Annotated in this window: 41 protein-coding genes (1 of these 41 running past the window's edge); 3 read left to right on the top strand and 38 right to left on the bottom strand. The window is 44.5% G+C overall.

The window, feature by feature from the left end; genetic code table 11:
- Positions 1 to 303: the end of an Mrp/NBP35 family ATP-binding protein gene (locus tag BM294_RS00190; RefSeq protein ID WP_091203810.1), read on the top strand. Its footprint begins 558 nt before the window's first position; 303 of the gene's 861 nt are visible here — the last part of the coding sequence; its start codon lies beyond the left edge, outside the window; it ends in the stop codon at positions 301 to 303.
- Between the two features lie 271 nt (positions 304 to 574).
- On the opposite strand, the gene BM294_RS00185 is transcribed toward BM294_RS00190, so the two are convergent.
- From BM294_RS00185 to BM294_RS00045, 32 genes are all read right to left on the bottom strand, one after another.
- The gene (locus tag BM294_RS00185) at positions 575 to 871 is read right to left on the bottom strand and encodes an HPr family phosphocarrier protein (protein WP_091203808.1); all 297 of its coding nucleotides are present in this window, start codon (positions 869 to 871) and stop codon (positions 575 to 577) included.
- Positions 872 to 1,067: 196 nt separating this feature from the next.
- Positions 1,068 to 1,826 (bottom strand): epoxyqueuosine reductase QueH, encoded by a 759-nt coding sequence (locus BM294_RS00180; RefSeq protein ID WP_242944363.1) that lies wholly within the window; start codon positions 1,824 to 1,826, stop codon positions 1,068 to 1,070.
- Between the two features lie 215 nt (positions 1,827 to 2,041).
- Positions 2,042 to 3,250 (bottom strand): RNA polymerase sigma factor RpoD, encoded by a 1,209-nt coding sequence (gene rpoD / locus BM294_RS00175; protein ID WP_091203806.1) that lies wholly within the window; start codon positions 3,248 to 3,250, stop codon positions 2,042 to 2,044.
- Positions 3,251 to 3,310: 60 nt separating this feature from the next.
- Positions 3,311 to 3,616 (bottom strand): DUF6637 family protein, encoded by a 306-nt coding sequence (locus tag BM294_RS00170; RefSeq protein WP_091203805.1) that lies wholly within the window; start codon positions 3,614 to 3,616, stop codon positions 3,311 to 3,313.
- 9 nt (positions 3,617 to 3,625) lie between these two features.
- Positions 3,626 to 4,636 (bottom strand): ornithine carbamoyltransferase, encoded by a 1,011-nt coding sequence (gene argF / locus BM294_RS00165; protein ID WP_091204129.1) that lies wholly within the window; start codon positions 4,634 to 4,636, stop codon positions 3,626 to 3,628.
- A 175-nt stretch (positions 4,637 to 4,811) separates the two neighbouring features.
- Positions 4,812 to 5,609 (bottom strand): TrmH family RNA methyltransferase, encoded by a 798-nt coding sequence (locus tag BM294_RS00160; protein WP_242944362.1) that lies wholly within the window; start codon positions 5,607 to 5,609, stop codon positions 4,812 to 4,814.
- A gap of 170 nt (positions 5,610 to 5,779) precedes the next feature.
- Complete coding sequence (locus tag BM294_RS00155; RefSeq protein ID WP_091203802.1) at positions 5,780 to 7,951, bottom strand: ATP-binding cassette domain-containing protein; 2,172 nt, start codon at positions 7,949 to 7,951, stop codon at positions 5,780 to 5,782.
- A 3-nt stretch (positions 7,952 to 7,954) separates the two neighbouring features.
- Positions 7,955 to 10,177 carry an NHLP family bacteriocin export ABC transporter peptidase/permease/ATPase subunit gene (locus BM294_RS00150; RefSeq protein WP_091203801.1) on the bottom strand — a complete coding sequence of 741 codons (2,223 nt, stop codon included), beginning with the start codon at positions 10,175 to 10,177 and terminating at the stop codon, positions 7,955 to 7,957.
- Positions 10,178 to 10,192: 15 nt separating this feature from the next.
- Positions 10,193 to 10,708, bottom strand: a complete 516-nt coding sequence (locus BM294_RS00145; protein ID WP_091203799.1) for a hypothetical protein — start codon at positions 10,706 to 10,708, stop codon at positions 10,193 to 10,195.
- Positions 10,709 to 10,739: 31 nt separating this feature from the next.
- On the bottom strand, positions 10,740 to 10,910 hold the full coding sequence (locus BM294_RS15760) for a hypothetical protein (RefSeq protein ID WP_175494370.1): 171 nt from the start codon (positions 10,908 to 10,910) through the stop codon (positions 10,740 to 10,742).
- A gap of 183 nt (positions 10,911 to 11,093) precedes the next feature.
- Positions 11,094 to 13,280 carry an NAD(+) synthase gene (locus tag BM294_RS15755; protein ID WP_242944361.1) on the bottom strand — a complete coding sequence of 729 codons (2,187 nt, stop codon included), beginning with the start codon at positions 13,278 to 13,280 and terminating at the stop codon, positions 11,094 to 11,096.
- A gap of 144 nt (positions 13,281 to 13,424) precedes the next feature.
- Entirely contained in the window at positions 13,425 to 13,601 is a 177-nt protein-coding gene (locus tag BM294_RS15750) for a hypothetical protein (RefSeq protein WP_175494368.1), read from the bottom strand.
- A 38-nt stretch (positions 13,602 to 13,639) separates the two neighbouring features.
- Positions 13,640 to 15,106: an IMP dehydrogenase gene (guaB, locus tag BM294_RS00135; protein WP_091203796.1), complete on the bottom strand. Its 1,467-nt coding sequence runs from the start codon at positions 15,104 to 15,106 to the stop codon at positions 13,640 to 13,642.
- A gap of 458 nt (positions 15,107 to 15,564) precedes the next feature.
- The gene (locus tag BM294_RS00130; protein ID WP_175494365.1) at positions 15,565 to 17,670 is read right to left on the bottom strand and encodes a clostripain-related cysteine peptidase; all 2,106 of its coding nucleotides are present in this window, start codon (positions 17,668 to 17,670) and stop codon (positions 15,565 to 15,567) included.
- Between the two features lie 259 nt (positions 17,671 to 17,929).
- Positions 17,930 to 19,306, bottom strand: coding sequence for an efflux RND transporter periplasmic adaptor subunit (locus tag BM294_RS00125; RefSeq protein WP_091203791.1), 1,377 nt, complete (start codon positions 19,304 to 19,306; stop codon positions 17,930 to 17,932).
- Positions 19,307 to 19,386: 80 nt separating this feature from the next.
- Positions 19,387 to 21,771 (bottom strand): ABC transporter permease, encoded by a 2,385-nt coding sequence (locus BM294_RS00120; protein WP_091203789.1) that lies wholly within the window; start codon positions 21,769 to 21,771, stop codon positions 19,387 to 19,389.
- A gap of 141 nt (positions 21,772 to 21,912) precedes the next feature.
- Positions 21,913 to 22,629, bottom strand: coding sequence for an ABC transporter ATP-binding protein (locus BM294_RS00115; protein ID WP_091203787.1), 717 nt, complete (start codon positions 22,627 to 22,629; stop codon positions 21,913 to 21,915).
- A 296-nt stretch (positions 22,630 to 22,925) separates the two neighbouring features.
- The gene (locus BM294_RS00110; protein WP_091203786.1) at positions 22,926 to 23,150 is read right to left on the bottom strand and encodes a nucleotidyltransferase family protein; all 225 of its coding nucleotides are present in this window, start codon (positions 23,148 to 23,150) and stop codon (positions 22,926 to 22,928) included.
- Positions 23,151 to 23,415: 265 nt separating this feature from the next.
- The gene (locus tag BM294_RS00105) at positions 23,416 to 25,059 is read right to left on the bottom strand and encodes a dicarboxylate/amino acid:cation symporter (protein ID WP_175494362.1); all 1,644 of its coding nucleotides are present in this window, start codon (positions 25,057 to 25,059) and stop codon (positions 23,416 to 23,418) included.
- A 472-nt stretch (positions 25,060 to 25,531) separates the two neighbouring features.
- Positions 25,532 to 26,023, bottom strand: coding sequence for a hypothetical protein (locus BM294_RS00100; protein WP_091203783.1), 492 nt, complete (start codon positions 26,021 to 26,023; stop codon positions 25,532 to 25,534).
- A gap of 367 nt (positions 26,024 to 26,390) precedes the next feature.
- Entirely contained in the window at positions 26,391 to 28,013 is a 1,623-nt protein-coding gene (gene groL / locus BM294_RS00095; RefSeq protein WP_091203781.1) for a chaperonin GroEL, read from the bottom strand.
- 135 nt (positions 28,014 to 28,148) lie between these two features.
- The gene (locus BM294_RS00090; protein WP_091203780.1) at positions 28,149 to 28,439 is read right to left on the bottom strand and encodes a co-chaperone GroES; all 291 of its coding nucleotides are present in this window, start codon (positions 28,437 to 28,439) and stop codon (positions 28,149 to 28,151) included.
- Between the two features lie 377 nt (positions 28,440 to 28,816).
- On the bottom strand, positions 28,817 to 30,148 hold the full coding sequence (locus BM294_RS00085; RefSeq protein WP_330389719.1) for an MATE family efflux transporter: 1,332 nt from the start codon (positions 30,146 to 30,148) through the stop codon (positions 28,817 to 28,819).
- A 163-nt stretch (positions 30,149 to 30,311) separates the two neighbouring features.
- Complete coding sequence (locus BM294_RS00080; protein ID WP_091203778.1) at positions 30,312 to 31,283, bottom strand: diacylglycerol/lipid kinase family protein; 972 nt, start codon at positions 31,281 to 31,283, stop codon at positions 30,312 to 30,314.
- 108 nt (positions 31,284 to 31,391) lie between these two features.
- A complete protein-coding gene (locus BM294_RS00075; RefSeq protein ID WP_091203776.1) occupies positions 31,392 to 32,153 on the bottom strand; it encodes a YggS family pyridoxal phosphate-dependent enzyme in 762 nt (253 codons plus the stop codon).
- 34 nt (positions 32,154 to 32,187) lie between these two features.
- A complete protein-coding gene (locus BM294_RS16415; protein WP_255407175.1) occupies positions 32,188 to 32,319 on the bottom strand; it encodes a hypothetical protein in 132 nt (43 codons plus the stop codon).
- Positions 32,320 to 32,352: 33 nt separating this feature from the next.
- Positions 32,353 to 33,192 carry a pyridoxamine kinase gene (locus BM294_RS00070; protein ID WP_091203775.1) on the bottom strand — a complete coding sequence of 280 codons (840 nt, stop codon included), beginning with the start codon at positions 33,190 to 33,192 and terminating at the stop codon, positions 32,353 to 32,355.
- A gap of 265 nt (positions 33,193 to 33,457) precedes the next feature.
- Positions 33,458 to 37,975, bottom strand: a complete 4,518-nt coding sequence (gene gltB / locus BM294_RS00065) for a glutamate synthase large subunit (RefSeq protein ID WP_091204126.1) — start codon at positions 37,973 to 37,975, stop codon at positions 33,458 to 33,460.
- A gap of 592 nt (positions 37,976 to 38,567) precedes the next feature.
- Positions 38,568 to 40,676, bottom strand: a complete 2,109-nt coding sequence (locus BM294_RS00060; protein WP_091203773.1) for a glutamine synthetase III family protein — start codon at positions 40,674 to 40,676, stop codon at positions 38,568 to 38,570.
- Positions 40,677 to 40,947: 271 nt separating this feature from the next.
- Positions 40,948 to 41,550 carry an ANTAR domain-containing response regulator gene (locus BM294_RS00055; protein WP_091203771.1) on the bottom strand — a complete coding sequence of 201 codons (603 nt, stop codon included), beginning with the start codon at positions 41,548 to 41,550 and terminating at the stop codon, positions 40,948 to 40,950.
- 131 nt (positions 41,551 to 41,681) lie between these two features.
- A complete protein-coding gene (locus BM294_RS00050) occupies positions 41,682 to 43,034 on the bottom strand; it encodes a glutamine synthetase family protein (protein WP_330389717.1) in 1,353 nt (450 codons plus the stop codon).
- 191 nt (positions 43,035 to 43,225) lie between these two features.
- Positions 43,226 to 44,425 carry an LL-diaminopimelate aminotransferase gene (locus BM294_RS00045; protein WP_091203769.1) on the bottom strand — a complete coding sequence of 400 codons (1,200 nt, stop codon included), beginning with the start codon at positions 44,423 to 44,425 and terminating at the stop codon, positions 43,226 to 43,228.
- A 499-nt stretch (positions 44,426 to 44,924) separates the two neighbouring features.
- Here BM294_RS00045 and asnB point away from each other — a divergent pair, with 499 nt between their 5' ends.
- On the top strand, positions 44,925 to 46,511 hold the full coding sequence (gene asnB, locus BM294_RS00040) for an asparagine synthase B (protein WP_091203768.1): 1,587 nt from the start codon (positions 44,925 to 44,927) through the stop codon (positions 46,509 to 46,511).
- A gap of 195 nt (positions 46,512 to 46,706) precedes the next feature.
- Here the strand turns inward: asnB and BM294_RS00035 are convergent, their stop codons facing one another.
- The 5 genes from BM294_RS00035 to BM294_RS00015 all read right to left on the bottom strand — a co-directional run bounded on the left by BM294_RS00035 (position 46,707) and on the right by BM294_RS00015 (position 54,423).
- Positions 46,707 to 47,339 carry a hypothetical protein gene (locus BM294_RS00035; protein WP_175494360.1) on the bottom strand — a complete coding sequence of 211 codons (633 nt, stop codon included), beginning with the start codon at positions 47,337 to 47,339 and terminating at the stop codon, positions 46,707 to 46,709.
- A 324-nt stretch (positions 47,340 to 47,663) separates the two neighbouring features.
- The gene (locus tag BM294_RS00030; RefSeq protein ID WP_091203766.1) at positions 47,664 to 48,002 is read right to left on the bottom strand and encodes a hypothetical protein; all 339 of its coding nucleotides are present in this window, start codon (positions 48,000 to 48,002) and stop codon (positions 47,664 to 47,666) included.
- A gap of 439 nt (positions 48,003 to 48,441) precedes the next feature.
- Positions 48,442 to 50,151 carry a glutamine--tRNA ligase/YqeY domain fusion protein gene (locus tag BM294_RS00025; protein WP_091203763.1) on the bottom strand — a complete coding sequence of 570 codons (1,710 nt, stop codon included), beginning with the start codon at positions 50,149 to 50,151 and terminating at the stop codon, positions 48,442 to 48,444.
- 225 nt (positions 50,152 to 50,376) lie between these two features.
- Positions 50,377 to 52,914 carry an EAL domain-containing protein gene (locus tag BM294_RS00020; protein WP_091203762.1) on the bottom strand — a complete coding sequence of 846 codons (2,538 nt, stop codon included), beginning with the start codon at positions 52,912 to 52,914 and terminating at the stop codon, positions 50,377 to 50,379.
- 204 nt (positions 52,915 to 53,118) lie between these two features.
- Positions 53,119 to 54,423 carry a M14 family zinc carboxypeptidase gene (locus BM294_RS00015; RefSeq protein ID WP_091203760.1) on the bottom strand — a complete coding sequence of 435 codons (1,305 nt, stop codon included), beginning with the start codon at positions 54,421 to 54,423 and terminating at the stop codon, positions 53,119 to 53,121.
- Positions 54,424 to 54,768: 345 nt separating this feature from the next.
- Between BM294_RS00015 and BM294_RS00010 the strand changes: the two genes are divergently transcribed.
- On the top strand, positions 54,769 to 56,178 hold the full coding sequence (locus tag BM294_RS00010) for a DUF3810 domain-containing protein (protein ID WP_091203758.1): 1,410 nt from the start codon (positions 54,769 to 54,771) through the stop codon (positions 56,176 to 56,178).
- 109 nt (positions 56,179 to 56,287) lie between these two features.
- Here BM294_RS00010 and BM294_RS00005 read toward each other — a convergent pair whose 3' ends face one another.
- Positions 56,288 to 57,319 carry a hypothetical protein gene (locus BM294_RS00005; RefSeq protein ID WP_091203756.1) on the bottom strand — a complete coding sequence of 344 codons (1,032 nt, stop codon included), beginning with the start codon at positions 57,317 to 57,319 and terminating at the stop codon, positions 56,288 to 56,290.
- Positions 57,320 to 57,671: the final 352 nt, after the last annotated feature.

The following is a 57,671-nucleotide window of genomic DNA, read 5'->3' as shown; positions in this document are numbered from 1 at the left end:
ACATCTCCTCAGGAGCTTGTTTCCATGATCGTAACAAAGGCAGTTAACATGGCAGCCAAGATGAATGTACCAATCATCGGTCTCATCGAGAACATGTCCTACCTTAAGTGTCCTCACTGCGGCGAACAGATCAATGTCTTCGGCGAGAGCCACATCGATGAAGTAGCTGCCGAGCACAATCTGAAGGTACTTGCAAAGCTTCCTATGGATCCTAAGAATTCGGCATATATGGACGCCGGTGCTGTAGAAGCCATCGAGCTTCCTGAGTTAAAGGACGCTGTAAAAGCTATTGAGGAACTGTAATCATATGACGTGAGTGTCACTAAAGAAAAAGTACACTGAATGCCGGCATTCAGTGTACTTCTTCGTGACCGGGCTTTATACAATAATATAGAACGCGGCCGGGAGCTCACTCCCGGCCGCGCTTTTTTAATTCAGATAACCAACACCCCAAACAAGTGCCCGTTACCCGCTTACAAACCAATATTCAGAAAAAAATTTATAGGTGTATCTCGTCCATTATCAGTCATTTAATAACAGAAAATACCAAGTTTCTGAAAATTTTAGAGTTTCATCAAAAAACTCTGTCCTCGCTGGTATACACAACACCCTCTCCAAGTCCTGAAGAAATAGCCTCTATAACAGCCTGAAGAGCTTCCTGTTCATCCGGACCTTCACACTCAACTCTGAGATGTGCGCCCTTCTTTACGCCTGCCGCCATAACATTGAGAACTGATTTAGCAACTATTTTCCTTTCACCGTTATAAAGGTAAATGTTACTCTTATATTTGATGCAGGTCTGTGTCAATACTCCTGCCGGTCTGAGATGTAATCCCGACTCATTTACTACGGTTACTTCGCCTGATACCATTTGCCATCCTCTTAAAAATAATAATTCTTTGATGTGCGTGGAGAAATATAAATCATGAAAATGATTTACTGCCCAATTTTCCGAATAGATTATAACTCGAATCAAATCTAAATTCCACTTTTATTGCTCTTGCACAGGATTTTGATACAAAGTCAATGTCGGCACCCAATATCACTAATTGCTAATCAGCATTTCCCTATTTATCATCTCTCATCTTTCGCTCCGCACGTTCTCTTTCGCTTGCTGCTTTCGAGAACTCACATCCGCAAAAGTCCTGTCTGTACAGATCATATTCCTTTGAAAGTGCTATAGACCTCTGATATCCGCCCTTTTTCTTGAAATCAGATGGCAGAAAACTCTCTCCATGACCGGCTCCAACCTCTTCGCCTATCTCATTAAGTATCTGAGCAGACTTCATCGGAGAAATGGTAAGTGTCGTACAAAAAAAATCATAGGGCAAGACCTCGCCGTCGGCAGCATTTTCTGCCTTTGAACGTATCTCATCCATATAATCCGCAGTCTTTTCCAGTCTCTGTCGATAACAAAGATGGCATCTCTCTCCTCTTTCCGGATCCTTTTCATGTCCTTTCGCTATGGCAAGAAATTCCTTATGATCGTAATCCGGCACCACTACTGATACGGCCCCAAGGCGTTTGCCATCTTCATCATAGCGCTCAACATCGATTTCCATCTCATGAATAAGTCTTTTAAGCTCGGATACTCTGTGCATAAACTCCTTCTCCGTAGAGATGTTTGGATTATAGTAGAAAAGGGTAATGTCAAAATACCGGCAAAGATAGTCAAGAACTGCACTGGAACAGGGTGCGCAACAGCTATGCATGAGAAGCCGTGGCCTTCGCTCTGACTTTTCCGGATCCTTCTGCCACGTCTCAATGATCTTCTCCAAAAGCTGCTGATAATTCTTTTTATTTGGTTCGGGTTTGATATATTCCACTTCTTTCTCCTATATCAGGTTTGTTTTATTATACCCCAAATCAGCCGACTCACATATGAGTCGGCTGATTTTATACAATACATCTTATTTTATGGCATAAGTGTCATAAGTCTATCTCACACTTGTGTTCGCACAAATGTGGGAGAATCGTGAAAGCGCACTGCACGTAACGATTCGATGTCAACTTTTGGTACTCACGTCATTTCGCTCAGGCATCACTGAAGGAAATCTCTGATACGCTTTGAACGAACCGGATTACGAAGCTTGCGAAGTGCCTTTGCTTCGATCTGACGTATACGCTCACGGGTTACATTGAACTCTTTGCCAACTTCCTCAAGTGTTCTCGGATGTCCGTCCTCCAGACCGAATCTGAGCACGATGACCTGACGCTCACGTTCTTTGAGATCTCCAAGCAAAGTATCGATGTGCTCACGGAGCATAACAGATTCAACATTACCCTCAGGTGATACAACATTGGAATCCGCAACGAAATCGCCAAGGTTAGAGTCATCCTCTTCACCGATAGGTGTCTCAAGTGAAGCCGGCTCACGTGCGATCTGCATGATCTCCTGAACTTTCTCTTCAGTCATATCCAGATGCTCCGCAAGTTCCTTTACACTCGGCTCATATCCAAGTTCAAGTGTAAGCTTACGCTGCATCTTTGACATCTTGTTTATGGTCTCAACCATATGAACAGGCACACGTATGGTTCTGGCCTGATCAGCCAGAGCTCTTGTTACAGACTGACGTATCCACCATGTTGCATATGTGGAAAGTTTGAATCCCTTCTCAGGGTCAAACTTTTCTACACCCTTGATAAGTCCGAGGTTTCCCTCCTGAACCAGATCAAGGAAACTCATGCCACGGCCTGTATATCTCTTTGCGATCGAAACCACAAGACGAAGATTGGCTTCGATAAGGCGCTGCTTGGCATCCTCATCTCCGTTTGCCTTTCTCATGGCGAGATTGTACTCATCTTCAGCTGTAAGAAGAGGAACCGTTCCTATCTCCTTCAGGTACATACGTACAGGATCCTCTGTACCGATACCATCAAGAAGATCTACAGCATCCAGGTCTACATTTTCCTCTTCCTCTTTCTCGAGCTCATCATCTATAGGCTCGATATCATCATCTGAATCAACCGGAAGTGCCCCCGTCTCCATAACCTTCAGAAGACTCTCATCCACTATCGGATTGATCTCAATGCCCCTGTTCTCGATCAAACGTCCGATATTGTCCATCTGCTCTTCAGTAACATTGTCCTCAGCAAACATATCATTGATCTCTGCCTGATCAATAGAGTTCTTGTTCTTCTGAGCCTTCTTGCAAAGCTGCTCTATCTTCTTTACAAGTTCCTCCTTGCTGAGTTCCTTCTTGCCTGAAACATTTGCAGTTGTCTCGTCTACATTCTTTTTATTAGCCATCCTAACTCCTTTTGGTTATAGCCACCGGACACCGGTAAGCTATCCCGGATTTTTGCTGTTTTATCCCCAAATAGATACAGCCGAAATGATCCCGATCCCCAATATGATTACTCCCACAAAAATCTGAAAGGATCCGCGAAAATGGAACTTCCGGTCATGATCTGAATTTGCGTTTATGATCACCGTAACGCCGCTTATGATCTTTAATGCTGCAGCCGCGAAGAAAATCAATGGAAACAGCACCATATTCTCTACCGGATTGATAAATGCCATAACCGCCATCACTGCGATGGTAATCCCCAGTACGATATGTATGAAATCAAGCTGTCTCGATGTTCCCCTCGATACGGTATTAACTTTTGCCATCTAACCTCCTTACTTTCCTCCAAGTGTTGTATAAACCACCGCCTTGATCGTATGCATACGATTCTCAGCCTCATCAAATACAACGCTATGCGAAGACTCAAAGATCTCATTTGTAACTTCCATCTCTTTAAGTCCGTATTTCTCATAAATCTGCTTTCCGATTCTTGTATTTGTGTCATGGAAAGCAGGAAGACAATGCAGGAAGATAGCATCCTCTTTGGCATATGAAAATGCTTTGGCATTAACCTGATACGGGCTTAAATCCTTTATTCTCTTCTCCCAGACTTCATCAGGCTCACCCATGGATACCCATACATCTGTACAAATCACGTCGGCACCTGTGCAGGCCTTCTCAACATCCTCTGTGAACTCGAGTATAGCATCGTTCTCTGCGGCAACCTCCTGACAGGTCTTGATAAGATCCTTATCAGGCCAGTACTCCTCAGGAGCACACGCCACAAAATGCATACCAAGCTTAGCGCAGGTAACCATATATGAATCCGCCATGTTATAACGGGCATCTCCCATATATACAAGCTTAAGTCCCTTGAGCTCGCCCTTATGCTCACGTATAGTCAGCATATCTGCAAGCATCTGAGTCGGATGGAACTCATTGGTAAGTCCATTCCAAACAGGGACATCACTATATTCTGCAAGTTCTTCAACAACAGACTGTCCGAAACCGCGGTACTCTATACCATCATACATCCTTGAGAGTACACGGGCGGTATCTGCTATAGACTCCTTATGACCGATCTGAGATCCGCTCGGTCCCAGGTAAGTCACACCCATACCGAGGTCAGAAGCTGCAACCTCAAACGAGCATCTTGTTCTTGTGGAATTCTTCTCAAATATAAGAGCAATGTTTTTGCCCGTGAAATCCACGCCATGTAAAGGCTTTCCATCCTTTACGCCGGCCTTTTTCTCAGCCTTAAGACGCGCTGAAATATCGAGAAGATACTTTATCTCCTCCGGTGAATAGTCAAGAAGTTTCAGAAAATCTCTTCCGGTCAAATCTATCATAGCTTCCTCCTCACATGTTTAGAACGTCAGCCCGTCTGCTCATATCCCAGATCCCGGGTCATACTGCCGTATCCCCACCAGGGAAATACATCTATGGAAACACTGACTAAATCAACGCTTCACTCTGAATGACTGACGCTACACGGCAGGTCATATCCTGCCTTGGCTTCAATTATGCGCGTTGTCTGACTGCCTCATACATCAATACAGTTGCTGCAACAGCTGCATTTAGCGATTCTGTTTCTCCCTTCATGGGAATCCTGAGATAAGAATCCGCCAATGATGCAATCTCATCAGAAAGACCGTTGCCTTCATTTCCGATCATAAATGCTGTAGGACCGGTGTAGTCAAACTCCCAATGATTCTTGTTCCCTTTAAGATGAGCAGCAAATACGGAAACACCATGTCTCTTCATCCTGAGTATTTCGGCAGAAAGATCGTCACAGATAAGAAACGGCATACGGAACATGGCTCCCATGGTTGCTCTTACGACCTTCGGCGAATAAATGTCCACGCAGTTGCGATTCATGACTATGCCATCAACACCTGCTGCCTCAGCCGTTCTGAAAACAGTACCCATATTGCCGGGATCCTGCAGTGTATCCAGGATGATAAAGAAATCACCGGATAAAGCGGAATAATGTTTCTGTCTCACAACTGCAAGTATGCCCTGACTGGTCTTGGTATCCGACATGTACTCCATCACCTGAGATGATACTTCGAATACCGGAACCTTTCCTGATCGGGTGCCTGCTGCATGACCATCTTTATCCGTCACCATGCCCTTCGGCAAACGTCCTTTATAATCGGAAGTCACAAATACCCGGACTATCTCTTCTGCAGGGATCTCACTGCACAGCCTCTCGCCTTCGGCGATAAAAAGCCCGCTGTCTCTTCTTGCTCTTGATTTCTTTTCAAGTTCCCTGACTTCCTTTATGAACTTGTTTCCGGTAGATGTGATTCTTTCCAATTTCTCCCCTATCTGCCCACCTTTTCGATGAATGTTTAATCTCATACATTTATATCCCGAAAAGTCCAAAAGACAACAAAAAAGTCTAAAGAGTGCGCACTATAAATATTGCTCACTATTTAGACTTTTTCAACTGGTTTTATAAAAAATGTGTCTCTTTATTCTACATATCAGATATATACCCGTTGACGCCTGATGAGATCCGCAAAAAGTCCTCCTTTTTCAAGCAGTTCTTCATATTTTCCGTCCTCGACTATCTCGCCTTTATCAAGAACTATTATCCGATTGCACTTTTTGATGGTGCTCAATCTGTGTGCAATAACAAGACGGGTACACTTAAGTCCGGAAAGAGACTCCGCTATCTGATCCTGGGAGATATTGTCCAAAGCACTGGTTGCCTCATCAAACATAAGAATCTTCGGTTTGCAGGCGATGGCCTGCGCTATCATAAGCCTTTGTCTCTGTCCTCCTGATATGGTGCCTCCGCTTTCAGATATTAAGGTCATCATCCCCAGCGGCATCGCCCGTATATCATCAGCTATATCCGCCATTTCCGCCGCCTTCCATGCTTCTTTCATGGTGAGCCCCGGACATGCAATGGAGATATTGGAGAAAATAGTTCCGGCGAAAAGATGTGCATCCTGCATCACCACCCCGATATTCCGGCGCAGCCTCTTCAGATCGATAGAGTCAAGATCTCTGCCGTCATAGTAAATTCCTCCTTCTGTCGGTTTCTCAAACCCAAGCAGAAGGCGAATCAATGTACTCTTACCGCAGCCTGTATGTCCGACTATTGCGATGTACTGCCCCGGAAGTATTTTCAGATTAATTTCCTTTAGGACTAAAGGGCCATCCTCAGTGTATCTGAAGCTCACATTGCTGAGTTCGATTCCACCGGTCATACGGGCCAGAGGTTTTTTGCTTTCTCCCACCTCCGGAACCGCCTCCAGGATCGGCTTAAGTTCTCTGCTCAACGGTCCTATCATACAGATTTCACCTTCAACAGATATCAAGGCCGAAAAAGATGCCTGAAACAGCGAAAAGGCCGCATAAAAAGACATAAAATCAGCCTCGCTCAACTTCTGTTCAACAGCAGACACACATAGCACCACCGTCCCGGCCAAAACGATAAACTCTTCAAGAACCACGGGAAGCGTGGTTATAGTCGGTGCATTGTAATTACAGTCAGACTCCATTTTGAACAGTTTTGCCCACTTGGCAAATGCTCTTTTCTCGGCTCCCGCAAGTTTGATTTTCTGAATACCGGAAAAAAGCTGATATGTAAGTCCGTTTATCTTCGACTTTACTTCAAGTAAAACGTAATTACAGTCCTGCTGTATCCATGCGATGAGAACAAAAACAAAGAGCTGTATGGCCACTATAGCCATTGTGACAGGGAAAAGTTTCGGTACCATCACCATTATCTGAAAAAGATATATTACAGCCAACACAGCTCCTACTATGGCAGCAAGTGCGATATTGATAGCTGTATCAACGATCTCTTTTCCGGCCATTATTCTCCGCTGCATCTCTCCGGAATTATGCTCTTCAAAAAAGCTCACCGGAAGATTCAGAACCCTTCCCATGATTCCGCCTTCCGAAGCTATCTCAGCTTTTCTCTGGATAGTCCTCAGCGACAATGCTTTTCCGAGTTTTATCAGCATAGCGGAAACAAGCATTCCCAAAAAAGAAGCTGCAATGACCATAAGCGCCCGTCCGTTTTCCATAGGAATGACTGAGTTAAATATCACTTTGGTAAAAACCGGTGTTGCCAGTCCGATAAGACTCACCATCATACTGAGAATAATGAAATATATAATCCGGTATACTCTTATTTCTTTTACTATATACTTGAAATAATCCATCAGTGTCATCTTCTTTACAGGCATGGGTCTGTAAAAAATAATGGCATCTCCTGTGAATATATCAACATTACTCCTGCCGGCCTTAATGTATTTGCCGGATTTGTAATCATACCACCGGTATCCTCCGAAATTCTTCGGGAGAAGAGCCAATGCTCCACCGTTTTTTGTATAGGCCAGTATGGGATTTGCATCATGTACCCACCAGTCTTTGGACAATTTCACATGTCGCTTCATGATACCTGTGGGGCTGAGCATATAATTCATTCTGTCTTCAAAAGATTCAAGCATCCTTGGAGGCTCTTCGCAGTTCACCCCATAATACAGAAGAATCTCTTTTAAGGCGTCTTCCTTTGAACCCTTACTCTGGAAGAACAGTTCTTCTCCAAGCACAGCCGCCCGGAGCTCTTCCAGCGCCTTCTCCATGGCATCATTATCATTTTTTCTTCTTGCTTTTATCTGATTATCAAGAAGTCCCATTCTTTACTCCATCATAATAAGCTGACGATACCTGCCGCTCCTTGCCATAAGTTCATCATGAGTTCCTCTCTCCATTATCTTGCCATTGTCCATGACGATTATCTCATCACATTCACGGATAGTTGAAAGCCTATGGGCTATCACTATTATGGAAATGCCTCTTTTCTTGATGGACTCCATGACCTTATATTCAGTCTCTGCATCAAGTGCGCTGGTGGCCTCATCAAGAATAAGCACAGTAGGATCCTCCGCCAAAGCTCTGGCGATCTCTATTCGTTGTCTCTGTCCTCCGGAAAAGTTCTTGCCGTTTTCTCTTATCATTCCTCGATAACCACCCTCTCTGGAGATTATCACATCATGAATATGAGCATCTCTTGCGGCAAGGATAACATCAAAATCCTCTATGGTTTTGTCCCAGAGAGAAATATTTTCGATAATCTCATCCTCAAAAAGCACGATGTCCTGATCGACAACCGACAAGGAACTGGTAAATATATCCCTCGGAATATCATCTATGGATTTTCCGTCATAAAGAATGTCGCCTGACCAGGGCTTGTACAGACCGGACAAAAGCTTTGCCATAGTACTCTTTCCACAGCCTGAATACCCTACAAATGCAACGCTTCCTCCCGCAGGAACCTTTAAAGAAAAATCTTCTATAAACGGTTCCGACAATCTGCTGTAGCCAAATGTCACATTCTTAATCTCTATTGCCCCGCTTAATTTCTTCGGTTCTTCATTTCTGTACAGATTCTCTACTATATAATCCTTTTCAATGTCTCCCTTTTCCTTGTCACTGTCCGATAAAACAATTCCGGCTTTCTCCATCTCTTCATCAAATGTTTCAGGGACATCCGCCTTATATCGCATTACATCTTCAACCCTGTTTATGGCATTTGAAAGCTCATGAAACTGCTGTCCCACAGAAATCAGGTTCTGTAATGGCGTTGACGCATTGCTGAGAAACCCCTGTATGGCAAGAAGCATTCCCACTGTAATGTTATCACTGAGTATCAGCCATGCACCGGCGATAACAACCGCCCAGTTCGCGATGTCCTTGAGAAATCCGAGACGTACCTCAAGCCTGGCTCCGCGGGTTGTATTGCCATAGTTCAGATAGTTTGCCTGAAGTCCCGCCCATCTTTCAAAGTATTCATCTTCAGTTCCGGAGGCTTTTATGGTTTCTATCATTTCGATTCCCGCGATGGTTGTATTGTCAATACGCCCCTTGTACTGGAGCTGGGCGCGATTCCTGTTTATGTCCACCGCAGTCGCTCTTTGTGTCACCACAATGTTTATGAACATTACAAAAACACCCAGAAACGTAAGCGCCACCGAATAGTGAAGCATGGCTGCCACAAAGAAAATCGTAAAACATATTTCTATGAATACCGGTGCGAGACTTTTTATGAGAACTCTGGCAATCTTCTGATTACTTTCCTGCCTTTGAACCACATCTCCCACATAACGCTGTTTAAAAAACTCCACCGGAAGATGAAGTACATGCCACATAAATCTTATTCCGGCATTGACACCAAGTTTCGCTTCAACCTGCAGTCCGTATATAGCTTCAACTATAGATGCGATTCCAATGAACCCGAACGTAAGTGCCATAAATCCGATAACAGCCTCAAACCATTCTTCATTTGAACCGGTGAGAATGTAATCAAGATAAACTCTGCTGATAAACGGACTTATGAGACCACCCAGTCCTACCAGAATGGAGAATATTGCGGCTGCCGCAAATGTTCTTCTGGAGTTTTGCAGTCTACTCCGCACAAAATTCTCAACGGTGTCCCGGTGACCTTCCTTTTTGAAATCAGGCCCCGGTTCAAGCTTCAGAACCACGCCTGTATAGGACACATCAAACTCTTCCATAGATACTACAACCTTACCCATGGCCGGATCGATGATCTCGACATTATCCTTGTTAAATCCGCAGAGAACCACAAAATGCTTGAAGTTCCAGTGAAGTATCAACGGAACAGATACATTTTTGAGCGCATCAACAGAAGCCCGGTATCCGCCGCCTACCAGGCCGTAATTTCTGGCAGCGCATACCAGATTAAAAGCATTGCTGCCATCCCTGTTTACGGCACAATCCTGACGAACCTGTTCAAGAGAAACCCACTTTCCGTAGTATCCCAATATCATGTTTAGACAGGCGGCACCACACTCTGTATTCTCCATCATCATAACTACAGGAATATTTTTGATTTTACTCATATGCCTCCCCATAAGTCATTCCATCAGTATTTCGTATGGCGTCCTTTCGTCCACAATGATTCTGGCATCCAGTTCAGCATTGACCGAAAGCTTTTCTTTATCATTGTCTTTAACTGTTACAATAACAGAGCTTACCCACTCTGTTTCATTAAGGTTGTTTTCAAGCAGCCACGGAGCATTAACGGCTTTTCCGGCATTGTCATAAGACACACTCATGCCCACAAAATCCACTATCCCGCCGATACTGTCATCATCATCCTTGATGATTATCTTCATTCCGGGCTTTACACGATGAGCCTCCTGTGCCGAAACAAAACAGGTTATCCCCTTCGGCGTTCTGATTCCAACGGCTCTCACCGTTTCCGGAACACTTCCGAAAATGCCCCACAGGATCGCAGATGAGACAGCTATGATCAATGCTGCGATAAGCGCCCATGTATTGGGACCCGGAATCGAAAGAAACTGATCAAGTTTCTCCGGTGAATTGATATGCTCATAACTTTTCTTTCTGAAGAGTTTATTTTTTTCCATATTCCAAAACCATCAGTCCATACCGGAATGATCAGAACAGATCACTTTTAACCATAGTATCCTGCCCGCCCAAAACTTTCTTCAAATCCTGGTCAGTTATAGGTTCAAATCCGGAGAATCCATCGATAAACTCATTGTCAAAAATATCTTTTGATTCTTCATTGCTCTCAAGAGACTTATTAATACCATTTATTTCACTCATATTACCCTCATTTCATGACATGAATGTCAAAAGTATTTGCCACCCACTGATTCGCGCCAACTCACACATTCGTGGGCAATGTGATGCTGACTTCATAAATGCAGAAAACTGCAATCAGCCATTTCTATAGTATATCGACCTGATCATAATGTTTTATAAGCAAAAAACTGTCATGAGCATAGCTCATGACAGTTTTTTCAACTCTTCTATCCATAATTTCACTACAGCATCACTTGGCATCCTTAAGTCTCCTCTCGGAGATACTGCCACAGAACCTACCTTTGGTCCATCCGGAAGACAGCTTCTCTTGAACTGCTGAGAGAAAAATCTCCAGTAGAATTTATTAAGCCACTTGTATATGGTTTCAGCATCATATGTCTCAACCTGTTCGATTCCAACCGACTTCTGGTTTTCCTCAGAAAATGCCTTAAGCGCCAATGCATATACCTTCCTGGGGCTGAATCCGAAACGAAGAATCTGATACAGGAAGAAATCATGAAGCTCATAAGGCCCCACAAGATCCTCTGTCTTCTGTGATATCTGGCCGTCCCCTGTAGGCGGAAGAAGCTCAGGGCTCACAGGAGTATCGAAAATATCATTGAGGCAGGCACTCAAGTCCTTATCCTCCGACGTATCGGCAACAAACTTGACAAGATATCTCACAAGAGTTTTCGGAACACCTACATTAACGGCATACATGGACATGTGGTCGCCATTGTATGTTGCCCAGCCAAGAGCAAGCTCGCTGAGATCACCTGTTCCGATAACGATACCGTCCGTCTGGTTTGCGATATCCATGAGAATCTGTGTGCGCTCTCTCGCCTGTGAATTTTCATAAGTAACGGAATGATCCTCAGGATCATGTCCGATATCAGAAAAATGCTGCATTACGGCAGCCTTTATGTTCACTTCACGTAATGTTGCATGAAGGCGCTTTGTCAGAGTCACAGCATTGTTATAGGTGCGGTCGGTTGTTCCGAAAGCCGGCATGGTTACGGAAATGATATTTTCCCTCGGAAGTCCAAGCATATCAAAAGCTCTCGCCGTTACGAGCAGAGCAAGGGTAGAGTCCAGTCCCCCGGAAATGCCTATGACGGCAGTTTTACAGCCGATATGCTCTAGTCTCTTCTTAAGTCCCAGAGCCTGAATGGTGAAGATTTCCTCGCATCTTCTGGTTCTTTCCTGCACATTGCCCGGAACGAATGGCTTCGGGTCGATGAATCTTCTGAGATCCGCGGCATCGGCACGAAGTTTTTCCGCCTCTGAGATACCATTGTATTCGCCCTCTGAAGAACCGCTTTCATTTGCAATGTGATTTACTTCTTCAATCACTCTGTATGTTTCAGAATCGCCAGAAGATGCCGATGCCCCATCAGCGGTTTCTCTCTCGCCAAAAGACTCGAAAGAACTCTGTGCTCCGGCTGAAGCCTTTCCGCCTCCGGCTTTATTTGTTTCAAATGTAAATTCCACCACTTTATATCTGTCTCTCAATCCCTCTGAAACCTCAGGATATGTGGTTGCCCTTGCTCTCTCCTGCACTAACTTCTGAAGGTCGATGTCTGCGATATAAAGGCCTGTCTCAAAACGCTTTCCTTCCTTTACTATCGAACCGTTTTCCGCAATGATGTCCTGTCCTCCGAATACAAGATCGGTTGTTGACTCTCCGTCACCGGCATTGGTATAGACATAGGCCGCCATAAGTCTTGCACTTGTGGATCGGATAAGTTCGCGACGATAGCTGTCTTTTCCTACCGTTTCGTCTGAAGCTGAAGTATTGGCGATGACAGTTGCTCCGGCGAGAGCATGGTTTGTTGAAGGTGGATTCGGCACCCACACATCCTCACAGATTTCTGCTGCAAGAACAAACTCCGGAATATCGGATGCCTCAAGAAGTATGTTTGTTCCGAAAGGAATCTCATAAACTTCTCCTGTAGCCTTTGACTTATGAGATATAAACCGGACATCTTCATGTCCCGGGGTGAACCATCTTCTCTCATAAAACTCACCGTAATTCGGAAGATTCTTCTTGGGAATGACTGCAAGAATACGACCGTCATGAAGCACAACCGCGCAGTTATATAGTTTATGATCCGTAAACCAGATGGTTCCCAGAACCACTACCATATCCTTTCCTTCGGTCACTTCGGCAAGTTCGTCAAGGGCCTGCCCCGCCTTCTCTATGAGAATCGTCTGATGGAAAAGATCTGCGCATGTATATGCAGTCAATGTCAGCTCCGGAAATACAATGAGCTTTACTCCCTGCTTCTCAGCCTCTTCTATATTATTTATGATTGCTTCTTTATTGAATGAAACATCCGCAACCTTTATCTTCGGTGTGGCGGATGCAACTCTAATATATCCTTCTATCATGGAGACCTCCCAATGAAAAGTATTAAAAAAGCTGTTCCTTTCAGAACAGCCTTTATTATACATGTTATATTGAAAAAACGCGAATTTTACTGGGCGGCATCCGTGTTTCAATGAAACACGGATATTAGCAAGGAGAAAACGCCATTAACTGACGCTACATGGCAGATTCCCAAGGGAATCTGCCACAAATCGCGCAGGGCGTTTTCGTTTGATTTCGTCAAAGCCGAAACCAGCCTCGCCACTCGTGACAGGTCCCCAAAAGGGACCTGCCATATAGCCCCAGCCCTCGCTCTGCGACTTCTCATGGGCTGGGGTTCCCATCACCTGGGCGGCATCCGTGTTTCAATGAAACACGGATATTAGCCATTATCCTCAACTGAGTAGTTAGGCGCTTCCTTTGTGATATGGATATCGTGAGGATGTGACTCCTTGAGAGAAGCACTTGAAATCTTCACGAACTCGCTTGTTGACTGGAGTGTAGGGATATCCTTTGCACCGCAGTAACCCATACCTGCTCTCAAACCGCCGACAAACTGGAAGATAGTATCCTCTACCTTACCCTTGTAAGCGACACGTCCTTCAACGCCTTCAGGTACAAGTTTCTTGGCATTGGCCTGGAAGTAACGATCTGCCGAACCGTTCTTCTGCTTCATGGCACCCATTGAACCCATGCCTCTGTATACCTTGTACTTACGTCCCTGATAAAGCTCGAACTCACCCGGAGCCTCATCACAGCCTGCAAATACAGAACCCATCATAACTGTGTTTCCACCTGCAGCGATAGCCTTGACAACATCACCTGAGTACTGGATACCACCGTCTGCGATGATAGGAACTCCGTACTTTGATGAAACCTCATAAGCATTCATAACAGCTGTGATCTGAGGAACACCGATACCTGCAACAACTCGTGTTGTACAGATAGATCCAGGTCCGATACCGATCTTTACGCAATCAGCGCCGGCCTTGATAAGCGCCTCTGTTGCAGCACCTGTAGCAACATTTCCTGCGATGATCTGAAGGTCAGGGAACTTCTCCTTAAGAAGAGATACACACTTGATAACATTTCCACTGTGTCCGTGAGCAGAATCAAGCACAACCACGTCAACATGTGCCTTTACGAGCTCAGCTGCACGCTCTACAACATTGGCAGTGATACCAAGAGCTGCGCCGCAAAGAAGTCTGCCCTGTGAATCCTTTGCAGAGTTAGGATACTTCATCTGCTTCTCGATATCCTTGATAGTGATAAGTCCCTTAAGAACTCCGTCATCATCAACGATAGGAAGCTTCTCAACCTTGGCTCTCGCAAGGATTTGCTTAGCCTCTTCTACAGTTGTTCCTTCCTTTGCAGTAACAAGGTTCTCAGAAGTCATGCACTCCTTGATCTGCTTGCTGAAATCCTCTTCGAAAACAAGGTCTCTGTTTGTGATGATACCAACGAGCTTGCGGTCAACTGTGATAGGAACACCGGAGATTCTGAACTTGGCCATAAGGTCATTGGCATCCTTAAGTGTGTGCTCAGGGCTGAGGAAGAACGGATCTGTGATAACGCCGTTCTCAGAACGCTTAACCATGTCAACCTCTTCTGCCTGCTGTTCGATAGACATGTTCTTGTGAATGATACCTATACCGCCGCAACGTGCCATGGCGATAGCCATCTGATGCTCTGTAACCGTATCCATACCCGCTGAAATAAACGGTATGTTTAACTTTATGGACTTGGTAAGATAAGTTGAAACATCAACAGAATTGGGTACAACCTCTGAATACTGAGGAACGAGAAGTACATCATCAAATGTAATGCCATCGCCGATAATCTTGGCCATTGGAATCTCCTTTCAATAAAACAAAAGACAGAACTGATACCGGTACGGCATCGCCTGCGCTTTAGAGGGCTCACATCCCGAAAAAGAATGACGTGAGTGTCAAAATCATAGACCCTTACATCATTTGGAAATAAAGGATAGGGAGCTGGTTGACGTGTTTTGTATAAAATTTTTACGAGTATAACAAAAGGAGGATTTAAAATCAACCCTCCTTTTTTGCTCTTTAAGACAAGTATTTTATATATATCATTAAAAACCTTGAATAATGTGTTATTCTTCCGTAATCACAGATATTTCTATGTGTAATATCTCCTAAGAGCACAATTTCTCCGCCGAAAAATTCGGCACTCTGTAATGTTGTTCTTTTCACGCACACCGGCTCGACAGTAAAGCACATGTGAAGCAAAAAGCCAAGCGCCTCTGCACCGTCATCTATGTAAGTAAGAAACCGGAAAGTATCAATAGTACTGCTTTATCAGCTGCTGATAGGAAGTACTGAAGGAAAGTCCCTCATACTTTGAAATCATATTCTGTGCCTTTTCCTTATCAGTATCTGTCTGCGGGAAATAAATGGTAAGTCCCGAAACTCCGCCGTCATCCTCCGGTGTCACATATCGGCACACTTCAACGGTTTTCTGAATTGCAGTCTTCAGTGACTTTGCGGCACTTCTTATCTCACTGTAGTCAATGCCGTCCTTTCCGTCACCGGAATAGTTCTCTTCTATAGCAGAAAGCCAGCTGCAGACATCTACAAGATCATAGCTGTAGCTTGCAGCAAATTCATACGCCTCTTTTCCGGACTGTCTGAGATGATCTCTTCCGTCCTCGGTTTTCTCTGCCTCTCTCAGAAGTTCTGCAAGATACTTCAGCTTGTCAGCAGTGTTTCGCTTCAGAGCCTTAAGGTCAACCACCGAGTATACAGCAACAACATTATTCTTGCCTTCACCCTTGCCCTTGTTAACCTTGATGAAATCATCAAGTATCTGCTTGCCCTGATCAACCGCCGACTGGGACGGATTGCTGCTCAACCCCTTGAACCAGTTTGTATAGTTTAGTCCTATTGAGTACTCATTGTCCTCTGACGCAATGAGATAATCAACGTGGGACGATAATGCATATCCCGTTTCCATAGCACCCATGAGGCGGGCATCAAACACCATGAGGTCAAGATCCATATCGGTGTTTCCAAGTGCATCGGCAATATCTGAAACCGCAAGCTGTCCGGCTGAAGTATTGACCTCGTCGTAACCGAATCCGCTGACAGGGCCACCGGCCTGTCCCCATAGAACCGCCTCATATCTGCCTGCAGGGAAGTTCTTCTTCACATACTTAAGGAAGTTTTCAAATGTATCCTTTGAAGTCATGCTGGTGCCTTCCGCATCTCCCGCATCCCCAAGATACTTAAGTTTGGTTCCATCCACCATCCAGCGCTGAATCTTTGAAGAATCGAAGCTCTGATCTGCAGTTGAGATATTGTGGAACTTCTTTGTGCCGCCTGTTTCGATGATAATGTTTACATCCTTTGTATCAACATTGGCAGATAACATAGTCACTATGCTGTTTGCCGCAAGGTTGGACTTGGTTTCAAGAGATGAACCGATCATATATACAAGTACGGTAAGTTTCTTCTTGGAAAGCGGCGTCTCTACAGAACTGCTCTTTGAATCAGAAGAACTTTCTGGCTTCTGCTGCGAAGTCTCCGCAACAGTCTCCTTTTCTCCTGAATTTTCAACGATCTTCTCGGAAGAATCTGAACTATCCTTGGAAGACGCGTCCATAACCGGCTCATTGCTTAAAAGAATATGAGTTTCTGTGGTTTTTGTTCCGCTGCCGTTTGAACTCTTGTCAAGCTTGGCAGTTGACATATCAATGCCAAGCGAAGCGCCGGAAGAACCTGACGAACCCTGATCTGCACCGCCGTTCTGTGCTGATGAAGTCTGTGATACCCCTGCGTTCTGTGATGATGTTGACTGAGTTGAATCGGAAATCTCAGTTGTTGCCGTACTCTTAACTGTTGAATCTGCAATGGATTTTCCGGCTTTTGAAGAATCCGCGTTATTACCTGATGCCTTTGAAGCCACAGCGTTTCCCGAAGAAGCATCAGCCTTTGATGCAGCACTTGACGAACCGTTGGAATCAGCTTTTTTAGAATCCCCTGATACGGCAGCTGCCTTCGAAGCCTGATCTTCGCCTGCGGCAGCCGCCATACCTGATGCATCAGTCGAAGCACCGGTGCCCGCCTGACTCTCTTCCGCACCTTCACTCTGCGCACCCGCTGCCTCAGTGAGGCCTTCGTCGCTTGTAATCTTTATGATCTCTCCGGTGGTCTCAACTTCTGCCACCTGCTGCTGAATCTGTTCATTTACAGCAGTGCGATTCATAAAATGATAAGTCATGGTTCCGAACAGCAGAAGAACTGCCACTGTTAACCCGCCGCCCATACAAAGAACCTTTTTATGTTTTGAGAAGAATTCCACGGAATCCTGTCTGAATTCATTCAGTTCCTGAATTTCCTTCCTCTCATCTGTTTCGTCATGCCTTTTTCTACTCTTACGTTCTCTCATACTGCAATACACCTTCCCTACGGGCGCTTCGGTCTGTGATATCCGGCTATGTGACATCACCCTCACTATGAGTTTTCCCTTCAACCGTCACTCCCTCTGTTTTTATATGTTACCCCAAATCCGCCTTACTTTGGTTGAAGTTATCCCTACAAAAAAGGAACAGGCTTTTACAAAAAAAGTCTGTTCCTTAACATTTGTAATTATTTTGTAAGCATTATCTACATGAGACTCAGAACTTACCTCCGCAAGTCATGCCGTTTCACCCCTTCACCCTTGCGCCATCATATGTACCCTCGTCGTCCGCCCTCTCTATAATCCGGTCACCGACATTGATACCGCTCTTTACCACCACGTCAGAGGCTGTCCGGTATTCTACGGTGATCTCGGTTTTTACAGCCTTCCCGTCTTCTACAGTATATACATAATCCCGGTCGCCCGAGTCAAATACCGAAGAAGCCGGAACAGTAAGAACATCTCTGGCGTCATAAAGAGAAAATGTCACATTGACACCGTATCCCTCCCGTCCTTTAAAAGCCTCCTCCACTGACTCATTTCCGGAAGAAGCACCAAGCGCTCCCTTCCTGGATTCTTCGTTTTCCTCTGCCGGTTCCTGAAGTTCCATCACTACATGAACTCTGTACTCATCAGTACCGAGAGCCGAAGTCCCTCTTTCGGCATAATCGTAGATTTCAGAGATCACCCCTTTATAGACCTCATCCTTCCCTCTCAGGGACAGTTTAATGTCTACATCATCACCTATATGAAGATAGGGTGCTACTGCGGTCAGTACATCCGATTCCACCTTAGGCGTAGCCCGGGTTTTTATCTCTGCGGTTTCCTGACCTGCAGATACCACCGACAGGTTTTTTACAGGAAGTTCCGAAATCACACCGTCTTCCCGGGCAACAACCGTGCACTTGTCTATCCTTGTCTTAAGCTCTTCAATCTGAGCCTTGGTCCCCTCAATGCTTGCTTCAATTGCATCTGAATCCGAGTTGTAAAATGCTTTTCTTATGTCCTCTCCGGACATTCCTTCCTCCTCCAGTTCCTTAAGGTATTTAGCCGCCTCACTGTAACGGGAACTGGCGCTCTGATATGCAGCTTCAGCATTCTCGTACTCAGCTCTTATGCCCTCGTAGTCAGTCTTTGCCACATCTCCGGCCGCAAAGAGTTCAGTATATGCCGTATAGGTAGACGATGCCGCTGAAAGCGAAGCCGCTGCGCTTTCCTTTTGTTTTCTGAGATCCTCAAGGTACTCCTCCGGGCTAAGGGTCATGACATTACCCACCTTTGCCTTTTCAAATTGAGCTTCATAACCTGCAAGCTGTGCCTTCAAAACCTCAAGTTCATAGCTGTAGTCATCGGTTCCTACGCTGTAAAGAACCGTTCCCTTTTTCACAAACTGATTTTCAGAAACCTCCACTTCCCGAACCGGACCGCTCACCTCAGAAACCACTTTGAAGCTTTCCCCGAGACTTATGGTGCCGTCCTCTGTGTAGCTGTCCGAAACCGATTTTCGCCCGGCTGAAACTGTCCTGACCTTTGTCGCCCCAAAGCCCGAAGAAAACCCGCAAATCAAAAGTACCGCCGAAACCGCTGCAATACATGTCGCTATCAAGATAACTTTTTTCTTCATTTCATGCCTCACTATACAAGATACTGATATAACATCCACCACAATTCATGACAAATGATACTCCTGTCATAGATGTTTCTTCATTCCCTCTCCTTCAGCGCGTCTGTCAGCTTAATGCTTTTCACGAGACGCAATTCCAGAAACCATGCAATGCCGGCTATCACTGCGCAGAGCAGCAATGCGTAAATCACTGACAGAGGATCAAATCTCATTCTGAATACATAGCTGTCGGTCTTCATCATTGATTCAAACAGCTTTCTTATGAAATAATTTCCCGGAAATCCCATGAATATCCCGAATGCAAAATATATCATCATTTCAAAAAAGAGCATCCATCCAAGCTCCCTGTCAGTTGTCCCCAGGACTCTCAGGGTCACAAGCTCAGTGGTACGTTCCCTCAGATTTATCATGGAAATGTTGTAGATAAGTATCACCCCCGCTATGACTGAGAGTATGTTGAAAACGTCCACCATGATAGTCATACTCCCGAACATATCAGAAAAAGTTCTTCTGGTCTTAAGCTTATCAACTATCCATGTCACTCGCCCGGAATCATAAAGCTCCTTTTTCACTTCGTCAAAATGTCCCGGTTCCGCAGAGATAAGCAGTATATCCGCCATGGAATCCATCCCAAGCACATCCGGAAAACTCTCAAGCTGAAGATAACATCTGCTTCCGAAGGTCTCACTTAAGATTCCTGATATCTTTACCTTTCTCCATCCGGAAATCATTCCCGGAACATTAAACTCCACCGTATCTCCAACCTTCACATGAAGTTTATCCATGAGACGCGCATTTATGAGAAGACCGTCCCCGGGAATGTCTACGTACTCCATCTTTTCATTATCCAGAACCTTCCACAGACTGCAATCCTTCGGAAGCCCTGAGAGAAGTGAATACTCTGATCTTGAATCCTTTTTGAGCATTATGGCTCTTTCAAATACCGGTTCTGCCCTTCTGACATGCATCAAAGAAGCAGCTGAATCCAACACTTTCGAGGGGGAACTGTATCTGTCAAGCTGTACCTCCAGATCATAGGCTTTACAGTCATCATATTCGGATTCCATAACGTTGTTTATGAGGGGGCCGTAGGAAATAAGGACTGATGACATGGCAAACGGAAAACCTATGGCAAGCGCTATAAGAAAACCTCTGAAGGGATTTCTGAGTATAGACATCAGTCCCATTTTCGTCATAAAGCTTATGTTCTCCCTGACAAAATCCGTAAGCTTTACGTCTCCAAAAACCTGAGGGCTCTGTGCGCGCATAGCCATTGACGGAGTTATCCCGAGTATCCCTCTTATTCCCGCAAATACTGCAGCCACGCTTGTCACTATGGCAATAACAAATGCAAGAACCTTTGACATTATCGGTTCATAGTAAACGGGATCGGGAAGATTATAGAAATTTCTGTAGAGATCAAACATGGATCTGCCAAATGGTGAAGCGAAGACGCATCCCGCCAGTGCTCCGAGAATTCCTATGAAAAGTCCCTGCAGCATGTATGCACTCATGAGTTCCGAATCTGTCATGCCAAAGGCCTTCATGGTTCCTATGAGACTCCGGTCCCTGTCGATCATCTTGTTAAGCACCACATAAAGCATGAACACCGATATACTCATGAAAAGAAAAGGAATTACTGTCCCCATGGAGCTAAGTTCTTCAAACTCTCCCTCCATCTCCTCAAAGCTCGCCTGATGTTCCTTATCGCAGAGGCTCATAAGGCCATATGGCTGGAGTCTGTCCTCAAGTTTTCTTTTCACATCAGCATATTCAAAGCCATCTTCAAGGATAAATCCGATCTCCGTAAAGTTTGAACTGCCAAGTATCCTTTTCATCCTGTCAATGGAGATGACCGCGATATCATAGACAGACCCGTCCGGTATCATAGCGCCCCCCGGAGGCATAGCATAGATATAGTCAGGTTCATTGACAGTGCCTGCATATGTAAATCTGTAACTTTCACCGTTGATTACAAGCCTTATTTCATCCCCCGGGGAAAAGCCGTATACCTTTTCCATGCTTGTCCCAAGGAAAATAGCATTATCATCGGGGAACTCACTTCCCAGAGGCAGAACACTTTCCAAATCTCCATCACAACGAATCAAAGAAGACAGGTTTACCTTATCATCCTTGCTGTAGCTCATAAGATGAACTGTAACTATCTCCTCCTGACCATCCGTGACCAAACGAACATCGGAAGCTATCTTCCCTCCTGCCTCCATTATCCCCGGAATCTCTGTAAAACGTTCTAGATCTTCGGGAGATATGCCTATGACCGTGGCAAATACATCTGTTAGCTTACGTTCTTTATATAATTCCCGAATCTGGCCTTCCAGATTTGTAAGTGTATCAAACATGGAGACCATGGCCATGATGCCTATGGCGATAATAAAGACCGAACCGAGAAATGATCCCTTGTTACGCCATGCCAGTCTCAATGCATTTTTCCGAAACTGTTTCATTTTGCCTTCCTGTCAGACACCTTAGTTATTCCTTCTCTGTAAAGCTGTCTTTTCCTTTATTTCTGTAAAACAGATTTCAATCCAGACAGCTCCATGGTTTACCGGCATCTCTCTGGCATATTGCCGGAACTTTGTATCGTTTCACCACTCGATGTCACCGGGATCCATGGGATTCGGATTTATATTCACCGATTCAAGTATGCCGTCTTTAAAATGGAATACCCGGTCTGCAATCTTTGCTATATCTACATTGTGTGTGATGATCACCACAGGCTTTTCGTATCTTCGGCAAAAATCGTGAATCAAACGAAGAACCTGAACTCCTGTTTTGGAATCAAGAGCGCCTGTCGGTTCATCGCACAAAAGAAGATCCGGATTCTTGCAAAGAGCTCTCGCAATAGCTATTCGCTGCTGTTCACCTCCGGAGAGTCTGTTGGGATAATGATGAGAACGTTCCTCAAGCCCCACCTCTTTTATAAGTTCCAGTGCATCTATAGGTGAGCTTCCCATCTCCCCCGCAAGTTCGATATTTTCAAGAGCCGTAAGCCCGGGAAGTAGGTTGTAGAACTGAAATACGAAACCTATGTGCTTACGTCTGTACAGAGTGAGCTTCTTTTTATCATCCCAGTCGAGCTTCTCACCGCCGTACCATATCTCTCCCTCAGTGGCTGTCTCTATGCCTCCAAGGATATTGAGAGTTGTAGACTTGCCGGAGCCTGAAGGTCCCAGTATGACGATCAGTTCCTTATCGTAAATGTCAAAACTGACACCCCTAAGGGCCTGTACCGTCACTTCACCTAACTGATATTCTTTCTTTATATTGATAGCTCTAAGTATTGGTTTTCTGTTATCTGTCATAAAGTGCCTCTGAAAACTACCGTTGTGGCGAATATTCAGCACTAACTCGCTTCATCTTCTTACCCCTCCGCCCGCATTGGCTGTCAAATACATCCATGATCTTTTGTACAAGCACAACACCCATGGGTGAGTTTGATGGGCTTATTGCAAAAAATGAGGAGCCAAATCCCGACTCCTCACATACAAATCATCTTCTCGCAGAACCCGGTTAGCTTTCGCTAACCATGATAGCACCAAAGTTTTTCTTATTCAATGTTTAATCACGCCACAGCTCCGGCATTTTGATTATTCTGTCATCACTCTTCATACAGCAAAATCCCTTCCCTTTGAATAGCATTTAGAAAGGTCTTGTCTTCTATACCCGTAGTGACAACATCAACATGACAGTTAAGTGCTTTCTCAAGATCTGAAACAAAGCAGTAATATCTTATAAGGCTTTTGAGTTTCCTTTTTTCGATATAAATATCCACATCACTCTCATCATTGGCACTTCCTCTTTCAGACTTGAACTGTAAATCCATTTATACTGAGTGTCTACCTATCGTTTCAGGTTCATAATAACAAACTTCACATATGAATATCACTCCATCCGGTGTGAGAATACCACCTTGTTCACGATCTATGCATTCCGGAATCTGCTTTTGTCAAATGTTCTTTTACAAATATTCTTTCTCATTATCGAGCGAACATTAGTTTGCTATAATACTACAGGTGCTACCTGTATCTACCATCACCACTCGTTATCGTCAAACAAACATTCAGTAAAAAACAAGAAAAGTCCGTTCTTTAATGTCTGCCATTCATCATTCCACTTCTTTTTCCTACGCAAAAGGTTCCCACGATATCGCCAAACACATTATTGGCTGTATTAAGCGGATCTGTTATGGCATCGATACCTATGAAAATTGCGAGTGCTTCCATAGGCACATGGAACTGCATAAGAAGCACCGACATACATATGGTTGAAACGCCGGGTATTCCCGGTGCTCCGAAGGAAAGCAAGACAATAGTCACTATCAAGGATGCGATTTCGCCGCCCGATAATTCAACTCCGAATACTTTTGCCAGAAACAGCGTGGAGATAGTAAGTACTACGACAAATCCATCCATGTTTATGGTTGCTCCAAGCGGGATGGAAAATGAATACAGCTTTGGAGAAATATTAAGCTTTTTATCACAGGTATCCATAGTAAACGGCATGGCTGCGCTGCTTGATGACAGGGCAAAAGCATTTAGCCAGGCAGGTACGGCATTTTTGAAGAATTCAAAAGGATTACTTCCTGTCATGATAAAAACCACGGTTAAATAGAAAATCAGCATCACGATCATTCCAAGCAAGATACAGAAGAACAATGACAACAGCGTCATTATTAACTGGAAATCCATAGTCATGACCATTGAGCCTATAAAGGCAAATACTGCTATAGGCAGACACTTTGTTATGGTAGAAGCCACCCGTAGAAACAAATCGTTTGCCGCAGAAATAAAAGACGTAATCTTCTCAGTCTTTTCGCCCATAAGCGGTACCACTCCACCCACAAGTATGCCGAGGAAAATAAGCTGCAGCGTTGCAGAATTAACAAAAGCACCTATGAAATTGTCAGGAACTATTCCGATAATCGTATCAAGGATGCTGACCGTCTCCTGTCCTCCGACCTGCTGTGTTTCACTTATCATATAGGAAAGTTCATTGAAGGTTCCGGGATTAATGATATTGTAGGCAGTAAACGCAACTATAGTAGCCGCAAGGGTGGTCATGGCATAAAAGCCCATTACCCGGGCACCTATCTTCCCTAATTCACTGAGGTCTGTAACAGAAGAAACCGACGCAGCGATGGAAAAGAATATAAGCGGTGCAATAACTGCTTTTAAAGCATTTAAGAAAATGGTTTTAATAGTCATAAACACATAGTCATTTATTGCATTACATATATTTTCGCTTAAAGCAAACCTCATGATGCTGCATACGATTACTGCAAGAAGCATTGAAAATAGAACATTCATAAGATTTTTCTGGCTTGATATTCCTGCAGTTATGACGATCTTATTAATTCCGTTTCTGTAGCTCTGTCTGAGAATATCGCTGTTGGCATTGATTATCATGCTCCTGATAGCCGCCTCGGCATTGGGGGCAGATTCATAGCAGTCAAGATCCAAAATGGAATTTACTGTACCCGCTGTTACTTCATTCCTGCTTTCACTTATTAGAGTTACGGTGGTTTTTCCAAAAAATCTTTTAACACGTATGATCACGCTTCGGTTTTCTTTGGTAACCTTAAAAAGTTCAACTAGATACTCTTCCGCAAGAAGCACCGCCTTTGCCCTGTCCTTGCTGCCGGTCTTACACTCTATCAGCCTTTTTTCTATAAACTCTATGGCATTTGTTAAGTTTCCCTGCTCCGGCAACACCTTGATAGTAAATTCTTTCATCCCCCGCCTCCTCATGAACTATTGAATTCACTTTTTAAACATAACCAGTATACCCGTTTTTAAATAATGTCACTGTTGGCAGATCATAAAAGTGCTGTAATTACGCCAGGTTTAAGGCGATGTATGGTACAGCTATTTAAAAACGCTAATACAAGTTTCACGGCTCAAAAATGCCGTTTTGTTACTATATCAGTTTTATCGTCATCACCATACTTCTTATAATCTTTTCTCAAATATGACTTGTTTTTTATAACCTTGTTTTTAACAACTCTGTTTTTTTATTATCATCTGATACAGAAAAAACTGCCGCATCCGGATTGTTACATCCTTCATGCGACAGTCTTGGTTTTAATGAAACACTGAGCAAAGCGTTTCTCTGGCCGGATTTTCAAAGTGAAGCATCAATTTGCCTCAAAAATCCGTGCCCCGACACCGGGAGTCCTAAGGAAACATTGTGTCAATCCGTGTTTCTTTAATATGCTTTGTATTTCTGTGGTGTATTTCTTCTCACCTGCTTAACGAGTTCATCATTACCCTCGATATACATGCATACCTTGTTTCCGTTTCTTACATAAATGTATGCATACTTCTTATCCTCAGGGCCGTTGCCGGAATAGTCGAGAACCTTGGCATTGCCGATCTCTGCCTTGGCTGCATCGGAATTCTTCGGAGCAAAAAGAACAAGTTCTTCACCATTTGTCTCAACGATCTTTCTTCTGCGGGTCTTGTTCAGAACTTCATCAAGTTCCAATCCACCGCCGAAATAGGTGTACTCATATTCAACACTTGAAAACAGCCATACAGCATAGTCAGCTGCAAGCATCGCGAGAAGCAAAAGCAACGCAAATGCATACTGAAGTGCCAAAAACAGAGAGATAACCGTCAAAACTGCTGCAACACCTAATGCCGCCTTCCAGTAAACGGGATCGTTTCTTTTCACCATGTGCTCTACATATTCGTCCATATATGTCTCCGTTCCGCCGGATGTTGGATCAAGCCGGCAATTTATTAATCGAGTAACGGGAAACACCCCATTGGCTCGTCTGCGGGTTGCCTGTCTGCATAGAAAACATTTTCCAATTGGCCGCCTCGCGATTATTTAAAAAAGCCCGAATTGCTTTTACGCAATCCGAGCTTAATTATACGAACTTTATATACATAGTACAAGTCCCACGCATTGCTTCATTGCTTCGCAACTCCCGCAATGCTAACGGATATCTCAAACCGCGCTAACGCGCTTATTTTCGATATCCGTTGTCGTGTCAAATGTCGCTTCATCCTTACAAGCAAGCTTGAAGGATGAAACGCCGCTTGACACAGGACTTATACGCTTACATCATTCCGCCCATTCCAGGGTTTGGCATTGCAGGAGCTGCAGGCTCTTTAATGTCAGCGACAACAGCCTCTGTTGTAAGAAGTGTTGATGCAACTGATGCTGCATTCTGAAGAGCTGTTCTTGTAACCTTTGCAGGATCAAGAATTCCGGCCTCAAGCATATCTACATATGCCTCGTGAAGAGCATCGAAGCCCTGTCCGTCCGGTGTCTCCTTAACCTTGTTTACGATGACTGCGCCCTCAAGACCTGCATTTGATGCGATTGTGTAAAGAGGAGCTTCAAGCGCCTTAAGGATGATCTTAGCACCTGTCTTCTCATCTCCGTCGAGCTCTTCAACAACCTTCTCAACAGACTTCTGAGCGTGAATGTAAGCTGATCCGCCACCTGCGATAACACCCTCTTCAACTGCAGCACGTGTTGCATTGAGAGCATCCTCCATACGAAGCTTAGCTTCCTTCATCTCAGTCTCTGTAGCAGCACCAACTCTGATAACAGCTACGCCGCCTGAAAGCTTTGCAAGTCTCTCCTGAAGCTTCTCTCTGTCGAAGTCAGAAGTTGTTGTAGAAATCTGCTGCTTGATCTCAGCGATACGTGACTCGATGTCAGACTTCTGACCCTCGCCATCAACGATAGTTGTCTTCTCCTTAGATACCTTAACAGACTTAGCACGACCAAGCTGCTCCATAGTTGTATCCTTAAGCTCAAGACCGAGATCTGAAGAGATAACCTGTCCGCCTGTAAGGATAGCGATATCCTGAAGCATCTCCTTACGTCTGTCACCGTAGCCCGGAGCCTTGACAGCAACAACATTGAATGTTCCACGAAGCTTGTTAACGATAAGAGTTGTAAGAGCCTCACCCTCAACATCCTCAGCGATGATAAGAAGCTTAGCACCGCTCTTTACGATGTTCTCAAGTACAGGAAGGATATCCTGAATGTTTGAGATCTTCTTGTCTGTGATAAGGATGTAAGGATCGTCAAGATTTGCTTCCATCTTATCCATATCTGAGCACATGTAAGCTGAGATATATCCTCTGTCGAACTCCATACCTTCAACTACGTCAAGCTCTGTAAGCATGGTCTTTGACTCCTCAACAGTGATAACACCGTCCTTGGAAACCTTCTCCATAGCGTCAGCAACCATCTCACCGACACGCTCGTCACCTGCAGAAATACCGGCAACCTTAGCGATCTGATCCTTGCCCTTAACCTTTGAAGACTGAGCCTTGATTGACTCTACAGCAGCCTTAACTGCCTTGTGGATACCCTTACGAAGGATGATAGGGTTTGCACCTGCCTCGAGGTTCTTCATACCTTCCTTAACGATAGCCTGTGCAAGAACTGTAGCAGTTGTTGTACCATCACCGGCAACGTCATTTGTCTTTGATGCAACTTCACGAACAAGCTGTGCGCCCATGTTCTCGTATGCATCCTTAAGCTCGATCTCCTTGGCGATTGAAACACCATCGTTTGTGATAAGTGGTGCACCATAGCTCTTATCAAGAACTACGTTTCTTCCCTTAGGTCCAAGTGTAACCTTTACTGTATTTGCAACCTGATCAACGCCGGCCTCAAGTGCTTTTCTTGCTTCAACGCCGTACTTAATTTCCTTTGCCATTTCGAATTCCTCCTAAATGTCTCCGTCCTGCGCTATCTTTCCATAGCGCTTCCCGACGGGAAATATCAATTTATGTTCTGTTGGTCCTTCGTGACAATGTCTTCATCATCTCTCCGGTTCCGACAATATATTCAATTATTTCTCTACGATAGCGAGAATGTCATTCTGCTTAACAACAGTGTACTTGGTTCCTTCGATCTCTACCTCCGAACCTGCATACTTTGAGAAAAGAACGTGATCTCCAACCTTTACCTGCATTGTGATCTCTTTTCCGTCAACAACTCCGCCAGGACCAACTGCAACAACAACTGCCTGACCAGGCTTCTCCTTGTCATTCTGTCCAGGAAGAACGATACCGCTGGCTGTTGTCTCTTCCATCTTCTCTTTCTCAAGAACTACTCTGTCAAATAATGGAACTAACTTCATGATTGACCTCCTAATTTATAATCTGTCCGGCTAGAACGGGATATTGAATTTTCACAAAAATCCACATTAAACCAACCGGATTTCTGTTTTTATGTCTAAAAGACTTTTTCTCTAGCAACAAATCGTATTATAAAACGCATTATTAGCAACGTCAAGCATCGAGTGCTAACAATTTTCAGTTTTCACATTTATTTCACATTCAAGGCCGGAAATAAAATGTCTCCTTCCCGCAAATTCTCTCCTTATAACAAAAAGGCATGGCCCAACGACCATGCCCTGACGGATTCTATATTTTTATATCTTCTGTACAAATCCGAAATACTCTTTCACATGTAAACGTCGCCCAACAATGTTTCCTCGAAAACATTCACAGAGCTTCAGAACTTCCCCTTCTTTTTATAATGAAAATAAAATGCTCCACATATGATAACACTGAGAAGTGATCCTGCCGGTGCCGCAAGTCCCATGGCGTACAGAGTTTCCGGATACATTTTAGTGGCAAGCCACGCCCCGGGCACACGCACGAGAACAACCGACATGATATTGTGAACGAATCCAAGTACCGACATATTGCAGGCACTGAAGAAACCGGAAAACGGGAAATGCACTCCCGCTATGGCACAGTCGATGACATAAGTCTGCATATACTGTACTGCATACTCCTTCACAACCGGATCATCCGTGAACATTCTGAAAAACCACGGTGAAATAAACTGAAAAAGTATCGCGAAGAACACACCGATGGAGAAAGACATTATCACACCGTATTTTAATGTCTTGCGTGCTCTTACCCTGTCTCCCGCACCCACGGACTGTGCAACTATGGTGGAGACTGTCGAAAGCATGCTGGATGGCACCAGGAACAGGAAACTGATAGTCTTTTCCACGATGCCTACCGCAGCGGAAATGTCTACACCACGCTGATTGGCTATAACCGTTATGATAAGGAATGAAATCTGTATGAATCCATCCTGACAGGCAACAGGAACTCCTACGCCCAGAATCTTTTCCAGCACAAATCTGTCCGGTCTCAGATCCGACAGATGAACCTCAAACAGCTTTTTCTTTACTATTGCAGCAAATGCGATGATGACGCTCACCGCCTGAGCAAGAACAGTTCCGTATGCCGCACCGGCTGCCCCCATGTGCATTGGACCCATAAAGATGAAATCCAGCACTATATTCACAAAGCAGGCTATAGCAATAAAGATCAGCGGACTTTTTGAGTCACCCATGCCTCTGAAGATAGAGCTTAGTATGTTATATGCGATGATAAAAGGGATTCCCGTGAAGCAGATCTGAAGATAACTCACAGTTCCCCGTACCGCCTCTGCCGGGGTCGACAGTGCTCCGACTATGGGGTGGATACACACATGCAACAGCAATGTCACTGCCACTGCTATACCGGAAAAAAGTGTGATGGTATTACCGATGGTTTTGCTGACTCTCTTTTCATCTTCAGCACCTACAAACTGCCCGATCATAACTGTTGATCCCATGGCGAGGCCCACCAGCATTACCGTCACCATGTGCATAACCTGAGATCCGATGGATACCGCAGATATGACATCTGCCCCGTTGTAGCGTCCTGCAATGAGAAGGTCTGCGAGTCCGTAAAGTGTCTGCAGGAAGTAGCTGAGAAGATACGGCAGCGAAAACCATATCATATTATGAAGAAGATTTCCCTTTGAAAGATTATGTTGTGCCAATGTTGTCTCCTTTAAAAAAGTTTTTGACCTTAGATGCAACTCAGTCGGTATTTCTGAATTGATACTGATAAAAACAGTGCAAATACATAGTCTTATATATTGCTTCAATTTCAAACATTTTAATTAACCTTTTCAAAATTAACAACAGCTTTTTATCTTTGAGTTATACTTCTTTATATATCTTTATTGCCTTCGGAATCACTGTGACCTTCACATCCTTCCTCATACCGCCAAACTCTCCGTCAAGAGTCCAGCTCACATCCTGACTTGAATCAAAATGCACTTCCTTTGCAGTAAAAACATGAATATAGGGATTGTCATAATTGCCATCCATTGCGGCTTTAAATATTTCCCCCACATCCTGAAGATCCTCCGGAGCTTTGATAAGCATAACCTCAAAAACTCCGTCACTGAGAGATGCATGTGCCAATGCCGGAGTCTTGAATCCGGCCACGGATGTTGCATTGGAAACCGCTCCGAAGATATAGTCTCCTTCTTCCGTTTCGCCCTCGTGAGTCACTTTTATATGATACCTGGTCTGGAGCGATGAAGGTGCTGAAATTATGCCGTTAAAAAGATAGGCAAGGTACCCGAGCATATTTTTCTGATCCTGAGGCGTTTCGTAGCTTACATTTGTGAATGCTCCGAATGCCGCCACGTAGTTAAAGAACTTTCCGCCGAAATCTCCGACGTCCAGACCGTAGACATTGGCAGCCTGTACACTTTGCATCAGTTTCTGAATATCTCCGCTCAGGCCAAGTGTCTTTGCATAATCGTTGGTGGTTCCACTGGGGATATAGATCACGGGGACTCCGGCCTTTTTCCGATCATTCACGGTCATGAGGGCATTTACCACATGGTTTAATGTCCCATCCCCTCCTATGCATGCCACAATATGAAACTTCCTATGACGATACTCCGATATCACCTGCTCCGAAGTGATGCCGCGATCAGGAATAACAGGAAAAGTCACAACCTCAAAACCCTGTTTCACAAGTTCTGTGATAAGCTCAAAAATCTTGTCCTTCGCATTACCCATACCAGCGCTCTGATTAACCATCAGAAGCGCACGTTTTTCAGGTTTTGACCACATATTGCCAGATCTATTCTTTTCTATAGTCTCCATAACGTCCATATTTCTTTTACCTTTTTATCAGGCACTTATCCTGCTCAAAAGAAAAACTGTAGTACCGTTCAAAGCCGCGTGACTCCTTCGATTAAAAATCGAAGGCAGTTGTGCTGCTTAATTCGCGTAATTTCTTTTGCCGAAAATTGCAGTTCCGACTCTCACCATCGTGGCACCCTCTTCAACTGCCACCTCGAAGTCTCCTGTCATTCCCATGGAGAGCACAGGAACATTGAAGTCCGGATCCGAATCCACTATCAGCTTTTTATCATACAGTTCGTGAGCCAGTGCATTAAGCTCTCTGAAGAAAAGCCTGTTGGTTTCGGGATCTTCCGTATATGGGGCCGAAGTCATGAGCCCCAGCACTTTCACATGAGAGAAAGACATTATCTCTTTACATGCCTCTTCAACAGAGTCCCTGTCAAAGCCCCATTTACTCTCTTCTTTGGCAATATTTACCTCCAAAAGCACCCGCATGACTTCATTCTTTTTTGACGCTTCCTTCTCGATCTGCTCCGCAAGAGCTATGGAATCAACCGAATGAATCAATGCTGTATGTCCTATAAGATACTTCACCTTGTTTTTCTGAAGATGCCCTATCATATGCCACTTTACAGATTCTGTCTCTCCGCTTTTACTAAGCTCCTCTATCTTGTCCATCAATTCCTGAACATAGTTCTCTCCGAATTGTGTTGACCCTGCTTTATGAGCCGCCATTACATCTGAAAAAGGCTTGGTTTTACTCACTGCAATAAGCGAAACATCCTTCGGATCCCGCCCGGCTCTTTCACAGGCTGCATTTATTCTTTCTCTTACGTGCCGAAGGTTCTCCGCTATACTGTTTTCAACATCCGCTTCTGCATTTCTTTCATCGCGCATTCTCTCATCTCCTTTTGAGTAATAGATTTTCACTCTACTCTACAGCCCAATCTGACAGACTTCTCTTTTCGGAATCAAATGCCGCTTCCCTTATCTTTTCAACCCCCCTGAATACCTGTCGGCAGCTTTCTATCCGAAAATCCCACCTCGCTTTACCGGATGCCATTAGTCCAAACACCGCTCCGCTGATACCTAAATACTAGCATAATTCCCTTAGCACATCCACAAGCGCCGGTATGGTTGCCTCAAAATCAACTCCGTACCAGGGCTTATCCGGATTTTTTTCTGTTTCCGAGATTGTGAGAGCTGTGTAGTCCGCAGCTATCTTCAGTGCCTTGGTTCTTTCTATTCCAAGCACAAAAGCTCCCGCAAGAACACTTGAGAAAATATCTCCTGTTCCATGATAGGCTGCCGGAATCCTGTCATTCTGATAATTAAAAAATGTCTTTGTACCGGCATCATATCCCATGGCACCGGTCTTTCCGTCTGAAAGAGAAACACCTGTGAGAATCGGAGTCTTTGTTCCAAACTGAGCAAGCTTAAGAAGCAGTTCCTTCACATAATCCTCGTCGTAATTTTCCCTGTATGGAAGTCCGGTCATAAAGCTTGCTTCTGTGATATTAGGATCAATGATGTCTGCCACTGCACAAAGAGAAGCATTTTTCTTTGCATAATGTTCATCAAAAGCAGGATACAGCTTTCCGTTATCTCCCATGGCAGGATCCACGAAAACCAAAGTATTTTCATTTCTGAAATTTTTTATAATGTCTATGACTGTATCAATTTCTTCCTCAGTTCCAAGATACCCTGTACAAATTGCATCAAAGGTTATCCCTTCCTGCTTCCAATGATCAGTAATGGGTTTTAACTGATCTGACAGATCCTTGCAGGTGAACCCTTTAAACATCGTATGGGTACTGAGAACGGCCGTAGGAAGGATAACGGCCTCTATTCCCATTGCTGAAAATAGCGGCAGGGCAACTGTCAGTGAGCATTTCCCAAAGCATGATATATCCTGAATCGTAAGTATTCTCTTCATTTCTTCCATCCTCCTCTATATTATTTGAATCTCATTTAGGATTGAGTTTAATTCAAATCTGATCATCAAGAAATAACCAGATTTCAGTCAAAATATATGATCAGTTTTGCCGATCTATATGCAAAAAAGAGACGGCTCTATTTATTAGCCGTCCCCTCTTTTAGTCTCTCCAACAATCCAATAAGAATGTGCATTAATCCATAACTGATTTTTATCTCTAGTATTGACATCCTGTCTGGATATCCCTGCTGCTCTGCCTCATATATCAGCTGAACAGCATCCTGAATGCTTCCATCTCGGCATCCTGAGGTGATGAGCCGCTGTCCTCGAAGTGGTTAACCGCATTCTGAACCTTCTGATAGTCATTCGGAACTATCTTCTTAAAGGATGGCAGGAACTCCTCAAAGTTCTCAAGTATCTCCATTCCGCGGGCTGAATTTGTTTCCAGCACATAGTCCTTAAGTATGGATTTAAGTTCCTTTACATCATATCTTTCTGTAACTTCATGAAGCTGTACCATATCCTTGTTGAGTTTCAGATACAATGAATGATCCTCATCAAGAACATAAGCGATTCCGCCGGACATACCAGCTGCAAAGTTCTTTCCGGTGCGGCCAAGGATTACTACACGACCGCCTGTCATGTACTCAAGACCGTGGTCACCACAGCCCTCAGCTACAGCTGTTGCTCCTGAGTTTCTTACGCAGAATCTTTCTCCCGCAACACCTTCAACGTAGCACTTTCCTGAAGTTGCTCCGTAAAGGGCAACATTACCGACGATGATATTCTCACAGGCACGGAATTTACTCTCACGGTTCGGAGTAAGTATCAGTTTTCCTCCGCTTAAGCCCTTTCCGAAGCCATCATTTGCATCACCGTGGAGTCTTATGGTGAGACCCTTTGGAATAAATGCACCGAATGACTGTCCACCTCCGCCTATCGCTTCAACCACGAAGGTATCATCCTGAAGCTCCTGGGTCTTAGCGCCCATCCAGTAGTTATCGGTTATCTCTGAGCCAAGGATAGTTCCGAAAGTACGGTTTGTGCTTGAAACCTTAACCTTTTCCTCATGATGCTCGCCCTTCTCCAAAGCCTTCTTGAACTTAGGCAGAAGCACGTCTTCATCCAATGTCTTCTCCAGATGGAAATCATAAATATGCTCAGGATCGAAATGACGCACATTCTCAGGAAGACTTGCAAATTCAGGATCAAGAATTGCCGAAAGATCAACCTTCTTTGCTCTCTCCGAAACTGCGGTCCTCTCCTCGGAAACTGCAAGACAGTCAGTACGTCCAACCATCTCCTGAACAGTCCTGAAGCCAAGTTCTGCCATAATCTCACGAAGTTCAGTAGCCACGAACTTCATGAAGTTCATAACATACTCAGGCTTACCCTTGAACTTTGCGCGAAGCTTCTCGTTCTGGGTTGCAACACCGAAAGGACAGGTATCCTTGTGGCAGACCCTCATCATCATGCATCCGAGACTCACAAGTGCTGTTGTGGCAAAACCATACTCCTCTGCACCAAGGAGGGCTGCGATTGCAACATCACGACCGGTCATGAGCTTACCGTCCGTCTCCAGCATTACCCTGTTACGAAGTCCGTTACGGATAAGTGTCTGATGAGCCTCAGTGATACCAAGCTCCCATGGAAGTCCGGCATGGTGAATGGAAGTCATCGGCGCTGCTCCCGTTCCTCCGTCGTAGCCCGCGATTAGTATCACCTGGGCTCCCGCCTTGGCAACACCGCAGGCGATGGTTCCTACACCGTTTTCAGAAGCAAGCTTTACTGAAATACGTGCACGGCGATTTGCATTCTTGAGATCATATATAAGCTGTGCCAGATCCTCGATACTGTAGATATCGTGATGCGGCGGAGGTGAAATCAATGATACTCCCGGAGTTGAAAATCTGGTCTTTGCAATCCATGGATAAACCTTCTTTCCCGGAAGATGTCCGCCCTCACCGGGCTTCGCACCCTGAGCCATCTTTATCTGAATCTCACTTGCTGAATTAAGATATGCGCCTGTCACACCGAAACGTCCTGAAGCCACCTGCTTGATGGCAGAATTTCTCTCTGTTCCGTATCTTGAAGGATCCTCACCGCCTTCACCGGAGTTGGACTTTCCGCCCAGACGATTCATGGCGATGGCCATTGCCTCATGGGCTTCAAGAGAAATGGAGCCGTAAGACATTGCCCCTGTCTTGAAACGCTTCACGATAGACTCCACCGGCTCGACCTCATTGATAGGGATGGGCTTGTTCTTCGGAACAAACTTCATGATACCGCGAAGTGTATGCGGTACTGTGGCATCATCTACCATAGCAGTATATTCCTTGAACTTTTTGTAGTCTCCCTTCTGTACTGCCTTCTGAAGCGCCATGACGGTCTTAGGATTGTAGAGGTGATCCTCAAAGTCCTTTCCGCGGCAGAAATTGCTGCCGTTGAAGTTCACAAATTCAGACTCCACATTGCCGTTCACACCCATAGGGTCAAAGGCCAGCTCATGTCTCCAATTGACACTCTCAGAGATCTCCGGAATACCGATACCGCCTACTCTTGAAACGATTCCGGTGAAATATTTATCCGTAAACTCACGGCTGAGTCCGATGGCCTCAAAAATCTTTGCAGACTGATAAGACTGAATGGTTGAAATACCCATTTTGGCTGCAATCTTAACGATACCTCCCATTACCGCCTTGTTGTAGTCCTCGATGGCAGTATGAGTATCCTTATCAAGAAGTCCTTCGTCAATGATCTCGGCTATACACTCGTGTGCGAGGTAAGGATTTATGGCACGGGCACCGAATCCAAGAATTGCCGCAAACTGATGCACATCTCTTGGCTCTGCAGACTCGAGAATCAGGGATACCGCAGTTCTCTTCTTTGTAAGGACAAGGTGCTGCTCCACCGCACTTACAGCAAGAAGTGAAGGGATGGCCACATGGTTTTCATCAACTCCTCTGTCGCTCAGGATGATAATGTTATACCCCCTCTGGTATGCACGATCCACAGCGATCTCAAGCTGCTGGATGGCACGCTCCAAAGACGTATTCTGATAATAAAGTAAAGAAACGACCGCAGTCTTGAAGCCGGGAGCATTAAGTTCCTTTATCTTCAGAAGTTCAACCCCTGTAAGGATAGGATTTGAAATCTCAAGCACACGGCAGTTCTCCGCCTTATCCTGAAGGAGATTTCCGTCGGAGCCGAGATATACAGTTGTATCCGTAACCACCTTCTCACGAAGAGAATCGATAGGCGGATTGGTAACCTGGGCAAAAAGCTGCTTGAAGTAACAGAACAGGGGCTTATGTCTCTTGTCAAAAACAGCAAGAGGTGTATCGTGCCCCATGGAATTTGTGTCCTCCACACCATTCTGCGCCATAGGAAGAATGATGGACTTCACATCCTCATAGGTGTAGCCGAATGCCTTGTAAAGCTTGCCGCGGAGTTCCTTGCTGTGAGTCTCAACCTTGTGGTTCGGTATCTTGATATCTTCAAGATGAAGAAGATTTCTGTCCAGCCACTCTCCGAAAGGATGTGCCTCAGCGAAATGCCGCTTTACTTCATCATCAGAAATTATTCTCTTCTCCTTTGTATCCACAAGAAGCATGCGCCCCGGCTGAAGTCTTGACTTTTCAACTATATGCTTAGGGTCAATGTCAAGAACTCCCACTTCTGAAGCAAGTATCAGTCTGTTGTCGTCGGTAATGTAATATCTCGATGGTCTCAGACCGTTTCTGTCAAGAGTTGCTCCCACCACGTCTCCGTCTGAGAAAATGATGGCTGCCGGTCCGTCCCAGGGTTCCATCATGGTTGCATAGTAATGATAGAAATCCTTCTTCTTGTCATCCATGAAGCGGTTGTGCTTCCATGGCTCAGGAATGGTGACTGTCATGGCAAGGGGCAGTTCCATTCCGTTCATGTAAAGGAACTCAAGGGAATTGTCCAGCATCGCAGAATCGGAACCGTTTCTGTCGACCACCGGGAATATCTTTTCAACTTCCTTCTCAAGGAAAGGTCCCGACATGGTCTCCTCACGGGCAAGCATTCTGTCAATGTTTCCCCGGATGGTATTGATCTCACCGTTATGGGCAAGCATGCGGTAAGGATGCGCGCGGTCCCAGCTTGGAGTGGTATTTGTCGAAAATCTGGAGTGAACTATGGCGATGGCTGTCTTATAGTCCGGATCTCTCAGATCATCATAGAAGGCACGAAGCTGTCCCACCAGAAACATTCCCTTGTAAACGATGGAACGGGAACTTAATGAACAGATATATGTGTCCTCCGATGACTGCTCAAATTCCCGTCTCTGTACATATAAACGTCTGTCAAAATCTATCCCGGCATCAACACCTGAAGGTCTTGCTATAAAGCACTGCTCGATATATGGCATGCAATCAAGTGCCACTTTACCGAGAATCTCCGGATGTGTGGGAACTGCTCTCCATCCAAGGACGGTAAGCCCGTTCTTCTTTGCGATAACTTCAAACATGCGCTTCGCAAATGCTCTCTTCTTTTCATCCTCCGGAAAGAAGAACATGCCGACACCGTAGTCTCTCTCATTTTTCAGTTCAATACCCGCAGCTTTAGCAGCCTTTTTGAAAAAATCATGACTGATCTGAAGAAGAATTCCGACACCGTCACCGACCTTTCCGCTGGCATCCTTTCCTGCTCTGTGCTCAAGCTTCTCAACGATGTGAAGAGCATCATCAAGGACCTTATTGTCCTTTGAGCCGTCGATATTAACCACTGTTCCGATACCACAGGCATCATTTCCCATTTCCTCGGGATGTCCTCCGGACACCGGTCTCCATAACGTATTGTGGCCGCGAAGCTCTTCCGGAACTGTATAGCAGTTACCGTATGTTATATTGGCCTCCTGGTTTAAATTTTGATAATTCTCCATTTATATATACTCCCTCTAAATGTTGTATTTTTTCAAAACATTCATTAAGGAAAATGTTTGGGCGGGTGCCGGCCCACTCGATTGAAAAAACATCCTGTTTGTCATGTTCGCACCCGTGAACATTCCGCACTTTGCGCTCCATGTTCTTGCACCGGACAATGTCTGCTCGTGCAAGAACGACATTCATTGTCGGGTTGATGCTACAAATCAAGCAGGAATGATCTCTCACCCCTGCAGGATTTGCCCTGACTGCTGACAAAAGATCAGCAGTCAGGAAATCTTAGTCTTATGTATGATTTCGCCCGTATTGCCGAATAATTCATCGGATTCAACAAGCGGAAACACTGAATTTCAAGCGGATTAAATATCAAATTGTTGTGCAAGCACTCAATTCGATCCTTTTACCCCCTACTGATAATGCACCGGTGCACTAGTTCATATGTATATGCAGCCTGACATCATCACATTATCTAAGTGAGAACAGAAGCTTTGAATATGTCGGATATGGCAGGCAGCTCTCAGGAATCATAGCTTCTGCTGAATCAACATGCACTCTCAAAGCATCCATGTCTGCAAGAACGCTGTCATGATAAGCTTTTGCCTGAGCGAGGCTGTCTTCAAGTCCCTCTGCATCATGGATATCATTTTCAAGCTTCTCAACACCCTTGCTGATCTCCTCTGCCGCCTTATCAAGCTTTGCAAGGATACCTGTCTCAAGTGCACATGTCACACCGGAAATAAGCTGCTTCTTGGAAAGCGCTGTGGCTGTAACCTCTATCTGATACTTGAGAAGTCCCTCAGTGAAATCCTTCTTTACCATCTCAAGCATTGTGAGTGCCTCAATACGGATTGTCTTTGAATAGTTCTCAAGGAAGATCTCGTATCTTGAATCAATCTCAGTCTCAGTAAATACATGATGCTTTACAAAGAGCGCCTTGTTCTTCTCAGCTACAAGTCTTGGCATAGCCTCGGGAAGTGACTTAAGGTTGTAAAGTCCTCTTCTTTCTGCTTCCTCAACCCACTCGTCTGTATAACCGTTTCCATTGAAAACGATTCTTCTGTGCTTTTCGATGAGCTCCTTGATAAGCTTTCCTGCCTCTTCCTCGAGATTCTCAGGAGCGACTCCTGAAAGTCTCTCAACTATCTGATCAAGAGCCTCTGCCACAGCTGTGTTAAGTACGATGTTAGGGTCTGCAACTGAAAGTGATGATCCCGGCATACGGAACTCGAATTTGTTACCTGTAAATGCAAACGGTGATGTTCTGTTACGGTCTGTGTTGTCCTTTCTGAAATGAGGAAGTACGTGAGCACCTGTCTCCATCTGTGCCAATGCATCTGACTTGAAGTCTGCCTCTTCATTTTCGATTGACTCGATAACCTTCTCAAGGGCATCACCTACATATACGGAAACGATAGCTGGTGGTGCTTCATTTGCGCCGAGTCTGTGGTCATTTCCGGCTGTTGCAACGGAAACTCTCATGATATCTGCATACTCATCGATAGCCTTGATGATGGCTGACAGGAAAAGAAGGAACTGCGTATTCTTTTCAGGATTCTTTCCGGGATCAAGAAGGTTCTCACCCTCTGATGTGATCATTGACCAGTTATTGTGCTTACCTGAACCATTGATTCCCTCAAATGGCTTCTCATGAAGGAGACATGCGAAGTTGTGCTTATCTGCAACCTTCTTCATGATTTCCATAGTGAGCTGGTTATGATCAACAGCGATGTTTGCGGTCTCAAAAACCGGAGCCAGCTCATGCTGTGAAGGAGCTACCTCATTGTGCTTTGTCTTTGCAGGAATTCCAAGCTTCCAGAGCTCTTCATCAAGATCATGCATGAATGCGGAAACCTTTGGCTTGAGAACTCCGAAGTAGTGATCCTCCATCTCCTGTCCCTTGGGAGCTGATGCACCGATAAGTGTACGTCCTGTAAGAAGCAGATCCTCTCTTTCCTTATAAAGATCCTTGTCGATAAGGAAATACTCCTGCTCTGAACCAACTGTTGTATCGACTCTTGTTACCTCGGTTTTTCCAAGGATATGAAGAAGCTTTGTGGCTGATTCGCTGAGAGTCTCCATTGAACGAAGAAGCGGAGTCTTCTTATCAAGAGCCTCACCGGTGTATGAACAGAAGGCTGTAGGGATATAAAGAGTTCCGTCCTTGATAAATGCAGGTGATGAAGGATCCCACGCGGTATATCCACGTGCCTCGAAGGTTGCTCTGAGACCGCCTGATGGGAATGATGATGCATCCGGCTCACCCTTTACAAGCTCCTTGCCTGAGAACTCAAGAAGTACACCACCATCCGCTGTAGGTGTGATAAAGCTGTCGTGCTTTTCAGCAGTAAGACCTGTCATAGGCTGGAACCAGTGAGTGTAATGTGTTGCTCCCTTTTCAAGAGCCCACTCCTTCATAGTTGCAGCTACAGTATTGGCAACATCTATCTCCAGATGTGTTCCGTTCTGTATCGTCTTATGAACGGCTTTATAGATGTTCTTAGGGAGTCTCTCCCTCATGATCTTGTCATTGAAAACAAGACTACCGTAGATTTCAGAAATGGTTGATGTACTCATAGCTTTCCTCCTTTTATGTAAATCAGATGAATTCAATCTGATCTTTGCTTATCCTGCACAGTGATTTATTCCATTGACAGGTTTTTGCACTTTTATAAATGAAGAGAGGACAACAGCGTACGAAATAATTCGCAGAACGCCATTGTCCTCTCAGTCAATACATATTTAATTAATATTTCTATCCGGCCTCTTGAAAAGGCCTTCCGATCATCAAAACTCCTTAAGTGAATGATCCTCTGTACAAATCGTCATTCTCCTGATCGAAAAGTTTTTACTGTGTGCTTATAATTATCCTTCCGCTGTCCCGGATGACTTTCATAGCCACCTCGCGTTTTGTAACGGAAGTATTCATAGCCTGCTGCTCCAGATATCTATGGGCATCGGCCTCTGTCATGCCTCCTCTTTCAATGAGGAGTCCCTTTGCTCTTGAAATATATCTCTCATCTGAAAGCTTCTGCTGCAGCTTTAGGTTATCATTGACCAGTCTCTGAACCTTTCTGCTCATGGTACCAAGCATCCTTACTGTAGCCTGGAAGCTTGATGCACTGAGCGGTCTCGCCAGCATCATGATGCCGGAATCCCCCGCCCTGTACACCGCCTGTTGATAAACGTCTTTGTCTACCAGCATCAGTATGCTTAAAGCAGGATATTTGGCCGCAAGTTCGATGACCGACTGAAGTCCGTAGTCCGGAAGAGGTGTACAGATAATGACTACATCGTATCTCTCCTCCGTCAGCTTCTGCTTAAGTTTTGTCATGGATGGCTGAAATGAGACTTTCCCGAATCCGGCAGGTAGTATGCCCTTGATCTGGACAGCTATCTTTTCAGCAGCCGCTGCGATGAGTACGCTGCTCCCTTGCTCCGCTCTCTCCATGTTTATCTCCCTAAAACGGTACTTTTGCAGTACCGGAAATCCTCAAAAAACATGCCCCTTCTCCCGAAAAGCTGTATCGTGTATGTTCACAATAACTTACTTTTGGAAATCGTCCTTAATCTTCAATAAACCTACAGCTCTTCTCCGGAATATGCCTGAAGATATCCCTCCGGAAGAAGTGTTCTCACAAAGTCTGACCCCTTTGCGTATGCTATAGCCTCGTCCAGTGACTGCGGAAGTCTTTTAAGACCATCAGTCACAGTGGTATCTGCCTTGAAAAGATTTACATCCAGTGGATCCATAGGTTCAATCTTTCTGTCGATACCATCTATACCCGCATAGATAAGAAGTGTAAATGCAAGGTACGGATTGGCCATAGGATCCGGGGAACGAAGCTCTATTCTCTTAAGCTTCGATCTTGTGGCCGGAATTCTGATAAGCTGTGAACGATTCTGCTCGGACCAGCTTACAAACTTAGGCGCCTTCATGTCACCAAGTCTCTCATAGCTCTCTCTGGTCGGATTCAGGAACAGCGAGATCTCTCTGATATGCTCCATGATTCCCGCCATGAAGTACTTTGTGTAGTCCTGACCATCCCTGGCCTCAACGGAGATATTGATATGCATTCCGTTTCCAGGTTTATTGGGAAGAGGCTTCGGGCCAAAATCAGCCCAAACGCCATCGGAATGCGCAACTGACTTAACCACCCATTTGAAGGTTGATGCATTATCCGCTGCAAGAAGCGGATCAGCATACCTGAAATCAACTTCATTCTGCCCCGGTCCCATCTCATGATGGCTGGACTCAGGACGAATACCCATGTCCACCAGAGCAAGGCTGATGTCTCTTCTGATATTCTCACCATGATCCTCAGGTGCGATGTCCATATAGCCTGCATTGTCCTGAGGAATATTGGTCTGGTTTCCGTTCTCATCAAGCTTAAAGATGTAGAACTCAACCTCTGTTCCGAAATTGATGCGGAATCCTTTTTCCTCTGCGAAGTTCACTGCCTGCTTAAGGAGCCAGCGGCTATCCCTCTGAAAAAGGCTTCCGTCAGGATACTCTATATCGCAAAACATCTTGGCAACTCTTCCGTCTATAGGTCTCCAGGGGACTATAGACATCGTGGTAGGATCCGGTCTAAGGAAAAGATCCGAATGTACCTCTGCACCGAAGCCTGCAACCGAACTTGCGTCAATGCTTACCCCTTCTGTAAATGCTCTTTTCAGCTCATCCGGCATGATTGCGATGTTCTTCTGAACTCCAAACACATCAAAAAATGCGAGTCTTATAAATTTGACATTTTCCTCTTCAACAAACTCGAGGACATCTTCATAAGAATTCATGTCTTTCACCTCTATATTCGGGAACGTCATATCTCCTGGTCCCCGGGACCCGATAGACTGACGCTGAATGTCTGACTTGTCATCAAAGTCTGACACAATATTATCATAAGAACTGAAAATTGTATTGTTGAAACTCATTTTTTAAACTCGCTGTTCTACTTACATAATCATCCGGAAAACGTCGGGCGTGTACCGACTCACTCGATTGAAAGTACATCCTCTTAACATGTTCGTCTCGTCTGCACAAAGTGCATCCGATCACGTACATGTCTGCGAGATGTTCTTTCAACTCGCAAGCCTGGTACACATCCCGCCATTTTCCTGCATTACTATCTCAGTTTTTCTACGAAAACTTCAAATCGCTCCATGGCTTCTCTGGTATTCTCATGTGTAGAGAAAGCTGTTAGTCTGAAGAACCTCTCTCCTGACTTTCCGAAACCGGCTCCCGGAGTTCCTACAACATAGACCTCCTTGAGGAGTCTGTCAAAGAACTCCCAGCTATCCATCTCTCCCGGACACTTGAGCCAGATATATGGGGAATTCTTACCTCCGGTGTAATAGATGTTTAGCTTATCCATGGTATCGGTAATGATCTTTGCATTATCACGATAGTAACGGATATTCTCCTCTATCTCTTCTTCGCCATCCTGTGAAAATACTGCCTCAGCGCCTTTCTGTGTAATGTAACTTACTCCATTGAACTTGGTCGTCTGGCGTCTGAGCCACATCTTATTAAGGTTTCCGCCGCATCTTTCCAGTGTATCGGGAACGATTGTGTAACCGCATCTTGTGCCTGTGAATCCGGCCTTCTTTGAAAGACTGCAGAACTCTATGGCAACTTCTCTCGCTCCCGGAATCTCGTAAATGCTGTGAGGATAGTCACCTGTCACAAAACATTCATAAGCGGAATCAAAAAGGATGATAGAACCCTGCTCCTTTGCAAACTCTACCCACTTTGTGAGTGCTGCTCTGTCATATACAGCACCTGTAGGGTTGTTTGGACTGCAGAGATAAATAATGTCTGCCGCATACTCCGGTGCAGGCATCGGAAGGAAATCATTTTCCTCGCCTGCTTCAGCATATACTATCTTTCTTGAATCCATCATGTTGGTATCAACATAAACGGGATAGACAGGATCAGTCACCAGGACGGTGTTATCCTTGTCGAATAAATCAAGAATGTTACCCAGATCAGACTTGGCTCCATCCGAAATGAAAATCTCATCGGATTTAAGTTCCACACCGAACCTGGTGTAGTACTTCTGAACCGCATCTTTTAAGAAATCATAGCCCTGCTCGGGACCGTAGCCGCGGAATGTTTCCGCCTCTCCCATCTCTCTTGCAGCGCTTACCATTGCTTCCACTACCGTTTTAGGAAGAGGTCTTGTGACATCTCCTATTCCCATACGGATAAGTTTATCTGCCACCTCAGGATTCTCAGACTGCCATACACGAATGCGTCTTGCAATCTCAGAAAAAAGGTAGCTCTCATTTAATTTCAAGAAATTCTGATTGATTTTTGCTGACATTTTTATACTCCCCAGTATTTTCTAACTGTACAAGTAAGCTTGACACCGGACTTATACACTTAAAAAAAGGCAACGTACACCTGGTCTCAAACCAGGACGCCGTTGCCCTTTGCGCTAATTATACGGGATGAGCCGGTTATGTCAAGAAATTTTCAAATCACTATTTTTCATATCAGTTATAGCCGATAAATTCCCCTTGACATTCTCTTTCCTCTGCGCAATAATCTTGAGCCATAAAGACGGCAAAGGAGTCGGTTTTAACCACCGGGTTTCTTTTGCCGTCTTTTTTCGTGCATAAGTCCTGTGTCATATGTAGGCCTTTGAATATTCATATATCCTTGCGTGGACGAATGTTCAAATACTCTACGGGCAACAGAAATCGAGAAGAAGTGTGATAGCACGGATTCGAGATTTATGCAGGATTGTCAGGGTGCCACTGGCTCGAAACAATCCGTAGCTTATGCCCTTTTCAATACATTTTTTCAAGGGAGTATCTATTATGTGTAGTATCATTGGTTTCTGTGACAGACGTGCACAGTACGAAGTAGTGAAAACCGCCCTCCTTAAAACATTATCCAGAGGGCCTGACTCAACAAGGATCATCGATACAGGAAACGGTTATCTCGGTTTCAATCGTCTTTCTATAATGGGACTCAATGAAGCCGGCATGCAGCCATTCGGACTTGATGGTTCATGGGTAGTATGCAACGGAGAGATTTACGGTTTCCGCGCCATGAAGAAGCGTCTTATCACAGAGGGCTATACATTTAAATCTGATTCAGATTGCGAGATACTGCTCCCTCTTTATGAAGAATACGGCACAGACATGTTCAGAATGCTTGATGCAGAGTACGCTCTCATCATCTACGATGCAGAGACTGAATCCTACATCGCAGCCCGTGATCCGTTTGGAATCCGCCCTCTTTACTACGGAACCACAGAAGACGGCATCATGACATTTGCATCAGAGCCCAAGAACCTTGTAGGTCTCTGCCACGAAATCAAACCATTTCCACCCGGACACTACTATAAGGACGGAAAATTCGTCTGCTACCACGATGTGTCCAAGGTAAATAAATATAACTGTACCGATGACATGGATACCATCTCTTCACACATCCATGACCTTCTTATAAAAGGTGTTGAGAAGCGACTTGATGCCGATGCCCCTGTCGGATTCCTTCTTTCCGGCGGTCTCGATTCATCACTCGTATGTGCAATTTCAGCAAAGCTTCTGAACAAGCCTATCGAAACCTATGCAATCGGCATGGACATCGATGCTATCGACTTAAAGTATGCCCGTGAAGTTGCAGACTTCATCGGTTCAAATCATCACGAGATAATAATTGACCGTAATGATGTTATAAATGCCATCGAGCCTGTCATAGCTGCCCTTGGAACCTACGATATCACAACAGTTCGTGCTTCCATCGGTATGTACCTTATCTGTAAGGCCATCCACGAGCAGTCTCAAGTCAGAGTTCTCCTTACGGGAGAGATTTCCGATGAGCTCTTCGGCTACAAATATACCGATTTCGCACCTTCTGCAGAAGAATTTCAGAAGGAAGCCGAAAAGCGTGTACGCGAGCTCCATATGTACGACGTACTCCGTGCGGACCGCTGCATAAGTGTTAACTCTCTGGAAGCCCGTGTTCCATTCGGCGACCTTGATTTCGTTGATTATGTTATGCATATAGATCCCGAGAAGAAGCTCAACAAGTACAACAAGGGTAAATATCTTCTTCGTCACGCATTTGAAAAGGATCATATTCTTCCTGAAGACATCCTTATGCGTGAAAAAGCAGCATTTTCAGACGCTGTAGGTCATTCCCTCAAGGATGACATCGCAGAGTACGCAGAGTCAAAGTACACCGACAGTGAATTTGCCGAAAAATGCGCAAAATACACTCACGCAACTCCTTTCACCAAGGAATCTCTGCTTTTCCGCGAGATATTCGAAAAGTACTATCCGGGTCAGTCAGAAATGGTTGTTGACTTCTGGATGCCAAACAAGACATGGCCGGGCTGCGATGTAAAGGATCCTTCTGCCCGTGTACTTTCAAACTACGGTGACTCAGGAAAATAAATCCTTTCAATTGCTAATTCCTTATTTTTGACCGGGAGGTGATTTCTTCCTCCCGACACTCTGCTTCTCCTGACTTTTGAGCAGAGTGGATATTGTAGTTTACGGCTCTCAGCCGATAAACTAATACTCCCTATAATGCGAAAAACCCGCCTCATCTGAGGCGGGTTTTTCGGTCTACAAAATATACATCTTACTTTACTTCTTTGTTTTGGCTGCCTCTTCAACAGCTTTATCTGCTTTTTCGGTTTCCTCTGATGCTTCAGCTACATCAGAAGTTGTCTCACTGTCTGCAGCATCCTTTGCTCTATCGGCAGCTTCTTCTGAAACCTCTTCAGAAACAGCCTCAGAAGTCTCTTCCGCCGCCTCTTCCTTTACTTCCTCATTTACAGTATCCTCGTCTTCGACTGTATAGAACTCGATCTCTACATCGTCATCGGAAACAACATCTTCATCGCAGATGTCTTCATCATCCTCTTCTTCCTGTGAACCAAGCTTATCGTTCAATGCATCCTTAACTGTTTTGTATGCGTCCTTACCGGCATCGATAGCAAGGTTTTTGGTATCGATAGCAAGATTCTTTGCAGCACATCCAAGATCCTTGGCTGCCGCCTTGATGTCTTCCTTTGCCTGACTGTTCTTCAGAGTTACATATGATCTCTTTGCAGAATCCTTGACTCCCTGTGCGGAATCAAGAACATCCGTGAAATCTTTGTCTACCTCCTCAGAGAACTTCTGATACTTGTAGAGGTACGAAACAACAGCAGCAACTCCGCCAACGAGTGCAGCTAAACCTAACAGACCGCCTAAACCACTTTTTCTTCTAGCCATAATTATGTCCTCCATTTCAGTTGACGTCATAACGTCATACGATGTGGGTGTCAAAAGCCGATATCGTACCGCTTTTCCCACATCCGCACTCCCGGACCTCAAAAGTGTCCTTACGTGCTGCATGTCATTTATCCGACATACAATTCGGGTCTTAACCCTTTACTTCCAAACATATCTTAATGATACCACTATCAGGTTTCAACGAAAACATAGATTTTATAAAAAGAGTCTCAAACGAGACTCTTATTTTTCATAATAATCAATTTTATTTTTTTCATAATCCTCCCTTAATGTAAAATAAAACAGTGAAAAGAGAATCGCACTTTATCGAGTGCTAGTTTTGGAAGTATTTTCTGTATCTGTATCCCATCCAACAGCTTCGACACTTGCGCCGGCCACATACGACTGACCATCACTGTCACCCGCAACTGTAACATCCTCCCTGATCTTGACAGTCACTTCATCTCCGCCGCTCATTGAAATGCTCACAGCCGGTGTGCCATCGTTTGTATCGGCAAAATCCCTTTCTATTAAGGCTTCATGCTGCACCTCAGAAAAAGCCTCAACAGGCTCCGCTATTACCGTAACTGCCTGACTAAGGCACATTGATGCCGCAAGTATGATAGCCAGTAGTCTTCTTCCGCATAAGTTCCTTCTTTTCAAACCAGGACCTCCATATCTTATCTGCCAATTTTCCCTGTAATTACAATCAATTACAGAGAAAATCGATGCCCAATCTCCCATGGTCTTATGTCGACACAAAATTATTATTCTGATAAGAACATAATCATGAAAATTCAGAAAAGTCTTTACCTGATTCAATGCGCGAAAGTCCAAAATCAAGTGCATGGTAACAGTTCAACCTGTGCATGATTGTCAGAAGAGTCTGGTGGTATCCATTTAAGACCGTAAAGCCAAAACATGAATATTGCTGTAAACTACACAGTCAAAGTATATATCCGGAACTTAGGCAGCGGATATTCCGGAATGAAAAAGCCCCGGCCCCGAATTGATGATCATATCAATTCGGGGCCGGAGCTCTGATATTGCCATAAAATGACGCGAGTGTCAAAAGTAAGCCATTCACGTCAATTCATTAAAATCACTTTCCCTGCTCAGGAAGCTTGAAGGATGACTTAAGTCCTACAACCCTGTTGAATACAGGCTGTCCCTCTGTTGAATCCTTACTGTCTACACAGAAGAATCCGTTACGAACGAACTGGAAACTGTCATATGCCTTTGCCTTCATAAGCTCAGGCTCAACCATACAGTTTGTCACAGTTGTAAGAGAGTTTGGATTGAAGTTCAGTGTTCCGTCATCATTGAGCTTACCCTTCTCTTCATCGATAAGCTGCTCGTAAAGACGTGCTGTAACCTGACCTGCGGTAGGAGCATTTACCCAATGGATAGTTCCCTTTACCTTACGGCCTGTAAATCCTGAACCTGACTTTGTCTCAGGGTCATAAGTACAATGCACAACAGTAACATTACCATCAGCATCAGTCTCGTATGACTCAGCCTTTACAAAGTATGCAGACATGAGACGAACTTCGTTACCTACATAAAGTCTCTTGTACTTCTTAGGCGGCTCGATCATGAAGTCATCACGCTCGATGTAAAGCTCTCTTGAGAAAGGAACCTGACGTGAACCAAGCTCCTCGTTCTCGAGGTTGTATGGTACTTCAAGCATCTCTTCCTGTCCTTCAGGATAGTTGTCGATAACAAGCTTGATAGGATCGATAACTGCCATCATACGCTTATCCTTAAGCTTTAAGTCCTCACGGATGCAGTACTCAAGAAGTGAATAATCAGAGCTTGAGTTTGCCTTTGAAATACCTGAAAGCTCTACAAACATACGGATGGACTCAGGTGTATATCCGCGTCTTCTGAGAGCTGCGATGGTAACAAGACGAGGATCATCCCATCCGTCTACCACTCCGTCCTCAACAAGCTTCTTGATATATCTCTTTCCTGTAACAACATTTGTGAGATAAAGCTTTGCAAACTCAATCTGTCTTGGAGGATTCTCAAAATCACAATGCTTAACTACCCAGTCGTAAAGAGGTCTGTGATCCTCAAACTCAAGTGTACAGATAGAGTGTGTGATACCCTCAACAGCATCCTCGATAGGATGTGCAAAGTCATACATAGGATAAATGCACCACTTATCTCCTGTGTTGTGGTGATGCATGTGAGCAACTCTGTAAATGATCGGGTCTCTCATGTTGAGATTCGGAGATGCCATATCGATCTTTGCACGAAGTGTAAGTGTTCCGTCCTCGTACTTTCCATCCTTCATATCCTGAAACATCTGAAGATTCTCTTCGATGCTTCTGTTTCTGTTAGGTGACTCCTTACCCGGTGTGGTGAAATCTCCACGGTATTCTGTGATCTGCTCTGCTGTAAGATCATCAACGAAAGCAAGCCCCTTCTTGATGAGAAGTACAGCCTTCTCATACATAACGTCAAAATAATCAGATGCAAAGAAAACTCTGTTCTCAAACTCTGCACCCAGCCACTGTACATCTCTCTTTATAGCCTCTACAAACTCTGTCTTTTCCTTTGTAGGGTTTGTATCATCAAAACGAAGATTGAACTTTCCACCATATTCCTTTGCTATACCGGAATTGAGGATGATTGACTTGGCATGGCCGATATGAAGATATCCATTTGGTTCCGGAGGAAATCTGGTCTGCACATGATCATAAACTCCCTCTGCAAGATCCTTGTCGATCTCACGCTCTATGAAATTCTTGGACTCCTGTGGCTTGACCTCAAGTTCGCCCTTCTCGTTTCTAATTTCCTCAGACATAATAGTTCTCCTTGAATCACAATGTATTAAATAAGTCATGGCAGATGCGCTAATGCAGCCATGTAATGATGTAAAGGACAAATCCTTTTGACACTCACATCTTAATATAAAAGCCAGACGGCTGAAATATAACCTTCCAGTCAATCTGGCATATACTCTAAAACTTACTGAATTTTACAACTTTCCGCGGTTATACGCAACAGAATGATTGGATTTTCCCTGTCATCACTGAATTTTTTCATCCTTGGAATCTCTCTCCTTGTGCATTCGTTCCAATCCCAGCTTAAGCATCTCATTCAGGTCACCGACTTCGGAATATCTTACCCCTCCAACAGACGGCTTCAGATCACATATATATCCGTTAACCTGATGTATATCAGATACCAGGCCTCTTATCTTATCCGCCATGACATCTACATCACGCTGGTTGTTGCACTGCATAATCGCAACGAAATCAAAGCCTGAATGTCTGACAAGCGTCGCACTTGTTCCCAAACCTACGGAGAGCTTCTTTCCTGTGGCATAAAGAATCTCATCGCCAAATGCATGCCCCTGCTGGCTTATGAGCTCCTGGAAATTGTCTATGCTGAAATAAATCTCCGCAAAGTCGTTTCCTCTTCTGTCATACTCATCTTTATACGTCAATACTGCAGTACCCATTCCTCTGGAATTGAGCAGTCCGGTCAGATTGTCTGTCTCCTGAAGATTGAATTTTCTTGCCCGATTCCGTTCGGTTTCCGTAACATCTTCAAAATAACCGACAAGTCCTACTATTCGACCGTTATCGTATATCGGCATCTTGGATGCACGAATATCTCTGATGCTTCCGTGAGCGATACAGTGTCCCGGAACCTTATTTGTTACAGCGCCTTCTCTCAGCACACGATACTCGTCTCTTCTATAGGGTTCAGAAGCAACATGCCATCCCATGTCCTCATCTGTTTTGCCGACAAAATCGGATTTATTCCTGAAGCCATAGTAATCCATAAACTTCTGGTTCGCACCGACAAAACGACGCTGCTTGTCCTTCCAGAAGATACCTAGCGATGAATTCCTGACAAAATTGTCCCAAAGAAGCTCTGTCGTCAGCTCGGCGCCGACATCCTGGCTCACATTAACGGGGAAAGTCTGATAATACTCCGACCAGGCGTTAGCCTTGATGGAATCCGCATTTCTGACAAATACAAGGGCCTGCTTCGGCGCAACCATCATGGCAAGATATATCTTCCACGTATAGTCACCGTGTACAGTCATGGTTCTGATGTAAGCATTGATAAATCCCCGATCAGACTGATTGATCTTCTGTTCCAGCGTGCTTATCTCAAAGAACTTGCGGTAATGCTTACTGTCCTCGTCAAATACATACTTATCAACGAAATCATTGGTCACGGTAGAAATCTTTCCGTTTTCAATGACATCATTATCCGATGAACCGAGGTACAGAACCTCAAAGGAATCCTGTTCCAGATCAAGAAGATAAACGCCGTTGTAGATTCCATACAGATAACGAAGATTGGCGTCCAGCTTTTCCGCTCTTTCCAGTCTGCCGTCCTTGTTAATGTTTACAGCGCTGAATACAATGGCACAACGCTCATCATCCTGAACTATCCTTCTAAACTCAAGAGATGAATAATTGCCATCCAATGTGCAGTCATAATGTGCTTTTCCTTTAAGTCTGGTAGTTTCAAGAGCATTCCAGAATTTCTTGGCATCCGTTCCGCTGTTAGCCATAATACTCTCTATGGAATCTTCTATACTTTCGTATCCCATGGCTTTCAGGGAATTCAGATGCTCCATATTGTGATAGAGATATCTGAAGCTTTTACCATCATACTCAACTATGGCAAGCGGTATGGAACTGTCCCATCTTTCCTCCTTGAGGCTGTTCTCATCCCCCATGGTTTCATAAAGTGGCCTGTTACTGAGAAGATTGATCCTTCCTATCTCATCATAATACTTTATCTCACTGAGCTTCTCTAACTCATAGCCTCTGGCTTCGACCTCATACATGCACTGGTCCAGCGGCATAGGCTTTCCGAAAAGATAGCCCTGGGCTTTTTCACATCCTACGACCTTAAGGAACTCAAACTGTTCTTCCGTCTCGACACCTTCAGCAAGGGTTTTGATATTCATCTCCTTGGCCATATCAATGACGGCAATGATAATGCGACGAGACTTTCTGCTGAAATTCTGAATGAACTTCATATCTATCTTAAGTTCGTCGATTTCGAAGTCATTAAGCACATTAAGGGATGCATATCCGCTTCCGAAATCATCCATACAGACCTGATATCCGGCACTTCGGAAACGTTCAACCTCCCTTCTCATCCTCTCATAGTCATGAGAAAGAACTTCCTCCGCAACCTCAACATGAAGATACTCCTTCGGCACCTCATATCTTCTGACGGTAGTGTCAATGATTCCGAAAATATCGCACAGCAAAAAATCTCTGCCGGAAAGATTGAACGAGAAAGGCACCAGCTTATCACCGTTTTTCATCCTCTCATGGATAGTCCTGCAGACTTCATCAATGATAAAACTGTCAAACTTACCTATCTGATCATGTTCTTCCAGCACATGTACGAAATCATTCGGCATGATCAAACCATATTTAGGATCATCCCATCTGGCAAGGGCTTCAAGACCACACAGCCTGTCATTGATCACTCGTATGACCGGTTGATAATATACCCTGATCCATTTATTTTCTATCGCATTGTCAATGTTTTTGACGATATGCTCTTCGAGCTCAAAATTGTTCATATTACACCCTATACGTGTCTTATAAATCAAGCCATTCTGACAATTTTTAAGGTCCAAATATAAAATTCACGAAAACATAAAAACTCACTCTATTACTTAAATTATATACATTCGCCTATGACAAAGTCAACGAAGTATAAGCATATAAAAAGCGTCTGCGGACTGAAAATACAATCTGTAATTCCAATCCGCAGACACTGATGATTATCTGCACACAAGGTCAATCATGACATCCGGAAGGATGCCATCATTCTCTGCCCATATTCTGTTTATCTGAGACTCTTCAACCGGTGATGTTCCGAGACCGCACTCGATGGTAACGGAAGGAATATCAAGCTTCTGTACAGCCCAGTCCTTGAATCCCGCAGCATCCTTTTCCGACCACGAATTTGAGATGCTGTAGTTTGTATTGTTATGAACTATGTTGGCGAGATTGAATCCTCTGTCCTTATAGGTTCCGGTCTCACCGAAATACCAGTAGATAACTCTGCCCTGAGTATGATAGCTCAGCGTAACCTCCGGCATGATGGAACGTGCGAGATCCGCAAGTGTTTTTGACTCAATCTCACATTCTGCAGAAGTTCCCTTGTAGTTCATGGATGAAGGATGCGCAACCTTTTCCGAAGCCTGTTCCCAGTTTGCATCGAAGTTTCTGTTGAGGTTGACACCGTTAATGTTGTTCTTCCAGGTCTTGAGATAAGCCGCAAGATCTGTTGCACCATCCATCTCGGCGATTTTAAGAACAGACATCTTGGCCGCATCTGTATTGAGTGCGTCAATGCCGCCCTGTACCAGTGTGATACCGTCCGGATTCACCATCGGAACAAAGTGAATGCAGGTATTCTGAAGAAGATCCTTTACGGCACAGCCATTGTATACTTCGCCGTTCTTCTGCATCTCAAGAAGTGAGGCCATCTGTCTCATGACAACCTGGCAAACGATATATTCTCTCGCATGTATACCGGCATGAACAAGAATCTTGTGTGATGCCTGAGGATTACCAACTACAACGTGATAAATATTTCTGTTATCGGGGGTTGTGGCAAGTACATCCATCTTCATCTCCGGATAAACACTCTGCATAACACTTAAGTCATCCACCATATTCTGATAGGTATAGGCATCGATGTTATTGAAATGATACCCGGATGGAAGTGTCAATGTATCACTGTAAGCGTCAGTCACTGTCGTCTGCGCCGCTGTCGTGTCCTGTGATCCTGTTCCGGAAGATGTATCGGCACCGGTTGCAGAGTTTGAAGAATTCCCGCCTGCTGTAGGTCCGAACTCCAGGGCAGCATTTACCGCTGTCCCGACTGCAGGTCCGTTCGACACTGTTTCGGCACTCGCAGACAGTTCCGTTCCTGCTGAAGCCCCGTCTACAGGCGCAGTAGCCACTACAACATTCCCCGAATCAGACCCGGGAAGCAGCTCCTCTGCATATACATTCATATATAAACTCATGCTCATCGCCAGGGCTCCCGCCATGACAAATAATGCTTTTTTTCTCATACTCTCTCCTTGATAATGCAGATCTTCGATCTGACGGGAAATCACCCGTTAACCTGACGTCATTATATCCGATGTATCAGTTCATGAAAACGGACAATTTGTTTACAATATATGACATACTTTTTATTGCTATTTTGTCAAAAAACTGATACACCAAACTGAGAAAACACTGAAACACTTTACACACGAATATGTGCGTTGGCGCTATTCAGTGAGCGGCAAATACTTTTGACACTCACATCTATATGATTCAAGGCTCAAAAGCCTGTCCCACTGATCAGGCTTGCTTGAGTGTGCGGGTATAGGCTTTATAACACACCCCCACTTCATCCGTAGATATAAAATATGAAACCAATAGTACACTTCAAGAAAAACACACCCTATATCATCGCGCTTTCAGCAGACATTATCACTGTAATCTTTTATATGCTTTCCTCTGCTGATCCTGCATTTGCCAATGCCTACTCCCGCAGCGTCTACCGTTACGGAAGTCTCGTTGTAAGTTCCCTCACAGGACTTCTTCCGTTTTCCATATCCGAGCTTCTGCTCTACCTGATTCTGCTTTTCATCATTTTTGATTCAGGAAGACAGCTTATACACTGTTTCCATAACCTGAAACGATTATCACCTGAAATAAAAAAAACACCGGAAAACAGACATTTTTCTTATTATATGAACACAAATCAGGAGTCTTCCCTCTCCTCAGGCAATCAGAACGTTCATCATAGTACCATATATAAAATCATCTCCTGTCTTAAACCGGTCTTAACTTTTGCAGGACATCTTTTTCTTATTGCCTCGATACTTCTGACTCTTTATGTCTTTAACTGCGGAATAAACTACCGTCGCACAAGTTTTTCCGCAGAAGCCGGACTCAGCGCAGTAAGCGACGATGTAAATGAAGAAACATTGGCAGAACTCTGTGAATATCTGGTTAAGGAAATCAATGCTTCAGTTGAAAAGCTCGAGAGTCAGGCACAAACTCCTGACAATTCCGGCGAATCATCAAAGGAAAATCCTCCGGAAACTTCTGAAAATGCTGATGCATCAGCTTCGAAGGAAAATGGGGAAGCATCGCGAAACTCAGGCATTTCACCGGTAAAACTGTATAACGGCGCTTACCTCGGAGAAGATGCGACAGGCTATGGTATTTCTCCCTCAAACCTTTGGAGCATGGGAAAAACCGGACAGATCGCCATGGAAAGCTTAGGTAAAAAATATGACAGGCTTTCAGGACATTATCCATTCCCAAAACCTGTCATTAATTCTTTACTGCTCAGCATCCAGCAGGTCACCGGCATTTATTCTCCATTCACCATCGAAGCAAACTATAACAGAGACATCCCCTGCTACGACATTCCCTTCACTATCTGTCATGAGCTGTCGCACCTTCGGGGCTACATGCAGGAGGAAGAGGCAAATTTCATCGCCATTCTTGCAACTGTCGGTTCAGATGATCCGTACTTCAACTACTCCGGTTACGTCTCAGCATGGGTATATGCAGGTAATGCTCTTGCCCGGGCAGACAGCGCAAAGTTTTCAGCGCTCTACTCTCAGCTTAATGCCTATACCCTTCAGGATCTTCGCTATAACAACGAATACTGGGACCGCTACGATACAAAAGTTGCAGAAGCCCATGAAAAGATAAATGATGCATATCTAAAGTACAATGGTCAGACCAGCGGGGTACAGAGCTACGGGCACGTGGTTGATCTGATGCTTACATACTTTGAGAAAAACGGGAACCTGGAGTGATATCCTCACAGCATTATTTACCAGTTAAACCGATGCAGAAACCTGGTCTCCCTCCGGCTCTTCTAAAAATCCTGCTTTGTGAGCTGTATCTGTCATGTTCTATATCTTTTCAACATTCTTCCAGGAACTGAAGAAACTTAACAGCCAGCTCTTTTCTGTCTGAAACCACCGGCACTCCGAACACCGGCACGGTTCTCTCGAAATAGCCGTTTTCAGAAAGGAGCTTTACATCTGTCACGATGATTCCCACTGGAATCGGCTTTTCCATCTTTTCAGGATCCGGTAACATGAAATCCTCTCTTGCCACAACATCCGGTGTGCCCATCAGATCTGCAGCAAACTGCTCCATTTCATCCAGAGTTTCAGCGGCGTTCTGGTTCAAGCTTTCAACATCTGTGGTTGACTCATCATCTGAGTTCTTTGAATTCTTACTTTCAGTATTTTCATTTACAGAATTGCCGCCGGAAATATTATCCGAATCCTGATTTACTTCGGCTTCTTTCGAAGCATTATCCGCCTGTCCGGAAACCGTTTTTTCCTGAATACCGCTTTCTTCTGCAGAAAGCGAAGTTGCATCAATATCTGCAGCATCAAGGCTCTTCATCTTTTCCCGGATAGCACCATCTATATAGTAGATTCTGTTCTCGCTCTCATACTTCCCGAACTCATCTTCACTTAGAACTTCACGAAGGTCTGTAAATGCACCATTTAATGCATAATATGTGAAAACTCCCGGATCAATCACCAGGGCATCCAGATCGTGAGATGCGAACAATGCCGTAATCTTTGCATTCTCTGCCATATTGAACTGGCTGTTCACATTGGGGTTGTAGGTCGCCGTAGTATCAATGACCACTTTCTCGCTTCCATCTATACCTGCCATATCTGCAAATCTCGCCTCCAGCACCTTTTCCTCAGTGCTGAAGCCTGAACCCTGAGCATTGAGTAACATGGCATAAAATCCCAACGGCTTGTTGTTAAGCAGTGTTCCCACCACCGAAAATATCAGAACCAACGCAACCACAACACCTATGATATGAAACTTATAATAGTCAAATATATATTCAATCTTCTTGCCAAAGGACATGGAACCGAGTTTCTTCATCTCATTCCTGAATCCTGATTTTATCTCTTTTTTCATTAGTCACGTATAATCCAATCATGTTAGAAAAGTGATTGGATTCTTCCTTTCTCCCAGGTTCTCTGGGCTATTTCTAATCCTTTTCTGATATATTTATCTAGGCACTGTGGATTTGTTTTTCATTAATTACAGCTTTGACTGGTAGGAGGTGACTCAGACCACAGCTTGTCGTCTAATACTGGTAATTAGTTTGTTAACGCTTGACGTTTAGATTTACGTGATTACACAGTCGATCTCTCTGTGGTAGACAACAGTGCCAACTATAATAGTCAGGAGGTTTTATCTAATGTCTATGTTCTTTGCTGGAATTGATATTTCCAAGTACAAACATGATTGCTGCATTATAGCTGCA

The organism is Oribacterium sp. WCC10 (assembly GCF_900113415.1).
In the GTDB taxonomy this organism is placed as follows: Bacteria; Bacillota; Clostridia; order Lachnospirales; family Lachnospiraceae; genus Oribacterium.
Note: the sequence above shows the minus strand (reverse complement) of the source record. Positions and strands in the feature narration are given on the sequence as shown.

Coding starts and splice junctions, on each gene's coding strand:
- BM294_RS00185 (WP_091203808.1), bottom strand. CDS start 871: ATGGTATCAGGCGAAGTAACCGTAGTAAATGAGTCGGGATTACATCTC.
- rpoD (WP_091203806.1), bottom strand. CDS start 3,250: ATGGCTAATAAAAAGAATGTAGACGAGACAACTGCAAATGTTTCAGGC.
- BM294_RS00170 (WP_091203805.1), bottom strand. CDS start 3,616: ATGGCAAAAGTTAATACCGTATCGAGGGGAACATCGAGACAGCTTGAT.
- BM294_RS00155 (WP_091203802.1), bottom strand. CDS start 7,951: ATGGGACTTCTTGATAATCAGATAAAAGCAAGAAGAAAAAATGATAAT.
- BM294_RS00150 (WP_091203801.1), bottom strand. CDS start 10,177: ATGAGTAAAATCAAAAATATTCCTGTAGTTATGATGATGGAGAATACA.
- BM294_RS00145 (WP_091203799.1), bottom strand. CDS start 10,708: ATGGAAAAAAATAAACTCTTCAGAAAGAAAAGTTATGAGCATATCAAT.
- BM294_RS15760 (WP_175494370.1), bottom strand. CDS start 10,910: ATGAGTGAAATAAATGGTATTAATAAGTCTCTTGAGAGCAATGAAGAA.
- BM294_RS15755 (WP_242944361.1), bottom strand. CDS start 13,280: ATGATAGAAGGATATATTAGAGTTGCATCCGCCACACCGAAGATAAAG.
- BM294_RS15750 (WP_175494368.1), bottom strand. CDS start 13,601: ATGGGAACCCCAGCCCATGAGAAGTCGCAGAGCGAGGGCTGGGGCTAT.
- guaB (WP_091203796.1), bottom strand. CDS start 15,106: ATGGCCAAGATTATCGGCGATGGCATTACATTTGATGATGTACTTCTC.
- BM294_RS00130 (WP_175494365.1), bottom strand. CDS start 17,670: ATGAGAGAACGTAAGAGTAGAAAAAGGCATGACGAAACAGATGAGAGG.
- BM294_RS00125 (WP_091203791.1), bottom strand. CDS start 19,306: ATGAAGAAAAAAGTTATCTTGATAGCGACATGTATTGCAGCGGTTTCG.
- BM294_RS00120 (WP_091203789.1), bottom strand. CDS start 21,771: ATGAAACAGTTTCGGAAAAATGCATTGAGACTGGCATGGCGTAACAAG.
- BM294_RS00115 (WP_091203787.1), bottom strand. CDS start 22,629: ATGACAGATAACAGAAAACCAATACTTAGAGCTATCAATATAAAGAAA.
- BM294_RS00110 (WP_091203786.1), bottom strand. CDS start 23,150: ATGGATTTACAGTTCAAGTCTGAAAGAGGAAGTGCCAATGATGAGAGT.
- BM294_RS00105 (WP_175494362.1), bottom strand. CDS start 25,059: ATGAAAGAATTTACTATCAAGGTGTTGCCGGAGCAGGGAAACTTAACA.
- BM294_RS00100 (WP_091203783.1), bottom strand. CDS start 26,023: ATGGACGAATATGTAGAGCACATGGTGAAAAGAAACGATCCCGTTTAC.
- groL (WP_091203781.1), bottom strand. CDS start 28,013: ATGGCAAAGGAAATTAAGTACGGCGTTGAAGCAAGAAAAGCACTTGAG.
- BM294_RS00090 (WP_091203780.1), bottom strand. CDS start 28,439: ATGAAGTTAGTTCCATTATTTGACAGAGTAGTTCTTGAGAAAGAGAAG.
- BM294_RS00080 (WP_091203778.1), bottom strand. CDS start 31,283: ATGGACGTTATGGAGACTATAGAAAAGAATAGATCTGGCAATATGTGG.
- BM294_RS00075 (WP_091203776.1), bottom strand. CDS start 32,153: ATGCGCGATGAAAGAAATGCAGAAGCGGATGTTGAAAACAGTATAGCG.
- BM294_RS16415 (WP_255407175.1), bottom strand. CDS start 32,319: ATGGCATCCGGTAAAGCGAGGTGGGATTTTCGGATAGAAAGCTGCCGA.
- BM294_RS00070 (WP_091203775.1), bottom strand. CDS start 33,192: ATGAAGAGAATACTTACGATTCAGGATATATCATGCTTTGGGAAATGC.
- gltB (WP_091204126.1), bottom strand. CDS start 37,975: ATGGGAAATGATGCCTGTGGTATCGGAACAGTGGTTAATATCGACGGC.
- BM294_RS00060 (WP_091203773.1), bottom strand. CDS start 40,676: ATGAGTACATCAACCATTTCTGAAATCTACGGTAGTCTTGTTTTCAAT.
- BM294_RS00055 (WP_091203771.1), bottom strand. CDS start 41,550: ATGGAGAGAGCGGAGCAAGGGAGCAGCGTACTCATCGCAGCGGCTGCT.
- BM294_RS00050 (WP_330389717.1), bottom strand. CDS start 43,034: ATGAGTTTCAACAATACAATTTTCAGTTCTTATGATAATATTGTGTCA.
- BM294_RS00045 (WP_091203769.1), bottom strand. CDS start 44,425: ATGTCAGCAAAAATCAATCAGAATTTCTTGAAATTAAATGAGAGCTAC.
- asnB (WP_091203768.1), top strand. CDS start 44,925: ATGTGTAGTATCATTGGTTTCTGTGACAGACGTGCACAGTACGAAGTA.
- BM294_RS00035 (WP_175494360.1), bottom strand. CDS start 47,339: ATGGCTAGAAGAAAAAGTGGTTTAGGCGGTCTGTTAGGTTTAGCTGCA.
- BM294_RS00025 (WP_091203763.1), bottom strand. CDS start 50,151: ATGTCTGAGGAAATTAGAAACGAGAAGGGCGAACTTGAGGTCAAGCCA.
- BM294_RS00020 (WP_091203762.1), bottom strand. CDS start 52,914: ATGAACAATTTTGAGCTCGAAGAGCATATCGTCAAAAACATTGACAAT.
- BM294_RS00015 (WP_091203760.1), bottom strand. CDS start 54,423: ATGAGAAAAAAAGCATTATTTGTCATGGCGGGAGCCCTGGCGATGAGC.
- BM294_RS00010 (WP_091203758.1), top strand. CDS start 54,769: ATGAAACCAATAGTACACTTCAAGAAAAACACACCCTATATCATCGCG.
- BM294_RS00005 (WP_091203756.1), bottom strand. CDS start 57,319: ATGAAAAAAGAGATAAAATCAGGATTCAGGAATGAGATGAAGAAACTC.